This window comes from Streptomyces sp. NBC_00271 (genome assembly GCF_036178845.1).
GTDB lineage: Bacteria > Actinomycetota > Actinomycetes > Streptomycetales > Streptomycetaceae > Streptomyces.
The window spans coordinates 8,149,370-8,207,040 of record NZ_CP108070.1 but is presented as its reverse complement, the minus strand read 5'-3'; the positions used below and the strand labels follow the sequence as shown (position 1 = coordinate 8,207,040).

Genomic DNA, 57,671 nt, shown 5'->3' with positions numbered 1-57,671 from the left:
CCATGAAGAGCCTGATTTCCGGCTACACCGCTGCGCTCAACAAACAGGGACCTTGCAAGCGGGGCTCCTGAGCCGGTGAGGCGGGGGGAGGCGCATGCGCCCGCGGTGCGGGACGACAGCGGGCGCCTCGCGCGAAACCCGAGGCGCCTGTGTGCCTCCGGCGGCTGGTTCAACGGCCCTTGGCCCTCGATCGGCAACACGGGTTCGCCGCCGATGCCGATGCCGATGCCGGAGATCGCGACGGGCCGCGTCACGCCTCCCCGCCCACCCCCCGCCGCCTCCTCCGCGCATCCCGCACCGCCACAGCCGTCCCGCCCAGGCCCGCGACCACCACGAGGCCGCCGACGACCACGTAGGTCGCCAGGCGGGTGTTGCGTTCGTCTGAGGTTTCGCCGAAGTGGAGGGGAGCGACCGAGGGTGCCTCCGCGCGGGTCACTCCCTCCTCGGCCTTGGGGGTCTCCACCGGGTGGGCCGGGTCGATGTCCGTCAGGGCCTTGACGGGGTCGACCACACCCCAGCCGACCAGGCGGTCGCGGCCGGACACCGAGCGTTCAGCGGTCTGTTCGATCTGGGCGACGATCTCGCGGGCGGTCCACTTGGGGTACTTGGACTTCAGGAGGGCCGCCACGCCGGCCACGTAGGGGGCGGAGAAGCTGGTGCCGTTGTCGGAGCAGTGGCCGCCGCCGGGGACCGTGGAGATCATGTCGACGCCGGGGGCCGCCACCCCCACGAACTCATTGGACTGGGAGAAGGAGGCGCGTTCGTTGTTGCGGTCGGAGGCCGCGACCGAGAGGACACCCTTGTACGACGCCGGGTAGGTGATCTTGACGTTGCCGCCCAGTCCGTCGTTGCCGGCCGAGGCGACGACCACGACCTGCCGACCGAGGGCGTAGTCGACGGCCTCCTGCAGGCTCGCGGCGGGTTCGACGGCGTTCGCCGTGTCCTGGGAGATGTTGATGACGTCGGCGCCCTCGGCGACAGCGTGGCGGATCGCCAGGGCCAGGGTCTTCGCCGTTCCGTCGCCCTCCGCGTCGTTCTGCTTGATCGGGATGATCGTGGCGTCCGGGGCCAGGCCGACGAAGCCGGTGCCTTTGACCGCGCGGGCCGCGATGATGCCGGCCACGCGCGTGCCATGGCCGACGGTGTCGGTGGTGCCCTGCGCGTTGCCGCGGTCGATCTTCTCGCCCTTGGCGTTCTTGGGCGGAAGGTAGTTCTTGCCCTTGGAAGCGTCGACAGCATGGGTGAGCTGGGAGTTCTTGATGTCGACTCCCGTGTCGATCACGGCTACCTGGACGTTCTTGCCGGTGGACTGCGCCCACAGCTCGTCGAGGTTGACGCGTTGCAGCGCCCAGGGGCGGCCCGAGTACTTCTTCGACGGGAACGTGCACTGGCCGCTGTCGTCCGCCCGGGCCGCGGCCGACGGCAGGGCCAGTACCGAGGTCGTCGCGGTGAGGGCGGTCACGGCGGCCAGGGCCGATGTCCTGGTCACGGCCCGCCTGCCGCGTCCGGCTCGGAACCACGCCGTCCTCAGCGTATCCGCGTTCAGCATGAGTTCGTTCTCCTCCCTGCCGCGGCTACGAGCCCTGCGGCTGCCGCGCCGCCGCCTCGGACAGGCGCGGGCCGGTCGGCAGGAACGTCGACCACTCCGCTGGGATGGGCACGGGAGCCACCTTCTCGTAGCCGAGGTGGGTCTGGGCGATCTTGGCCTCGTTCAGCTCCTCCTTGCGCTGCTCGGCGGAGGAGCCGATGCCACTGTCGTTGGTGGCGCTGTCGCTGTTGGACTGGAGGGCGTAGCGCAGACCGGTGTCGGTGACCAGGAACACGCCACCCGCCTTCGTCTCCGTGCCTTGGAACTGACGGAAGAGCTGTCCGGAGCCGGCGGTGACGTACGCGCTGGAGGACCCCGTGGGCAGCTGCGCCGGGAAGTCGGTACCCACCCAGGCCGAAAGGGTGGTCGCGCCCTTGTTCCCGTCGACCGAGCGCAGGACGTTGCAGACCGTGTTGCGGCCGCTGGTGGCGCTGGAGCCGTCGTTCACCGTCTTCGGCTGGTGCGTCGGCCAGTTCTTCTCCGCTTGGAACGTCGTGCTGTCGACGACGGCTCCGGGGCTGACCTGCTGTGCCTCGCCCGCCTGCCCGACGTCGACGAGGGCCCCGCTGTTGAGCAGCAGCGTGGCGGTGAACTCGGAGATACGGGCCACGCGGCCGGGCAGCACCACGTAGTACTGCATCAACTGGCCGTCGTACGCCTTGATGACCATGCCGACCTTGTCGTACTGCCCGAGGCTGCTGGAGGCGCCCGCCTTGACGCCCGGTGTGCCGTCGATCTTCGGAATCGAGATCGCGGCGCCCCGGTGCAGGGTGTCGAGCCATTGCTGGGAGACGCGCTGCGGGGCGCGCCCCTGGGTGTCGAGGGCCTTGAGCAACTCCGTGTCGGCCGGGTCGGCCAGCTGGTACCTCGTACCCTGCGCGTCCACGACGTACTGGGTCTTGCCGTCGGGGGCGACGACGTACATCAGGTCCCCTCCGGAGAGCTTGTTGCTGCCCTCGGTCTTGGACCAGTCCTTCTTGGCGAAGACGAACGCCGCCTTCTGGATGGCCCGCCCGCCGGCGCTGGGGCGCTCGCAGACCGCCCAGTGCTTGGCGGTCTCGGCCTCGCCGGGAGAGGGCAGGCGGTCAGGGGCGTAGGGGATGCCGATCGTGGCTCCGTGCGGGGGCTTGCCGCTGTCGAGGATCTTCTCGTCGACGGTGATGACGCTGTCCTTGCTGGGATCCAGCAGCAGCTTGGCGGAGGCCATGTTGAGAACCGGGTGCAGCTGCGCCTGCTTGCCCGTCTTCAACACCACATATCTCGTCGTCGACTTGCTCGCGACAATGACGTGCGCTCCCGGCTCGGCCCAGCCCTTGGGCGCCGTCGGACTGAACATGCCGATCCCGCCGAACACCGCGAGGATCACCACGCCCACGACGACGCCGGGCACCAGCGCGCTCAGCGGCTTGGGCGCACCTTCCTCCGAGCCCGCCGGAGAAGGCTGGAGAAAGGACGCGAGCGTACGTCGCTTCGCGAAGGTGTAGGCGTTGAGCTGGTCCCGCCGAGATGCCATGTGTGCCTGTTTCTCCCCGTGTATCGCCTGGCGGCGCTGGGGGGTACACCGTCCCCCGCCCTCCGTTGTCAGACCGGCCCCCTACTATGCCTGGTAAGGGATCGGTCTTGTGGAGCGGGTAGGGTATCGGGGCCTTCAAGGGCCCTGTGTGGTGGCGTTGTTCCAATGAGTTGTGAGGAAAACGGGGGGATGCAGTGATGGCTTCCGGAACGCGGTTCCGGTCGCGTGACCGGTCGCGGGAGCAGGGCTCCTCGGCACCCCGGTCGCAGCGGTCCGCGTCGCCCGCGCGGGCGCAGGGACAGACGGGGGCGCTGCATCTCAAGGTGCGTCCCGGGCAGTCGGGGTCGTTCCGGTTGCAACGGATCGTTCTGTTGGAAATCGCCGCCGCCGCGCTGCTCGTCGGGTGGATCGTCGGTCCGTTCGCGCTGATGCCGGCCGCGGTCGTCGCGGTCGCACTCGTCCTGCTCGCCTTCGTACGGCGCCGGGGCCGCTCGTTGCCCGAATGGCTGGCCACGGCACGGGCGTTGCGGGCGCGGCAGCGGCGCGCGGCGAGTACGCCGATACCGCCCGGGACGGAGCCCGGTCTCGCCCCGGCCGTGGAGTGCGATCCGGGCCTGCGGACCTCCGCGTACAGCGCGCGGGACCGACGGCCCGTCGGCGTGATCGGGGACGGTACGTTCGTGACCGCCGTCCTTCAGGTGGAGGCCGACGCGACCGCGCTGCGCGCCGAGCGGAGTCGGCAGCCGCTCCCCCTGGGGCTGGTGCGGGACACGCTGGACGTGGACGACATCCATCTGGAGTCGGCGCAGATCGTGCTGCACACGCAGCCCGCGCCCGCGCTGCACCTGCCACAGCAGTCCGTGGCCGTCAGCAACTACGCGCCGCTCCAGGAGCAGACCGGGGCACCCGCCGTGCGTATCACCTGGATCGCGTTGAAGCTCGATCCGGAGCTGTGCCCGGAGGCGGTGGCCGCGCGCGGGGGTGGACTCGTCGGTGCGCAGAAGTGCGTCGTGCGCGCCGCTGACCACCTCGCGAGTCGCCTCATGGGGGCGGGTTTTCGTACCACGGTGCTCAACGAGGAGGAGTTGACCGCCGCGGTGGCGACCTCGGCGTGTGCCAACCCTCTGGTGACGGCCGAGGCCGGACGCACCGACCTGCCGGCGCGGCGGACCGAGGAGTCCGGCCGCAGCTGGCGCTGCGACAACCGCAGACACACGACGTACTGGGTGCGGCGCTGGCCCCAACTGGGCGGTGGCGGCGGGCCTTCCCTGCCGCAACTCGTCGCGCTGCTCACGGCCGTGCCCGCGCTGGCCACCACCTTCAGCCTGACGCTGCGGCGCGGAGAGCGCCAAGAAGTGTCGCTGTGCGGGCACATGCGGGTGACCGGCCGCAGCGACGACGAACTGGTCGCGGCGCGCCGCTCGTTGGAGCACGCCGCCCGCCAGGCCGGCACGGGGCTGGCCCGGCTCGATCGCGAGCAGCTGCCCGGCGTGCTCGCCACGCTGCCTCTCGGGGGTGTTCGCTGATGGCCATGACCACAGGTGGAGCCACCGCCTCGGGGGCGTACGGGAACGGGAATTCGGGTGGGTTCGGGGCTCCGGGACCGTACGGGGTCTCGGGGGATCCGGGAGCTCGTGGAGCTTCGGGGGCCGGATCGGCCGGCTCCCCCGGCTCGGTGCCGGAGCCGGGGCGTGGGCGTCTGCGCAGCGGGTTCGGGCTGCTCGGGCCTCGGCACGGGCGGCACTCGCTGTCCGTGGAGCAGGTCGACTCGCTCGCGCTGCCCATCGGGGACGACGGGGTCGTCATCGGGGTGGACGCCGAGGGGCAGCCCGCCGTACTGGGACTCAACAGGCCGACGCCGTACGACGTCGTCCTGATCGGCGGTCTCTGGACCGCGCAGGTGCTCGCGCTGAGAGCGGCGGCCACGGGGGCGCGTGTGGCCGTGGAGACGGGGCGCGCGCCGGCCTGGATGCAGATGGTGCACGCCATGGGCGGCGGGCAGAACGGCATGAGCGTGCACGACGTGGGGCGGGTTCCGCCGCAGGGCTCCTCGGCCGGCAACCCGGTGCTGGTGGTGCGTGATTGTGGGATGCGACCGCCGCGCGGGCGTGTGGTCTCCGGCCCCTGGCAGTCGGTGCTGACGCTGTTGCCGTATCTCAGCCCGGTGGCCCCCCGGTTGCTGCGGCAGGCGCGGCTCGTCGGCGTGCAGCGGGTCTCACCGGACGAAGCCGCCGAAATAGGGCGGGCGTTGGCGCTGCCCCGAGGCGATGTGGACTCACTGCCCACGCTCGCCGACGGGGTCACGCTCTGGTGCGCCGACCGCGACCGGCAGTACGTGATGACTCAGCCCACGGACGCCGAGACCGGATTGTTCGGTACGCCGCGCAGGATGGACTGACCGAGCGTCCCCGAGCATCGCCGACTCAACATCGGTCCGTAATTGGACCTTTGGGAACGATTTCCCCCTTGTCGTGCCCGGCTTGTTCACCACGATTGCCCGATTTGTTAACTCCCTTGATGCGTGCGTACGCCGCTTCTGGGCAAGGTGTGACGGAGCGGACCCGTGCGGAGGGGCGGACGGGCCTGCCGTCATGGCGCTCGTGGTGATTAGGCTGGGACCGGGCGCGACCCGTATCCCTCGACCCACCCGTCGACGGACCCGCCCGCGCTTCGCACGAAGAGACGCGAAGACAGACGCGAAGCGAACGGTCGCGTCAGCACGGCATTGAGGGTGCTTGACCACACCAGGAGGAATTGTGAACAGCGATCGGGACGGGATCCGCGGGGGCTGGGCCACACCCGGCGATGACCAGTCCGACGCGGAGTCCGCCGTCGAGGCGACGGGCGAGTTCACCATCGACTACGCGCCGCCCGCCTGGTACACGCAGAACGCGTCGGGCCATTCGGCCCAGGCTTCGCCGACCCCACCTCCGCCGGCTCCTCCCGCGCCGTCCGCTCCGCCGGTGTCGTTCGACCCGGCCGCACCGGTTCCTCCGGCCGCGCCCGTTCCGTCGGCAGCACCGGTGCCTCCGGCCGTGCCCGCGTCCGGACCTCAGCCCGCCTGGACGCCGCTGGTCGTACCGGCCGACGAGGCGGGTCTCGGGAACGGTGACATCGAGAGCGGCTCGACCATGCGGTTCTCCGCCGCCGCGCTCAAGCGTGAGTTCGCGGAGCGGGAGGCCGCGGCCCGAGCCGCCGAGGAAGCGTCCGCAGGCCCCGCCGGGGACGCCGCTGTCGCCGAGGGCGCGCCGGTCGGTGAGGGATCGGACGGCGAGGACACGACCGGCGGTGACTTCGAGTTGAGCGCGCCCGCCGTGCCGGCCGGGGAGCAGCAGTCCGCCGAGGCCTCCGGTGAGGTCGCGGCCGGCGGGGAAGCGCCCTCGTCGGCGGAAGGCGCGAACGCGGGCACGAGCGAGCACGACGGAACCGGCGCCGCCGCTGCGGGCGACGGCTCCGACAACAGCCCCGCGGGCGACGGCTCCGATGTCACCTACTCCGCCGCGGGACACGGGCAGGAGCCCGCGCACGTCGGGGCCGACGTGACGGACCCGACCGGTGGTGAAGACGGCCCGCACGGTGAGGTCGAGGCAGCGCAGGTTCCGGCCGACGCGGGCGACGAGGACTCCGAGGACGCCACAGCCGCAGCCGATGGTGGCTTCAAGGAGCCCGCGGGTGCCTCCGACGGCGACGTCGAGGGCGCCGAGGGCGCCGACGACGCGGGGGGCGAGGGCCCCGTTGCCGCCGTGACGGCGGAGACCGCGGCTCAGGACTCCGCTCCCGAGGCCCCCGTGTCCCAGGACGCGTCGGCGCACGAAGCCGATGACTTCGACGACTGGCCCCAGGACCTCGCGGCGAACACCTCACCGGACGCCGGGACCGACGTGCCGCAGGACTCGCAGACAGCCGCTCCCGCCTGGGCTCCCCCACCGATGCCGCAGAGCGGACTGCCGCCGCTGCCGCCCGCCTACCAGCCCGCCGCCCCGGCCCCGGCGGCCCACTGGCCCTCCCCCCAGCCGGTCGTGCCACCGCAGTCCGGGCCCCCTCAGCAGCCGCAACCGACGGCCGCGGAGGGCCAGGAACCCGTCCCGCCGCAGCCGACCGCCGCACAGGGACAGCCGCCGCTGCCGCCCCAGCAGGGTGGCTACGGCTTCCCCCATCAGCAGCCCCAGCAGCAGCCCTACCCGGGGCCGCCGCCCGCCCAGCCGACGGCCCAGCCGGCGGTCCCGCCGCAACAGCCGCTCGCCCAGCCGCAGCCGCCGTTCCAGCCGCAGGCTCCGCAGCCCGCGCCCGCCGCCTGGCATCCGCAGGGCACGCCGCCCACGCCGGGCCCCGTGGCCCCTCCGGTCGCCGACGCTTCCGTACCCGCGCCGCCCGCGCCACCCGCGCCGCAGGACGGTTACGGCTTCCCGCACCCCGGGATTCCGGCTCCCGCCGCGCCCAACCCCCCGGCCCCGCCGACCGGTTACGGGTTCCCGCAGCCGAGTGCCCCCGTCCCGCCCCACCCGGGACCGCAGCAGAGCGGCTACGGATTCCCGCAGACGGGCGCGCCCGCTCCCCAGCCGACCCCACCGCAGGCCAACGCGCCACACAGCGGCGCACCGCAGGCCAACCAGCCCCAGCCCCCCGCACCGCAGGCCCCCGGCCCGCAGTCGGGCTACGGCTTCCCCCAGCCCCCGGCTCCGAACGCGCCCCAGGAGGGCGGCTACGGCTTCCCGCAGCAGCCCCACCCGGGACCGCAGCCGGCAGCGCAGCAGGCGCAGCCCCAGCCGCCGGTGGACCCCCGTACCGGAGCCGCCTGGCCGCAGCCCGTCCAGCACGACCAGCGTCAGCCCACCAACCCGGCCGCCGCCCCGCTCGGGTACACGGCCGCGGTGGAGTTGTCCTCCGACCGGCTGCTCAACAACAAGAAGCAGAAGGCCAAGAGTGGTCGCCCCACCGGCGGCTCCTCGCGGTTCAAGCTCGGCGGGAAGAAGGAAGAAGCCGAGCGGCAGCGGAAGTTGGAGCTGATCCGGACCCCGGTGCTGTCGTGCTACCGGATCGCCGTCATCAGCCTCAAGGGCGGTGTCGGCAAGACGACGACCACCACCGCGCTCGGCTCCACGCTGGCCACCGAGCGACAGGACAAGATCCTGGCGATCGACGCCAACCCGGACGCGGGCACGCTCGGGCGCCGGGTGCGCCGCGAGACCGGGGCCACCATCCGCGACCTCGTGCAGGCGATCCCGTACCTGAACTCGTACATGGACATCCGGCGGTTCACCTCGCAGGCCGCCTCCGGCCTGGAGATCATCGCCAACGACGTCGACCCGGCCGTCTCCACGACCTTCAACGACGAGGACTACCGGCGCGCGATAGACGTGCTGGGCAGGCAGTACCCGATCATCCTGACCGACTCGGGCACCGGTCTGCTGTACAGCGCCATGCGCGGGGTACTCGACCTCGCCGACCAGCTCATCATCATCTCCACGCCGTCCGTCGACGGTGCCAGCAGTGCCAGTACGACGCTGGACTGGCTGTCGGCGCACGGGTACGCGGATCTGGTCTCGCGGTCCCTCACCGTCATCTCCGGGGTGCGTGAGACCGGCAAGATGATCAAGGTGGAGGACATTGTCGGCCACTTCGAGACGCGCTGCCGCGGTGTCGTGGTCGTGCCGTTCGACGAGCACCTGGCCGCGGGCGCCGAGGTCGACCTCGACATGATGCGGCCCAAGGTGCGGGAGGCGTACTTCAACCTGTCCGCGATGGTCGCCGAGGACATCGTGCGGCACCAGCAGTCGCACGGGCTGTGGACGAACGACGGCAACCCGCCGCCGGTGGCCGCCCCGCCGATGCCCGGTCAGTACCCCTACCCGCAGGGCCAGGGCGTGCCAGGAGCACCGATGCCGGGGCAGCAGCCCCATCCCCAGCAGCCGGGCCAGCCGTACGCGGGACCCCCGCAGCCCAGCCAGCCCTATCCGGGGCCTCCCCAGCCTCCGCAGCCGGGCCAGCAGTTCCACCCCGGTCAACCGGGTCAGCCCTATCCCCCGTACCAGGGCCAGCCCCCTCAGACCCCTCCCCCGCCCGCACCCCCACAGCAGTGACCGGACATCGAAGCCGGACGTCGACAACCGGACATCAGTAACCCGATCGGGCCCTTCAGGGGCACCGTTTCTCGCCGAGGCCCGCGCCCTTCCCCCAGGGTGCGGGCTTTCGCGTGTCCAGGCACGAAACAGGGCGTCACCCCCTGGCCAGGAGGGCTTCACCGGTCTGAACCAATGAGCGAAAAATCCGCGCCAACTCGTTATTTCCGCAGGCCACACGGGGTTCACGCGCCGTTGACGCGCCGAGACCGCCGCTGATAGACACACACATCAATCCCGCCGGCGTCCCCCGATCACCCTGATCCAGTAGGTCAACCAGCCATCCCTGTGCGAGCGATGACGCGAGGTCACCGACCCATGAACACACACGATCAGCCCAACAGAGGACGTCTGCGCCCCCGGCTCCTCGCCGCCGCAGCCGCCGCCGCGCTCACCCTCACCGCCGGTCTCGCGACCCCGCTCAACCCGGCCCCGCAACAGGCTCAGGCCAAGGGGAGCCAGCAGGCCAAGGAGAGCAAGCAGGAGAGCAAGAAGGTCCTCACCGTCGCGGTCGCGCAGAGCGTCGACTCGCTGAGCCCCTTCCTGGCCTCGCGCCTGCTCAGTACGAGCATCCACCGGCTCATGTACGAGTACCTGACCAACTACGACCCCGCGGACAACCACACCGTCCCGGGCCTTGCCACCAAGTGGGAGCCGTCCGCCGACAAGCTCACCTGGACCTACACGATCCGCTCGAACTCCAAGTGGTCGGACGGACAGCAGGCGACCGCCCAGGACGCGGCGTGGACGTTCAACAAGATGATGACGGACCAGGGCGCGGCCACCGCCAACGGCAGCTTCGTCACCAACTTCAGGAAGGTCACCGCCCCGAGCCCCACCCAGCTCGTCATCGAGCTGAAGAAGCCGCAGGCCACGATGGGCGCGCTCGATGTGCCGATCGTCCCCCAGCACATCTGGGAGAAGGTCACGGACTTCTCGAAGTTCAACAACGACCAGAGCTTCCCGATCGTCGGCAACGGGCCGTTCGTCCTGACCGACTACAAGGCCGACAGCTATGTGCGGCTGAAGCCGAACAAGACCTTCTGGCGCGGCGCCCCCAAGTTCGACGAGCTGGTCTTCAAGTACTTCAAGGACCAGGACGCCGCGGTGGCCGCCCTGCGCAAGGGCGAGGTCTCCTTCGTCGCGGGCTCCCCCGCGCTGACCCCCGCCCAAGCCGCGTCTCTCAAGGGCGAGCCGAACATCAAGGTCAACGACGCTCCGGGCCGTCGCTTCTACGCCCTCGCCACCAACCCCGGCGCCCAGGCGAAGGACGGCAAGCGCTTCGGTGACGGCGCCGAGTCGCTGCTGAACCAGAAGGTGCGCCAGGCGCTCTTCATGGCCATCGACCGGAAGACCCTCATCGACAAGGTCTTCCAGGGCCACGCCGTCGAGGGCGAGGGATACATCCCGCCGCGCTTCTCCACGTATCACTGGAAGCCGTCGGCGAACCAGGAGCTCGCGTACGACCCGGCCAAGGCGGCCCAGCTCCTCGACGCGGCGGGCTACAAGAAGAACGCCGACGGCAAGCGCCTCGAGAAGAACGGCAAGCCGATCGACTACCGGATCCTCTGCCACGCCACCGACCCGAACGACAAGGCGGTCGGGCAGTACGTGAAGGAGTGGTTCGGCAAGCTCGGCATCGGTGTCACTCTCAACTGCCTCGACAACGTGACCGACCCCTGGCTGGCCGGCAAGTACGACCTGGCCTTCGACGGCTGGTCCGTCAACCCGGACCCGGACTTCGTGCTGTCCATCCACACCTGCGGGGCGCTGCCAGCCACTCCCAAGGACACGGGCGCGACGGACAACTTCATCTGCGACAAGAAGTACGACGAGCTGTACGACCAGCAGCTCGCCGAGTACGACACCGCCAAGCGGGCGGACCTCGTCAAGCAGATGGAGTCGCGGCTCTACGACACCGGGTACATGAACGTCATGGCGTACCCGAACGCGGTCGAGGCCTACCGCACCGACCAGATCAAGTCGATCGAGACGATGCCCAAGGCCGCGGGCAACATCTACGGCCAGGACGGTTACTGGAGCTGGTGGTCGGCGGTTCCGGCCGACGCCTCCGGTGCGTCCTCCGACGGTTCGAGCTCGACGGGCGTCATCATCGGCATCGTCGCGGGCGTCGTCGTTCTCATGGGCGTCGGGGCGTTCTTCGCGATGCGGCGCCGCGCCACGGCCGAGGACCGCGAATAGACCTCCCGTTGCCCGTCCCCCGTCCGCCGTCCCCGTCACCCGACACCCACGGGCACCCCATGAACGTACGAGCGAATGAGTAGTTCATGACCGCTGAGGCAACACCCTCGCTGGTCGAGGCGACCGACGGTCCGGCCCAGGCCGGGCCGTCGGTCCGCGGGCCACGGGCGCGCACCACCACCGCGTATCTGCGCTATGTGGTGGGCAAGTTGGGCGGCGCGGCCGTCTCGCTGCTGGCCGTCCTCGTCACCAGCTTCTTCCTCTTCCGGCTCATCCCCGGCGATCCGGTGAAGTACATGACGGGCGGCCGTCAGGTCTCTGCCGGGCAACTCGCCCACTACCGTGAGGAGTTCGGTCTCGACCTGCCGCTGTGGCAGCAGTTCACCGACTACTGCGGCAAGGCCCTCACCGGCGACCTGGGCACCTCGTACCAGTTCCGGGCCCCTGTCATCGACAAGATCTCCGAAGCGCTGCCGAACACCCTCCTGCTCACCGGCACGGCGTTCGTCCTGTACACCGCGCTCGGCATCTTCCTCGGCACCCGCTCCGCCTGGCGCAGCGGCGGCACGAGCGACCGCCTCAACACCGGTCTGGCCCTGACGCTGTACTCGATCCCGTCCTTCTGGCTCGGTCTGCTGCTCATCATCGTCTTCTCGGTGGGCATGGGGCCGATCCCGGGCCTGTTCCCGACCGGCGGCATGGAGTCGGGTGGCAAGGAGGGCTTCGCGTACGTCCTCGATGTCGCCCACCATCTGATCCTGCCGGTGGTGACGCTGGTCGCCGTCGAGTACGGGCAGACCCTGCTGGTCACGCGCTCGGCGCTGCTCGACGAGATGGGCAGCGACTATCTGACGACGGCGCGCGCGAAGGGCCTTCGGGACGATCTCGTCCGCCGTCGGCATGCGGTGCCGAACGCGCTGCTGCCGACCGTCACCCTCATCTTCATCAACCTCGGCCGGACGGTCGCGGGAGTGATCCTCGTCGAGACCGTCTTCTCCTGGCCGGGCCTGGGCGGGCTCTTCTACCAGGCGCTGAGCGTGCCCGATCTGCCACTGGTCCAGGGGCTGTTCTTCGTCTTCGCCTCGGCGGTGATCGTGATGAACACCCTGGCCGATCTGATCTATCCGCTGCTTGACCCACGGGTGGGCCGATGACCACGACCGAGTCGGACGGGCCGATGACAACCGAAGCGACCCCGCAGGTGGCCACAGTCGGCTCGCGCGCCCTCGCCTGGCAGCGCCGCCGCCACTCCGTCGTCCGCTTCTGGCGGCAGTACCGCACCCACCGGGCGGGCGTCTTCGGACTGGCCGCCCTCTCCCTCTTCGCGCTGATCGCCCTCACCGCGCCGCTGACCGTCGGCTCCGACGTGCAGAGCGTGACCGACGCGCCGGGCGGCCCGATGGAGAGCCCCAGCGCCCGATTCCCCCTCGGCACCGACCAGTTCGGGCGCAATCTGCTCGGGCTCGTGGTGTGGGGCGCCCGGGTCTCGCTGCTCGTCGGGCTGCTCGCGGCCGTCCTCTCCGTCGCGATCGGCGCGCTCATCGGAATCACCGCGGGCCACTTCCGCGGCTGGTACGCGACCGTGATCATGCGGATCACGGACTGGTTCCTGGTGATGCCGACCCTGGTGCTCGCGATCGCGCTGATGACCGTGATGTCGCGTTCGATCGGCACGATCATCCTGGCGATCGGCGTCACCACCTGGCCGACGACGGCCCGGCTGGTGCGGGCACAGACCCTCGCCGTGGAGTCGCGGCCCTACATCGAGCGGGCGAAGGCGCTCGGGGGCGGGCACTGGCACATCATGTCCCGGCACGTGCTGCCCAATGTGATGCCGCTGGTGCTGGCGCAGACCACGCTGATCATCTCCTCCGCGATCCTCGCCGAGGCGACCCTCGCCTTCCTCGGCCTCGGCGATCCGACGGTCGTGTCCTGGGGCGGGCTGCTCCAGGACGCGCGGGAGGCGGGCGCGGTCAGCGCGGGCAAGTGGTGGTACCTGGTGCCGCCGGGGGTCGCGATCGCGGTGGTGGCGCTGGCGTTCACGCTGTGCGGACGCGCGGTCGAGTCCGTCCTCAACCCCAAGCTGGGGGTGACCCGATGAGCACTCCGGCGAAGCGGCGTCTGCTGGAGGTCAGGAACCTCGAGGTGACGTACGCGGGCGGGGCGGCCGCCGTGCGCGGCGTGGACCTCTCCCTCGACGCGGGCCAGAAGCTCGGTATCGCGGGCGAGTCCGGCTGTGGCAAGTCCACGCTGGCGCTCGCGCTGCTGCGGCTGCTGCCCACGGGCACCCGTACGAGCGGGGAGATCCTGCTCGACGGCGAGGACGTGCTGACGATGAAGTGGGGGAGGGTGCGGGCGGTCCGCTGGGCGGGCGCCTCGATCGTCTTCCAGGGCGCGATGCACTCCCTCAACGCCGTGCACCGCATCGGCGACCAGATCGCCGAGCCGATCCTGCTCCACAAGAAGGCGACCCCGGCGGGCGCGAAGAAGAAGACCGGCGAGCTGCTGGAGCACGTGGGTCTGCCCGCCGCCCGAGCGAACGCCTACCCGCACGAGCTGTCCGGCGGGCAGCGCCAACGCGTCATGATCGCCATGGCCCTGGCCTGCGACCCCCGGCTCGTCATCGCCGACGAACCGACCACGGCCCTCGACGTGATGATCCAGGCCCAGATCCTGCGCCTGATCGAACAGCTCGTCGCCGAGCAGGAGTTGGGCCTGATCATGATCAGCCACGACCTCGCCGTGCTCGCCGACACCTGCGACCGGCTCGCGGTGATGTACGCGGGCCGTGTCGTCGAGGAGGGCCCGGCCAAACAGGTGTACGAGGCGGCCCGGCACCCGTACGGCAAGGCGCTGTCGGCGGCGTTCCCACGCATCGGCGACCCCGCCTCGCGGTTCGCGCCGCGCGGACTGCCGGGCGATCCACCGGACCCGTCGGCGCTGCCGTCCGGCTGTACGTTCCATCCTCGCTGTGCGGTGGCGCTGGACAGCTGTGCCACCGAGGATCAGGCACTGCGGGAGGCGGGTGCGGGGCGGTGGGCCGCCTGTGTGCACACCGGCGCGACCGTCCACGAGCCGGGCACCCCGGCGGAAGAAGCCAGGAGCAGCGCCCCATGACCACCACCCCTGTGACCTCGCCCCCCATGACCGCGGCTCCCCTGCTCCGGGCCGAGGGCCTGCACATCGCCTTCCCCGGACGTCACGGCGCCGCCCGCGCGCGTGCCGTCGACGGCGTCGACCTCGACATCCGCCCCGGCGAGATCGTCGCCCTGGTCGGCGAGTCGGGCTGCGGCAAGACGACGCTGGCCCGCTCCCTGCTCGGTCTGGTCCCGCCGACCGACGGCCGCGTCACCTTCGACGGGGCGCCGCTCGACTACTCCGCACGCGCCCTCAAGGCCTACCGCAAGCGCGTCCAGCTGGTCCTGCAGGATCCCAGCGGCTCGCTCAACCCCCGGCACACGGTGTACGACGCGGTGGCCGAGGGGCTGCGCATCCACAGGTACGGCGGCGACGAACGGGCGGCGGTCGCCGAAGCCCTCTCCCGGGCCGGTCTGCGCCCGCCGGAGCGCTTCTTCCTGCGCTACCCGCACGAGCTGTCCGGCGGCCAGCGCCAGCGTGTCGTCATCGCGGGCGCGCTGGTCCTGGAGCCCGAACTCATCGTCGCCGACGAGCCGGTGGCCTCCCTCGACGCGTCGGTACGCGGCGAGATCCTCGCCCTGCTCCTGCGGCTGCGCACCGAACTCGGCCTGTCCGCCCTGGTGGTGACCCACGACCTGGGGCTGGCGTGGAACATCGCCGACCGGGTCGCGGTGATGTACCTGGGCCGGATCGTGGAGACCGGCGAGGTGGAGAAGGTCCTGACCGCGCCCCGGCATCCGTACACTCAGGCCCTGTTGTCCGTCCTCCCGGAGGCCCCGGGCGACCCGGTGGTCCTCACCGGCGAACCCCCGGACCCCTCCCGCATCCCTGCCGGTTGCCGCTTCCACGCGCGCTGCCAGATCCTGGCGAGCGGAGAGGCCGAACGGGCGGGCGTCGCGGGCGCGTGCCGGGGCGAGGACCTGGAGGTACTGAACGGCAGCGGCGAGGCACAGGTGGCGTGCCACTGGGCACGGCTCGGTACGTGAAGCGGGCGGCGTGCCGCTGGACGCTCAGTACGTGAAAAAGAGGGGCGCCCGGTGCCTTTGAGAGCGCCGGCGCCCCTGCCCCGTACGACGGCGGGTCACTCCCCGTCGTACGCCTCGATCAGCTCGCGCGAACGCTTCACATCGTCGGCGATGGCTTCGAGCAGCGCCTCGATGGAGTCGAACTTGGCCATGCCGCGGACGTAGGCGAGGAAGTCGACGGCGACGTGCAGGCCGTACAGGTCGAGGCCGACGCGGTCGATGGCGTACGCCTCCACCGTGCGCTCGGTGCCGTCGAACTGCGGGTTCGTGCCGACGGAGATCGCGGCGGGCATCGCCTCGCCCGCGACGTGCAGCCAGCCGGCGTAGACGCCGTCGGCGGGGATCGCGGTGTGCGGGAGGGTCTCGACGTTGGCGGTGGGGAAGCCGAGCTCACGGCCACGCTGGGCGCCGCGGACGACGATCCCCTCGACGCGGTGCGGGCGGCCCAGGATCTCACGCGCGCCCTCGACATCGCCCTCGGCGACCAGCCGCCGGGTCAGGGTCGAGGAGAACGGCTGGCCGCCCCCGGCGGAACCGCTCACGTACAGCTCCACCACCTCGACGTCGAAGTCGTACGTCTCGCCCTGCTCGCGCAGGAAGTCGACATTGCCGGCGGCCTTGTGGCCGAAACGGAAGTTCGGGCCCTCGACGACGGCCTTGGCGTGCAGCTTGTCGACGAGGACCTTGGCCACGAAGTCGGCGGGCGACAGCTTCGAGAACTCGGTGGTGAAGGGGAGGATGAGCAGCGCGTCCACACCCAGATCGGCGCACAGCTCGGCGCGGCGGTGGTGCGGGGCGAGCAGCGGGGGGTGGCTGCCGGGGCGCACGACCTCGCTCGGGTGCGGGTCGAAGGTCACCACGACGGAGGGAACGCCCAGCTCACGGGCGCGGTCCACGGCATGCTTGATGATCAGCTGGTGTCCGCGGTGCACCCCGTCGTAGGAACCGATGGTGACGACGCTGCGCCCCCAGTCCTCGGGGATGTCCTCCAAGCCACGCCAGCGCTGCACTGTGACCGCTCCTTGTCGAACCCGTGTCCGTGATTGCCTCATTCGCAGCTCTAAGGGTGCCATGCCGAGTGCGCTCGGTTCGCATCGGCATCGGGGTGTGACGCATCGCGCACGGTTCAGGCCGGAACCCGTGGCCCGGCGAGGCTCTCGATCATGCGGCGGGTGCTCGGGCCGACCACCCCGGCCCACTCGTCGGGGGAGTCGTTCAGCCAGCGCGCCACCAGGGTCGCGAAGCCGGGAACCCGACGGGCCAGCTCGACCAGACCGCGGTCGAATCCGGTGGCTCCGGCCGGGGTGCGGACGAGGAGCAGGCCCGTGCGGTACACCAGCTCCCGGGTGGGTTCCTCGCCCCGGCGGGCCGCACCGTCCGCGGCGGCCCGCAGCAGGGTGTCGAGAACGGCCGGGTCCTGCTCGTGCGCGAGCAGCAGGTCCAGCAGCTCGCGCCGCAACGGGCCGCAGTCCCGGCTGTCCGGCGCCGCCAGGACGGCCGCGAGGGCCGCCCGCACCGGAGCCGGGCAGCCGACCAGCAGACCGGTGACCAGTGGGAAGAGGACGGATCGTGCCGCGGAACCGTGTTCGAGGCGCCGGTCGACATACGCGGCCACGTGCGCGGCGGCCCCGGGGCACAGCTCGACCACTTCCCTGACCAGCACGCCGACGCGCCGCGCGAGCGCGGGCGTCGTGACGTCCGCGAGCGTGCGCAGCGCCTCCGAGGTGTCGACGCCTTCTGGACCTGGCTGTCGCAGCCGGACCCGAAAGGCTTCGAGCACCGGGTCGGGATGCGTGTTCAGGGCCGTGACCAGCGCACTGGCGGGCAGCTGCGGATCGCCGGCGGCGAAGCGCTCCAGCGCCTGCGGCAGGTGCCGGGCCCGCGTCCACGGGTCCCGTACGAGCAGGCCGAGCGCGGCGCCGTGCAGCGTGCGGTCGGCGGGGCGGGCGAGCAGGGTCAGCGCCGCGAAGCGCAACAGCTCGCGGTCGGCCTCGGCGCGCACATGCGGCGCGGCGCGCAGCCCGTAGGCCATCGCCGCCGCCCGCCGGGCCGGGCGCTCGTCGTGCGCCCACCGGTCCACCGCCCGGCACACGGCCGACGGCTCCTCCTCGGCGAGCGCGGCCAGCAGCTCGTCCCCGCGCGGGTGGGCGCGGTCGACCAGTGCCTCCGCGAGGTCGTCTAGAGCGCGCCGCCGGTGTGCGTACAGCAGGGCCTGCGCGGCGGTCGCCACGGTCGCGTGGGGCGTCGCGGGCAGCGGCCGGTCGTCGTCGAACCAGGGGATGAGGTGGGGTTGTACGGCCGTGGGGTCGGCGGCGAGGAGGCGGGCGACGGCGTCCAGGTAGCGCGGGGCCTCCGGGGAACGGCGCCGGTGGGCGCCGGAGGCGGTGCGGGACCCCTCGGCCGGGCTCGCCTGTCGCGGCGCCCCGTCCACCACGACCAGGCGCCTGAGCAGATCGAACCGCTCGGCCTCCGGCAACGGCAGCGCCTCCCAGAAGGAGGGCCCGAACTCCGCCGGCACACCCCGGCCTTCGGTCCGCCACGCCACGATCCGCTCGGCGAGCAGCCTCAGCACCCGGGTGTACGGGGTCGCGTCGGGGACACGCACCAAGACGTCGGCGAGGAGGTGGGCGGCCCACCAGGTGCCGTCCCCAGTCGGGGCACCGTCTCCGGCCGGGCCACCGTCTCCAGCCGGGCCACCGTCTCCAGCCGGGCCACCGTCCCCGGCCGAGCCACCGTCTCCGGCCGGGGCGGACTCCTCCACCGGCAGCTCGTCGACGGCCTCGACGAGGTCTTCGAGGCGGCGGGCCAGCGCACCGGCGCCCTGGTGCCGGGCCAGCAGGAGGAGGGCCTGTACGACAGGGCCGATGCGGTGGCGCGGGACGGGCGCGGATCGGCTCTGCGCGGAGGGGCGTACGGGCGTCCGCTGGGCCGGTACCCGCTCGGTGGGCCAGGCTTCGCGGCGCCGGTGGACCAGGGCGTGCAGGGCCGGGTCCAGGTCCAGGTGGGCGCCCTGGATCCAGTCGGCGAGCTCCTCGTGGGCGAATCGGTAGCCGCTCCCGGCGGGGACCAGGAGGCCCTCGGCGAGGACGGCGGAGGCCCAGCCTGAAGTACGCCCCGGGCGGCCTCCCGGGGCGGGGCCCCAGGGGAAGACGGCCTCGAAGGACACGCGGTCCAGCCGACCCCCGCCGGCCCCCAGACAGCGCCGCGCGGCCTCGTGCACCTGGCCGGAGACCTGGGCTGCGAGCCTTCGTACGGCCGTGCCGCGCAGCCCGTTCGCCGCCGCGAGCCGGATGGCGACGCGCAGGCACATCAGGTCCAGATGGGCGGCGAAGACCTCGTCCCGGTCGAGTGGCCGGGACGGCGGGTCCGGCAGCGCGGCGCGCACCTCCGCCAGCAGCCGCAGCGTCAGCGGATGCCGCGCGTCGGCGGCCACGAGCGCGTCCTCGGGGATCCCGGCCCGCGACCGGACCCGCCGCGCCTCCTCCTCGGTCAGCTCGCCCAGCCGGACGCAGGGCGGAAGCGACGGCTGCGGGGCGGCGTCGGCCCGGTGCAGCGACTCCGCCGGGAACCGGGTCCCCGCCTGCTCCCAGTACTCGGCGCGGCAGGCGACGACGAGCCGCGCCCCGCTCGCCCGCAGCCACTCGGCCGTGCCCGCGGTCCACTCGGACAGCCGGTGGGCGAGGTCGGGCGGCATCTCCTCCGGTCCGTCGAGCAGAAGCAGCAGTGGCCGTCCGACGGCCCGTGCCAGCCGGGCCAGCCGGTCGGGACCGATGTCGCCGAGCTCTCCGTCGTACCCGCCGGGCGGCAGCACCCCCGGCTCTTGGTGCGCCCCCTCCTCCGGGGCCGCCACGATCCGCCCCGCCCGCTCCAGCGCCCGGGTGGCCGCGTCGGCGACGGAGGTGTCCGTGGCGAGGAGGTCGGCGCCGCGCAGCCAGAGCGTGGGGGCCGGCTCGGCGCTGCGGGTGCGGCGGGCGGCGAGCGCCGCGAGCTCCGTCGTACGGCCGCTGCCGGGTGGGCCGACGAGTCCGAGGACGGCGGCCGCGCCGCCCTCGAAGGCCGCGAACTCCGGTAAGACGGCGGCCCGTTCGACGGCGGCGGGCGCCGCGCCGTCGGTGCCCGGGGAGGTAGCGGCTCCGGGGCCTTCCGAGCGCACCGAGGTCGCCGTGAGTTCGAGTACGCCTGCCGGATTGAGATCGGCCCCGTACGCGGGGACGGTGGTGGCGTTGCGGTCGAGGAGTTCGGCGAGCGGACCCGTGACGCCGGGAGTGCGCAGGAGGACCGCGAAACCCGCGGCCCGGTGCTCGGTGTGCAGCGCGGTGCCGAGCACCCCGATCACCGCTCCGGTCGAGGCGTCGAGGACCGGTCCCCCGGCCGCTCCGCCGCCCAGCCGGAGCGCGTCCGCGCCGGCCGTGCCGATCGCCAACTCCAGTGCCTCGTCGAGGAGATGGAAGCGATCGGTCGACGTGTACGTCACGCTGGTGCTGCCCAGCACCCGGGCCTCGCGCCAGCCGCCCGCGGGGATCCAGACGTAGGTGCCGGTCTCGACCCGCTCGCGCACGGTGACGGGGAGCGGGTCGAGTCCGAGGCCCTCGGTGCGTACGAGCGCCAGATCGGTTTCGGGGAGCGGGGTCACGGCGTCGGCGGTCACCACACAGCTGCGGTCGCCGGGCGCGTGCAGCACGAGGCGGGCCAGACCGTCGACGGCCTCGTGGCTGGTGATCACCGTGCCGTGGTGGTCGGCGACGAAGCCCGTGCCGCGCGGACGTCCGGCCAGGTCGCAGACGCGCACCAGGGTCGCGTCCCGCGCGCGGCGGGCGTCGTCCGGTGTCTGCTCGTTCCCGGTCCGCGGGCCCCGTTCCGCCATGATCGAACCTCCCCGCGCCGTGCTCCTTTTCCCGACGGTAGGCGCCAAATGATCAGCGGAACAGATCACGTACGAAACGCGCCCCCTTCCGCTCCCTCGGTTCACTCCGAGCGCCTGCCCGAAGGGGTGAATAGGGCAGGGCGGATGGATACACAGTTGGGTGGGGGAACCGAGGGGGGACCGTGGAGCGGCGGGCACGAAACCCCGTGACCGCCGCTCCACGGACAGGTGCCCGAGCATGAACGGGCTTCGGCCTCAACCTCGGCCTCAGCCTCAACCTCGGCCTCAGCCGAACACGGCGAGGCTCTTCGCCTTGCCCTTCTCTTCCTCCACCAGCGCGAGGAACCGGCCCTCGGCGTCGAACACGGCCACCGCGCCGACCCCCGCGTACTCCTCGGGGATCTCCAGGCGTACGCCGTTGAGCAGCAGCCGGGCCCGCTTGGCGTCCACGTCCCAGCGGGGGAACGCGGCCGCGGCGGCCTCGGCGATCGGCATCACGGTCAGCTCTTCCTGGAGCTGGTCGAGGGTGCGCGCTGAGTCGAGCTTGTACGGGCCGACGCGGGTGCGGCGCAGGGCGGTGAGGTGACCGCCGACGCCCAGGTCCGCGCCCAGGTCCCGGGCGAGCGCCCGGATGTACGTCCCGGACGAGCAGACCACGGAGACGACCAGGTCGAGCACCGGCGTGCCGTCCTCGGCCACGGCGTCCCGGATGTCGTGCACCGCGAACGAGGAGACCGTCACCGGGCGGGCCGGGATCTCGAAGTCCTCACCCTCGCGTGCCCGCTTGTACGAGCGCACGCCGTCGATCTTGATGGCGCTGACCTTGGACGGCACCTGCATGATCCGGCCGGTCAGCTTGGCGACCCCGGCGTCGATGGCCTCCCGGGTCACCCGAGAGGCGTCGGTGGACGAGGTGATGTCGCCCTCGGCGTCGTCCGTCAGCGTGTCCTGGCCGAGCCGGATGGTCCCCAGGTACTCCTTCTCGGTGAGCGCGAGGTGCCCGAGGAGCTTGGTCGCCTTCTCGACGCCGAGGACGAGCACGCCCGTCGCCATGGGGTCGAGGGTGCCGGCGTGTCCGACGCGGCGGGTCCTGGCGATCCCGCGCATCTTGGCGACCACGTCGTGCGAAGTGAAGCCCGACGGCTTGTCGACGATGACAAGCCCGTCGGGCGTCTTGGTCTTCTGCGTCATTCCGCGGCGTCGCCGTCCGTCTCGTCGTCCTCGCCCGGCTTCTTGTACGGGTCCGCGTCACCGGCGAAGGTGGCGCCGGCCGAGACCTCGCGCACCTTCGCGTCCGAGGCCCGCGCCTTGTCGAGCAGGTCCTCGATCGTCTTGGCGGTGTCCGGCAGGGCGTCCGCGACGAAGGTCAGCGTCGGCGTGAACTTCACGCCCGCCGCCGCGCCGACCGCCGAGCGGAGCACGCCCTTGGCGCTCTCCAGGCCCGCGGCCGCGGCCGCGCGCTCCTCGTCGTCCCCGTAGACCGTGTAGAAGACGGTCGCCTCCCGGAGGTCCCCGGTGACCCGGGTGTCCGTGATGGTGACATGGGTGCCGAGCCGCGGGTCCTTGATCCCACGCTGCAGCTTCTGGGCCACCACCTCTCGGATGAGGTCCGCCAGCCTCTTGGCACGCGCGTTGTCGGCCACTGGTCCGTCTCCTTCTTCGCCTTGCTTGTTCCGTCAGTCTTCGTCTGTGTGAAGTCTGCGCCGTACCGACAGCAGCTCCACCTCCGGTCGCGCCGCGACGAGCCGCTCGCACCGGTCCAGTACGTCGGTGAGGTGCTCGGTGTCTCCGGAGACCATCGCCAGGCCGATCTCGGCCCTGCGATGAAGGTCCTGGTTGCCCGTCTCCGCCACGCTCACCGCGTACTTCCGCTGGAGTTCAGCGACGATCGGCCGGACGAGAGAGCGTTTCTCCTTGAGCGAGTGCACATCGCCGAGGAGCAGATCGAAGGACAGCGTCCCCACATACATGTGTAACCGGATGTCCCGCCGGTACGGGATAGATGGCCTGCCAATGCGCTTGGCAGGGACATCAGAACGGTACAACGAACGGGTGGGGTGCTCGACGGGGTTTTTCGCCCCCGCCCCTACCCGTCCCGTCCCTCTGGGGCTCCGCCCCAGACCCCGCGGGTTGTCCTTTTGGCCGCGGACCGGTGGGGGCTTGTCGCGCAGTTCCCCGCGCCCCAAAAAAAAGGGGCGCGGGGAACTGCGCGATCTCCTAAACGGCAAGCTGGCCGACGATGAGTAATCACCGTCGGCCAGCTCAAGCCACTGCGTTACGCCCGCGGCTTCTCGCGCATCTCGTACGTCGCGATGACGTCGTCGACCTTGATGTCGTTGAAGTTTCCGAGGTTGATACCACCCTCGAAGCCTTCGCGGATCTCGGTGACGTCGTCCTTGAAGCGACGCAGCCCGGAGATGTTGAGGTTCTCCGCGATGACCTTGCCGTCGCGGACGAGGCGCGCCTTGGTGTTGCGCTTGACCTCGCCCGAGCGGACCAGGACACCGGCGATGTTGCCCAGCTTGGACGACTTGAAGACCTCGCGGATCTCCGCCGTGCCGAGCTCGACCTCCTCGTACTCCGGCTTGAGCATGCCCTTGAGGGCCGCCTCGATCTCCTCGATGGCCTGGTAGATCACCGAGTAGTACCGGACGTCGACGCCCTCGCGCTCCGCCATCTGCGCCGCGCGGCCCGCAGCGCGGACGTTGAAGCCGATGACGATGGCGTCGGAGCCGGTCGCCAGGTTGATGTCCGACTCGGTGACCGCACCCACACCGCGGTGCAGGACACGGATGTCGACCTCGTCGCCGACGTCGAGCTGGAGCAGCGAGGACTCGAGAGCCTCCACCGAACCGGACGCGTCGCCCTTGATGATGAGGTTGAGTTCCTGCACCAGACCGGCCTTGAGGGCCTCGTCCAGGTTCTCCAGGGAGAACCGGACACCCCGGCGGGCGAAGTTGGCGTTGCGCTCACGCGCCGCGCGCTTCTCGGCGATCTGACGCGCCGTGCGGTCCTCGTCGACAACCAGGAAGTTGTCGCCGGCGCCCGGGACGTTGGTGAGACCCAGGACCAGGACGGGGGTCGACGGACCCGCTTCCTCGACGTTGTTGCCGTTGTCGTCGAGCATCGCCCGGACACGGCCGTACGCGTCGCCGACCACCATCGTGTCGCCGATGCGCAGCGTGCCGCGCTGGACCAGGACCGTCGAGACGGCACCACGGCCGCGGTCGAGGTGGGACTCGATCGCGATGCCCTGCGCGTCCTGCTCCGGGTTGGCCCGCAGGTCGAGCGAGGCGTCCGCGGTCAGGACCACGGCCTCCAGCAGCTGGTCGATGTTCAGACCCTGCTTGGCGGAGATGTCGACGAACATCGTGTCGCCGCCGTACTCCTCGGCCACCAGACCGAACTCGGTGAGCTGACCGCGCACCTTGACCGGGTCCGCGCCCTCGACGTCGATCTTGTTGACCGCGACCACGATCGGCACGTCGGCCGCCTTGGCGTGGTTCAGCGCCTCGATCGTCTGGGGCATCACACCGTCGTTGGCCGCCACCACGAGGATCGCGATGTCGGTCGACTTCGCACCACGGGCACGCATGGCGGTGAACGCCTCGTGACCCGGGGTGTCGATGAAGGTGATGCGACGCTCTTCTTCGTTGACCTCGGTCGTGACCTGGTACGCACCGATGTGCTGGGTGATACCGCCGGCCTCGCCCGCGACGACGTTCGTCTTGCGGATGGTGTCGAGAAGGCGGGTCTTACCGTGGTCGACGTGACCCATGACGGTCACGACCGGCGGACGCGCGACGAGGAACTCCTCGCCACCCTCGTCCTCGCCGAACTCGATGTCGAAGGACTCGAGCAGCTCGCGGTCCTCCTCCTCGGGGCTGACGATCTCGAGGACGAAGTTCATCTCGTCCGCGAGGAGCTTCAGCGTCTCGTCGGAGACGGACTGCGTGGCAGTGACCATCTCGCCGAGGTTCATCATCACGCCGACGAGCGACGCCGGGTTGGCGCCGATCTTCTCCGCGAAGTCGGTGAGGGACGCACCGCGCGACAGGCGGACGGACTGTCCGTTGCCGCGAGGCAGCATCACGCCGCCGACCGACGGGGCCTGCATGGCCTCGTACTCCTGGCGCCTCTGCCGCTTCGACTTGCGACCACGACGCGCCGGACCGCCGGGACGGCCGAACGCACCCTGCGTGCCACCACGGCCACCGGGACCACCCGGACGACCGCCGAAGCCGGGACGGCCACCGCCGCCACCACCGGGACCACCGGGACGACCGGCGAAACCGCCGCCGCCACCGCCGGGACCGGCCGGACGACCGGCGAAACCGCCACCGCCGCCACCGGGACGACCGGCGAAGCCGCCGCCACCCGGACGACCGCCGCCGCCACCGGGACCACCGGGACGACCGCCGCCGCCACCGGGACCGCGGCCACCGGGGCCACCGCCGGGACGAGGACTGCCCGCAGCGGGACGCTGCGGCATCATGCCGGGGTTGGGACGGTTACCGGCGGGGCCACCGCCGGGACGCGGAGCGCCGCCCTGCGGACGAGGCATGCCGCCCGGAGTCGGACGGGCACCGCCCGGACCACCCTGCGGACGCGGAGCGCCGCCGGGACCGCCCTGGGGACGGGGACCACGGTCCTGACCCGCGCCCTGCGGACGCGGAGCGCCGCCGGGACGGTCGCCGCCGGGACGCGGGGCACCGCCCGGACGGGGCGCCTGCGGGCGCGCCATGCCGGTGGAGCCACCAGAGGTGAACGGGTTGTTACCCGGACGCGGGCCGGCCGGACGAGCGCCGGGACGCGGGGCCTGGCCGCCGGGACGCGGGGCGCCCTGACGGTCGCCGCGCTCGGGACGGTCGCCGCGACCCTGACCACCCTGGCCGGGACCACCGGCCGGACGGGCACCGCCGGGACGCGGAGCCTGGCCACTGGGACGCGGAGCGCCCGGACGGGGACCTGCGGCGGGAGCCGCGGGAGCCGACGGGGGCGCGGTGAACTCGGCCGCGACCGGAGCCGGAGCCGCCGGAGCGGGCTTCGGGGCGGGCTTGGGACCCGGAGTCGGGCGCGGACCCGAAGCAGCCGGGGTGACCGGCGCGGCCGGAGTGACCGGCGCAGCGGCGGGGCGCTCGGCCACGGCCGGCTTCGGGGCCGGCGGGCGCGGGGCGGCCGGACGGGCAGCCTGCGCCGGAGAGGGGGCACCCGGCTTCGCCGGGGCAGCCTTACGTGCGGAGGCGGGCTTGCCGCCACCGCTGCCCTGCTGCAGGGCGTCAGTCAGTTTGCGTACAACGGGCGCCTCGATCGTCGAGGACGCCGAACGGACGAATTCACCGAGCTCCTGGAGCTTGGCCATGACGACCTTGCTCTCAACCCCGAACTCCTTGGCGAGTTCGTATACCCGGACCTTAGCCACTTCGCTCCTTTTAGGTCCGGGTTGCGTCCGGACCGTCGCTACTTCATGGGCGTACTCATCGCGTGCTCATCGAGTGCTCATCGCAATCTCGACCTACTTCCAACTCGCGGGGTACCAGGGCCGCACGGGGGTTCCGTACGACGCTCCTTACGGTGTTGCCTGCTCGACGTAGAGGCGCAACGCCGCTGTGTCGAGCGATCCCGGGGCACGCAGCGCCCTTGGGAACGCCCGGCGGCGTACCGCCAGGTCGAAACAGACCAGGGCGGGGTGCACATAAGCGCCCCGGCCGGGCAGCGTACCGCGATGATCGGGGACGCATTCACCCTCGACCGCCACGATCCGCAGCAGATCAGTCTTGGCCGCTCGCTCCCGGCACCCCACACAGGTGCGTTCAGGGCATGCGCGGGCTCGCGTCCGGCCAGACACTCTTAAGTCTACCTCCCCGCACCGACCTCACCCCTTTGGGGCAAGAATCGAACGGTTGTTGTCGTGATCTAAGCCACCTGCGGCTCAGAACTATTCCCGGTGCTGGTCCGCGCCGCGCCGAGCGGTCTCGTCGGACGGCTGCTCGGTGTCCGGACGGATGTCGATGCGCCAGCCGGTGAGGCGGGCCGCGAGGCGGGCGTTCTGGCCCTCCTTGCCGATCGCCAGCGACAGCTGGTAGTCCGGGACGGTCACGCGCGCGGAGCGGGCCGCGAGGTCCACGACCTCGACCTTGGAGACGCGGGCCGGGGAGAGCGCGTTCGCCACCATCTCGGCCGGGTCGTCCGACCAGTCGACGATGTCGATCTTCTCGCCGTTCAGCTCGGCCATCACGTTGCGCACCCGGCCGCCCATGGGGCCGATGCAGGCGCCCTTGGCGTTCAGACCCGAACGGGTGGACCGGACGGCGATCTTCGTACGGTGACCGGCCTCGCGTGCGATCGCGGAGATCTCGACGGATCCGTCGGCGATCTCCGGAACCTCCAGCGCGAAGAGCTTCTTCACCAGATTGGGGTGCGTGCGCGACAGGGTGACGGACGGACCGCGTACGCCCTTCGCCACCCGAACGACGTACGAGCGCAGCCGCAGCCCGTGCTGATACGTCTCTCCTGGGACCTGCTCCTGCACCGGCAGGATGGCCTCCAGCTTGCCGATGTCGACGAGCACGTTCTTGGGGTCGCGCCCCTGCTGCACGACACCCGTGACGATGTCGCCCTCACGCCCGGCGTACTCACCGAGCGTCGCGTCGTCCTCGGCGTCCCGCAGGCGCTGCAGGATGACCTGCTTGGCGGTGGTCGCGGCGATCCGGCCGAACCCCGACGGGGTGTCGTCGAACTCGCGTGCCTCCTGCCCCTCCTCCAGGTCCTCGGGGTCCTCCTTCGCCCACACGGTCACATGGCCGGTCTCCCGGTCGAGCTTGACGCGCGCGTGGCGGCGGCTTCCCTCGGTGCGGTGGTAGGCGATGAGGAGGGCCGACTCGATCGCCTCGACCAGCAGGTCGAAGGAGATCTCCTTCTCCCGTACCAAGCCCCGCAGGGCACTCATGTCGATGTCCACGGCTACGCCTCCTCTGCGTTCTCTTCGTTCTTGTTCTTACGGTTGAACTCGACCTGGACGCGGGCCTTGGCGATGTCCTGGAAGACGAGCCGCTTGGCGGTGGGCTTGCGCCCCTTCACGCCCGGCACCTCGACATCGACTCCCTCTTCGTCCACGTCGAGGATTCTCGCGACCAACTCGCCGCCGTCTCCCAGTTGGAACTTCACCAGGCGGTCCGTGGCGCGTACGTAGTGACGGTGCTCCTTGAGCTCGCGCTCGGCACCGGGGGTTCCGACCTCGAGGGTGTACTCGCCCTCGCCCATCGCGTCCGTCTCGTCGAGCTTCGCCGAGAGCGCGCGGCTCACATCGGCGATCGCGTCCAGGTCGGCGCCTTCGTCCGAATCGACGACTACACGCAGCACACGCTTGCGTCCGACCGAGTCCACTTCGACCTCTTCGAGGTCGAGTCCCTGAGAGCTGACGAGCGGTTCCAGCAGTACTCGCAGCCTCTCGCTCTGGGTGGTGCTCATCCGGGTGACTCCTCGGCCGCGTGTGCTGTTGTGGGTTGGTCGTGTGTCTGGTCAAAGGGTATCCGGTCGCGGAGGGTGTTGCCGTCCACCGTCCCCCGCCGCCGACGGGGCTCCCCCAAGGGGCGTGGGCAACCGCGCACCCGACGAGTCCGGGGCCGAGCGGCGGTGGCGAGCCCATGGGGGTCGATCGCGTGGGGCACGGGTACCGTGATCACGGGCGTGCCGCCCTCCCTTTCGTACGAGCCTTCCGAGGACGTCTGCCGTGCCGTTCACCCTGCCGCCGCGCACCCCCTCGGGGCCGCGCCGAAGGAGCCTGCTCGCCTCCGCCGCGGGCGCCTTCGTGCTCGTGGGCTGTTCCGCCCCCGAGCCGTCCACCGAAACCGCGGTCCACAGCCCCTCGGCCGCGGACCGCGCACGCGCACGTGCGGCCCGCGACAGCGAGTCGCTCGCGGCACGCTACGCCGCCGTGATCACCGCCCATCCCCCGCTGGCGGCCCGGCTGAAGCCACTGCGGGCGGAGGTCGTACGGCACGCGCAGGCGTTCGGGGGCAGTGGAACCGCCGGCAGCCGGCCCTCCGGCTCGCCCTCCGCCTCCGGCTCGCCCTCGGCTTCCGCCTCGGCGCAGCCCAGCTCCTCCCCCACCGTGCCCGCCCAGGAGAAGGACGCCCTCGCCGACCTCGCGGCCGCCGAGCGCACCTTGGCCGACCAGCGGACGAAGGCCCTGCTGACGGTTCCGGGCGAGTTGGCCAGGCTGCTCGCCTCGGTGGCCGCGGCCGGAGCCGCGCACGCGTTCCTGCTGACGGAGGGTGCCAAGTGAGCACGACCAAGGACACGAGAACCAAGGACGCCGAGTCGGCCGAGCTCGGCGCGTTGCAGGCCGCGCTCGCCGCCGAGCACGCCGCCGTCTACGGGTACGGAGTCGTCGGCGGCAGGATCGACGAGGCACGCCGGGGCGAGGCCCGGGCGGCGTACGACGCCCATCGGGCGCGGCGCGACGAACTCGCCCGCGCCGTACGGGATCTGGGCGGCAGGCCGGAGGTCTCCGCGGCGGCGTACGCGCTGCCGTTCGCCGTGAAGGACTCCGCCGCGGCCGTCCAGCTCGCTGCCGACCTGGAGGAACGCGTGGCCGGGGTGTACTCCGACCTCGTACGCGCCTCCTCGGGGGATCGGCGGCGCTCGGCCGCCGAGGCGCTGCGGGAGGCGGCGGTGCGGGCGGTGCGCTGGCGCGGCGAGAGCGTAGCCTTCCCTGGTCTCGCCGAGCGGGAGGCCCCCTCGGCCACCCCTGCCGCGGCGACGCCGTCGCCCTCGTGACGCGCCCCTGACGACCCGGACGAGACGACCCGGACGACTTGGACGACCTGGACCAGCTGGAAAGGAACACTTCGCGCAATGGACTCGCGCATGGCCTTCGAACCGCCGCGGCGCCTGGTACGAGCACTCGGCGAGACGCAGCGGAGCGGGTCCAATGGCTCCGGCGGGTCCAACGGGACGGGCGAGTGGCTGGACGAGCTGCCCGTGCTGGCGCAACAGGCGGTCGATCTACGCGAGTTGACCGTAGAACGGGTGCAGGCACCCGGCGGTCGCAGCAGCCTCGTCCTGCTCGTCCGGCAGGCCGACGGGACGCCCGCCGTGCTGAAGCTGGCGCCGCCGCGGGCCCGTCCGGAGAGCGAGCGGGCCGCGCTCACCCACTGGGACGGACGGGGCGCCGTACAGCTCCTCAACCCCGCCGACGCGCAGGGCGACACCCACGGCGTACTGCTGTTGGAGCGCTTGCGTCCCGATCTGTCCGTGCGTTCGCTGCCGGAGGCGAAGGCCCTGCTGGAGGCCGCCGGGACGCTGCGGCGGCTGTGGGTCGAACCGCCCGCCACCCATGTCTTCGAGACCGTCGCCGAGCGGACCGGGCGGCAGGCCGAGGCGATGCGGGCGGCGGCGAGCGCCGACTCCGAGGTCGCGCCACTGGTCGACGCGGCGCTGGCGGCCCGCGAGGAACTCCTCGCCGGACCGCCCGAGCAGCGGCTGCTGCACGGTACCTTCCGGCAGAGCAAGGTGCTCGCCGGTGAGCGCATGCCCTGGCTGGCCGTGGGCCCGGACCCGGTGGTCGGCGAGTGCGCCTTCGACCTGGCCCGGCTGGTCCGGGACCGGGTGGAGGACCTGATCGCGTCCCCTTCGGGGTCGTCGATCACACGGCGCCGGGTGAAGCGGCTCGCCGAGTCCCTGGAGGTGGACCAGGAGCGGCTGCGGGGCTGGACGTTGTTCCGGGCGGTCGAGTCCGGCGTACGGGCGGGGCGGGTCGGGCGTCCGCAGGACGCGGAGCTGCTGCTGGAGTTCGCGGGCTGGCTCTGACCGCCCCGACCCCTGACTCCCCTGTGCGGTGGCGAGTTTGAAGGCCAGCACCGGGCAGTCGGCGGCGGCTCTGCGGGCGCGTTTCAGGGTTCCAGTGTGTGCCCAGCAGGTCGGCGGCCATGCCGGACACCAGGTCCACGGCCCAGACCACCCGCTCCGACAGCACAGCGGCGGACAGGACTTCGCCCGTCTCCTCCTCCACGCCCGCACGCAGCACACCATGGGCAGAGGCAGTGCGAGCAGTCTCGCCCTCGCCGAGCGGCAGTTTCCGGCTCACCGGTACCCCCTTCCGCCCACGATGCCGTCATCTGATGAACGGCACGCCTCACGGAAAGGTCACGCATTCGATGCTCGCACTCACATACGGTGTCGGCATCAGCCACAGGGCGTGACGCCGAGAAACAGCGAATCTCCGCGCGTACCCAATGAACTCCGCGCGTACCCAATGAACTCCGTGGGCCTGAGAGAAGTCCGTGAGGCGCCCATGCTCCGGAGGTGAACCTCTTGAGCGCCTCCCGGCTGTCGTGCGGCTACTCCGCCAGGCGGGCGATCGCCTCGTCGACGGTCAGTTCCTCGCGCTCGCCGGTACGGCGGTCCTTCAGCTCGAGGACACCCTCGGCCGAGCGACGCCCGGCCACCAGGATCTTCGGTACGCCGATGAGCTCGGCGTCCGTGAACTTCACGCCCGGGGAGACCCCGGCGCGGTCGTCCACGAGGACGCGCACGCCCGCCGCGCCGAGCTTCTCCGACACGTCGAGGGCCAGCTCGGTCTGCAGGGCCTTGCCGGCGGCGACGACGTGGACGTCGGCGGGAGCGATCTCCTTGGGCCAGCACAGCCCCTGCTCGTCGGCCGACTGCTCGGCGAGCGCCGCGACCGCGCGGGAGACACCGATGCCGTACGAGCCCATGGTCACGCGGACCGGCTTGCCCTGCTGGCCGAGGACGTCGAGCTGGAAGGTGTCGGCGTACTTGCGGCCGAGCTGGAAGATGTGGCCGATCTCGATGGCGCGGTCCAGCTTGAGGCCGGTGCCGCACTTGGGGCACGGGTCGCCCTCTTCCACCACGACGACGTCCAGGTAGTCGTCGACCTCGAAGTCGCGGCCGGCGACGACGTTCTTCGCGTGCGTGTTGACCTTGTTGGCGCCGGTGATCCAGGCGGTGCCGGGGGCCACCCGCGGGTCGGCGATGTAGCGGACCTTCTCCAGGCCCTGCGGGCCGACGTAGCCGCGGACGAGGTCGCCGCGGCCCTCGAAGTCCTCGGCGGTGACGAGTTCGACGACGGCGGGGGCGAGGTGCTCGCCCAGCTTGCCGAGGTCGACCTCGCGGTTGCCGGGGACGCCTACGGCGACGATCTCGCCGTCGACCTTGACCAGGAGGTTCTTGAGGGTGGCGGAGGCGGGGACGCCGAGGTGCTCGGCGAGCGTCTCGATGGTGGGGGTGTCGGGGGTGTCCAGCTCCTCGACCGGGCCGACGCCGGAACCGTCCACCGGCTTCAGGGCGAAGGTGACGGCCTCCGTGTTGGCCGCGTAGTCGCAGGACGGGCAGTCCACGAAGGTGTCCTCACCGGCCGCGGCGGGGGCGAGGAACTCCTCCGACGCCGAGCCGCCCATGGCACCCGAGACGGCCGACACGATGCGGTAGTCCAGGCCCAGGCGGGCGAAGATCTTCTGGTAGGCGGCGCGGTGCAGCGCGTACGACTCCGCGAGGCCCTCGTCCGTCGTGTCGAAGGAGTACGAGTCCTTCATCTGGAACTCGCGGCCGCGCAGCACTCCGGAGCGCGGGCGGGCCTCGTCGCGGTACTTCGTCTGGATCTGGTACAGCATGACCGGCAGGTCCTTGTAGGACGCGACCTGGTCCTTCACGACGAGCGTGAAGATCTCCTCGTGGGTCGGGCCGAGCAGGTACTCGCCGCCCTTGCGGTCCTTCAGGCGGAAGAGGAGGTCGCCGTACTCCTCCCAGCGGGCCGAGGCCTCGTAGGGCTCCTTGGGCAGCAGGGCCGGCAGGAGGACCTCCTGCGCCCCGATGGCGTCCATCTCCTCGCGTACGACGCGGGAGATGTTGTCGAGGACCTTCTTGCCGAGCGGCAGCCAGGTCCAGATGCCGGCGGAGTTGCGGCGCACGTAGCCGGCACGGACGAGCAGCTTGTGGCTGAGCGTCTCGGCGTCCGCCGGGTCGTCACGCAGTGTCTTGACCATCAAACGGGACATGCGCTGGACCTGGGCCATGGTTCTCGACTCCTGCTGCGTAAGGGTGATGGCTAGGAGGTTAGCCGGGCGGCCCATCCCGGTGGAAATCGGTTAGTGCCTGCGGAGGGGCAGCGGGGCGCCCATGACGGCGTACGGCTTGGGTGCGCTGGGGAAGAGAACCTGCCGAGCGAGGTCCTCGTACCCGAGCGAGTGGTAGAGGCCGCGGGCCGGGCTGTCGGTGTCGATGGCGGAGAGGATCGAGCGGGGTTCGGTGGCGCTGTCCGTGATGCCGGTGATCAGGGACCTGCCCACGCCGTGGTTCTGGTAGTGCGGGTGGACGTGCAGTTCGGTGATCACGAAGGAGTGGTCGAGCCAGGCGTCGCGTCCCTGGGTGCGCAGATACGGTTCCACGACGGTGGACCACCAGTGGGTGCGGTCGTTGGGCATGCCGTAGACGAAGCCGACGAGCCGTCCGTCGGCCGTCGTCGCGCCGAGTGCGCGGGCTCCCGGGTAGGTGAGGTGACGCAGCACGATCTGCCGGCGTACGGCGATCTCGTCGGCGCCGAGCCCGAAGGCCAGGGCCTGCACGGCGAGCGCCTCGTCGACGCGCGCCGCGAGATCCAGCGGGCCGACGACCACGTCGTCGGGGTTGCGGGGGCCCTGACCGGGAAAGCGCAGCATGCCGGGGAGACTACCGGGGCGCTTCGCCGGATTGCGCCGGGACTACGGGAGGTTGTGTCGGGTGCGGCCGGGTCGGGGGCCGATCGGGAGTCGACCTGAGGCCGGTCCGGCGCCGGTCGGGAGTCGGTCCGAAGCCGGTCGAGGAGTTCCCCGGGCCCCTGCGAGCGCTAGAACAGCACGCTCATGAACGCGCCGATCTCCTGGAAGCCGACACGGTGGTACGTCGCCCGGGCCGGGGTGTTGAAGTCGTTGACGTAGAGACTGACGAGCGGGGCGATGTCGGCGAGGGCGTAGCGCATGACGGCCGCCATGCCCGGGGCGGCCAGCCCCTGTCCCCGGTACTCGGGGGCGACCCACACCCCCTGGACCTGGCAGGCCTGCCGGGTGGCGGCGCCGATCTCGGCCTTGAAGACGACCTTGCCGTTCTGGTCGAGACGGGCGAACGAACGGCCGGTGCCGACGAGTTCGGCCACCCGCGCCTGGTAGAGCAGGCCGCCGTCACCGGCGAGCGGTGAGACGCCCACCTCCTCGGTGAACATCGCCACGCACGCCGGCATGATCGTTTCCATCTCGTCCTTGCGGATGCGGCGGACGTACGGATCCGGGGCGATGTCGGCGGGGAGGCGGTCGGTGACCATCAGGGGCTGGTGGGCGCGGACCTCGCGGGCCGGGCCCCAGCTGGGTTCGAGCAGCCGCCACAGCTGGGCGGTGGCCTCGACGGGGCCGACGATCGAGGAGCAGCGGCGGCCGGCCCTTCGCGCCCGGTCCGCGAAGCCGCGGACGGCACGGGGGGTGGCGCAGATCGGAACCAGGTTGGCGCCCGCGTAGCAGAGGGACCGCAGCATGCCGTCCTCGTACCAGCCCCACATCTCGCCGCCGAGCCGCCAGGGGTCGAGGCCCGCGACCTGTACCCGGGACGCGACGAATGCGTTCGCGACCGGGTCGCGGTCGAGGACGGCGAGCGCGGCGTCCAGGTCACTCGGTTCGAGGACCCTGGTGGTGGTCTGGGTCAACACGTGCGGGGGCCTCACCATACGGTCTGCTGATCTCCGCACTGTACCTGGCGAGGTTGTGGCTCGCCGCCCCTTGTGCCGGCCTGGGCATCGGCCGCGGGCCGGTGGGAACGGTGCGCGCAGTCCCCCGCGCCCCTCGTGCGGGGCTGCGCCCCTGGAACCCCGCCCGCCCCAAGTTGCTTGTCTGCGGGTGCGTGGGGGCTGGTCGCGCGGTTCCCCGCGCCCCTAAGGCGGGGCTGCGCCCCGGATACGACGACGGCCCGGGATCGCTTGTCTGCGGGTGCGTGAGGGCTGGTCGCGCAGTTCCCCGCGCCCCTAAGGCGGGGCTGCGCCCCGGATACGACGACGGCCCGGGATCGCTTGTCTGCGGGTGCGTGAGGGCTGGGCGCGCAGTTCCCCGCGCCCCTAAAAGCCCCGGGTCGCCCGGCGTTCGAGAGCGGGGCCCGCCCGCCATTCGTCCCGGCCCGCACCATTCAGCCCGTCCGGCGTTTGAGGACGAGGCCGTTCAGGCCGATGCGGGGGTCCAGGGGGCGCAGCGCCCCTGGCGGGGGTGAGGGGGCGGAGCCCCTGGGGATGATGGGGGTCCCCCCTGCTCGAGCGAAGCCGAGAGCTTGGGGGAGGGTAGGGGCGGCGGGGGCGGGACACGGTGGTCTCGCCCGTGGGTCAGCCCGCCACCGATACCGAAGGCTCGCCGGAGGCGATGCCGTCGGCCTCCATCTGCTCGGCGAGCTTCATCGCTTCCTCGATGAGCGTCTCGACGATCTTCGACTCGGGGACCGTCTTGATGACCTCGCCCTTGACGAAGATCTGCCCCTTGCCGTTGCCGGAGGCGACGCCGAGGTCGGCCTCGCGGGCCTCGCCCGGACCGTTCACGACGCAGCCCATGACGGCGACGCGGAGGGGGACCTCCATGCCGGTGAGCCCGGCGGTGACCTCTTCCGCCAGCTTGTACACGTCGACCTGGGCACGCCCGCAGGACGGGCAGGAGACGATCTCCAGGCCCCGCTGCTTGAGGTTCAGCGACTCCAGGATCTGGAGACCGACCTTGACCTCCTCGGCGGGCGGCGCCGACAGGGACACCCGGATCGTGTCGCCGATGCCCTCGGAGAGCAGCGCTCCGAACGCCACCGCCGACTTGATCGTGCCCTGGAAGGCGGGGCCCGCCTCCGTCACCCCGAGGTGCAGGGGGTAGTCGCACGCCGCCGCCAGCTGGCGGTATGCGTTGACCATGACCACCGGGTCGTTGTGCTTGACCGAGATCTTGATGTCCCGGAAGTCGTGCTCCTCGAAGAGGGACGCCTCCCAGAGGGCGGACTCGACGAGCGCCTCGGGGGTCGCCTTGCCGTACTTCTGGAGGAGCCGCTTGTCGAGCGAGCCCGCGTTGACGCCGATCCGGATCGGGGTGCCGGTGTCCTTCGCGGCCCGCGCGATCTCCTTGACCTGGTCGTCGAACTGCTTGATGTTGCCGGGGTTCACACGGACGGCCGCGCAGCCCGCGTTGATCGCCGCGAAGACGTACTTCGGCTGGAAGTGGATGTCCGCGATGACCGGGATCTGGGACTTGCGGGCGATCGTGGCGAGCGCGTCGGCGTCGTCCTGGGTCGGGCAGGCCACCCGCACGATCTGGCAACCGGAGGCCGTCAGCTCGGCGATCTGCTGCAGCGTGGCGCCGATGTCCGACGTACGCGTGGTCGTCATCGACTGCACCGAGACGGGTGCGTCTCCACCCACGGCCACGGTTCCGACCTGGATCTGCCGGCTCTTCCGACGCTCGGCGAGCTTGGTCGGAACGGACGGCATGCCGAGAGAAATCGCAGTCATCTGCTGTGCAACCCCAAGTTGTGGATCAAGGTCCCGGAATCGTGGGCTCCAGGCTCCGAGATTACGGCACCGGCGCACGCCCGAGCACATCACGCCCCTAAACCCACCCAACGGATGGCGGCCGGGCACCCACGGTGCCCGGCCGCCACGAACGGTGTCCTGCCAAGAGACCGTCTAGGAGATTTTCACCGGGTTAACAACGTCCGCGATGAGGACGAGGATCGTGAAGCAGACGAAGATTCCGGCCACCACATAGGCCACCGGCATCAGCTTCGCCACGTCGAACGGGCCCGGGTCCGGCCGCCTGAGCACCTTCGCCGCGTTCCGCCGCAGTGACTCCCACAACGCGCCCGCGATGTGACCGCCGTCGAGCGGGAGCAGCGGGAGCATGTTGAACAGGAACAGGGAGAGGTTGAAGCCCGCGACCAGCAGCAGCATCATCGCGACCTGCTGCGATGCCGGGATGTCGAGGGTGAAGACATCACCGCCGATACGGGCCGCGCCGACCACGCCCATCGGGGAGTCCGCCTTGCGCGGACCGTCGCCGAAGGCCGCGTTCCACAGGTCGGGGATCTTGGCGGGCAGCGAGACGAGCGACTCGACGCCGTTCTGCATCATGTCGCCCATGCGGTTCACGGACTGGCCGAACGACTGCTGGACGATGCCGGAGGCGGGCGTGAAGCCGAGGAAGCCGGCGTACACGTACTTGCCCTCGACATAGCCGCCGTTGCCGTCGGTCTTGCTGACCTGGTTCTTGATCAGGTGAGCGGTCAGGTCGACCTTCTGACCCTTGCGCTCGACGGTGAGCGTGACGTCCTTGCCGGGGTTGGAGCGGATGTCGGACTGCAGCGCCGCCCAGTCGTCGATCGCCTTGCCGTTGAACGCGACGATCTTGTCGCCGCCCTTGAGCCCGGCGGCCTTGGCGGGCGCGGCCTGGTCGCCGGCCGCGCACTTCGACCGGTTGTCGCTCTGCTGGATGACGCAGTCCGAGACCTTGCCGACCGTGGTGGTCTGGGTCTGCACCCCGAAGGTCATCATCACGCCGAGGAAGATCGCGACGGCCAGGACGAGGTTCATGAACGGGCCCGCGAACATCACGATCACGCGCTTCCACGGCTTGCGCGTGTAGAAGAGGCGGGTCTCGTCGCCGGGCTGGAGCTCCTCGAAGGCGGCCGATCTGGCGTCCTCGATCATGCCCCGGAAGGGGGAGGTGGAGCGCGCCTCGATACGGCCGTCCGGGCCGGGCGGGAACATCCCGATCATGCGGATGTAGCCGCCGAGCGGAACCGCCTTCACCCCGTACTCGGTGTCGCCCTTCTTCCGTGACCAGATGGTCGGCCCGAAGCCGACCATGTACTGCGGCACCCGGATGCCGAAGAGCTTGGCCGTCGACAGATGTCCCAGCTCGTGCCAGGCGATCGAGATGAGCAGGCCGACCGCGAAGACGACTATGCCGAGGATCATCATCAGGGTCGTCATGCACGAGCCTCCGCGGTTGTCGTCTGTGCCATTGGTGCTGTCCGTGCCGTCTGTGCGGTCAGTTCACGGGCCCGGGCGCGCGCCCAGGTCTCCGCTTCGAGGACGTCCGCAACGGTCAGGGAAGTTCCCGTTCCGGGTGTGCCGTGTTCCTCGACCACCTGGGTGACAGTCTCCATGATCCCGTTGAACGGCAGGGCGCCGTTCAGGAACGCGTCCACGCACTCCTCGTTGGCGGCATTGAACACCGCCGGGGCCGTACCCGCGAGCTGCCCCACGTGCCGGGCGAGCCCGACGGAGGGGAACGCGTGGTTGTCGAGCGGGAAGAACTCCCAGCTCGACGCCTTGGTCCAGTCGAAGGCGGGCGCCGCGTCCGGGACGCGTTCGGGCCAGCCGAGACCGATGGCGATCGGTCCCCGCATGTCGGGGGGCGTCGCCTGGGCCAGTGTCGATCCGTCTGTGTACTCAACCATCGAGTGGACATACGACTGCGGGTGCACGACCACCTCAATGCGATCGAAGGGAATGTCGTAGAGGAGGTGCGCCTCGATGACTTCCAGCCCCTTGTTGACCAAGGTCGCGGAGTTGATGGTGATCACCGGGCCCATGGCCCAGGTGGGGTGCGCGAGCGCCTCGGCGGGAGTGACGTGCGCCAGCTCCGCCTTCGTACGCCCCCGGAAGGGTCCGCCCGAGGCGGTCACGACCAGCTTGCGCACATCGGCGCGCGTGCCGGCCGCCAGTGCCTGGAAGAGCGCCGCGTGCTCGGAGTCGACCGGGATGATCTGGCCGGGCTTGGCCAGCGCCTTCACCAGCGGGCCGCCGACGATGAGCGATTCCTTGTTGGCGAGCGCGAGGGTGCGGCCCGCTTCCAGGGCGGCGAGGGTGGGGGCGAGGCCGATGGAACCGGTGATGCCGTTGAGAACGGTGTGGCAGTCGGAGGCGGCGAGCTGGGTGGCGGCGTCCGCGCCGGCCAGGATCTCGGGAAGGGTCTCACCGGATGCGTACTCGGCCGTGAGCGCCTCCCGCAGCGCCGGTACGACGTCCTCGCGCGCGACCGCGACCGTGCGTACGCGCAGCCGGTGGGCCTGCTCCGCGAGCAGTCCGACCCGGCCGCCGGCGGCGGACAGCGCGGTGACCCGGAACCGGTCGGGGTTGCGCAGCACGAGGTCGATGGCCTGGGTGCCGATCGAGCCGGTGGAGCCGAGGATCACGACGTCCCGGACTCCGCCCACGGGGTCGAAGACGAGATGCGGATCAGCGAGGGGGGCTGGACTGTCGCTCATCCCCCCATTGTGGCCGCTGCGCGACCCGCGCAGGACAGGGCTCCCCACTTCTCCTCCCTTCTCCTCTCTTCTGGCCCCGTTGGCACGCCGATCTGGCCCCGTTAGCACCCCGACGTGCCGGAGGAGGCGAAATCACCCTTTGTGAAACCAGCGTGAAGATCATGTGATAGCACTTCATGCACGTCGTCACTCTCACTGGCCGGTGGACGACCGGCCGGGGGGCGACACCCTGGGGGGTTCTCATGCGGATACGCGCTGCCCTGCCCGCGCTCGCGGGCGCCGTGGCACTGACGGGCACGTTCCTTCTCAGCACTCCGGCGCAGGCGGCCGGCGGTGTGAGCATCTACCACGTCTGGTTCGACAGCCCCGGTTCGGACAACCGCTCCAACGCGAGCCTCAACGCCGAGTGGGTGCAGATCAAGAACACCAGTTCGACGGCGATCTCGCTCAAGGGCTGGATCCTGAAGGACGTCTCGAACCACAGGTACACCTTCCCGAACGTGAAGATCGGGGCGCACAAGACCATGAAGGTGCACACGGGCAGCGGGAGGGACACCGCGGGGGACAAGTACCAGAACCGCCGCGCGTACGTCTGGAACAACACCAGCGACACCGCCACGCTCACCAAGGCGAACGGCGGCAAGGTCGACGCGTGCTCGTGGACGACGCGGGACCCCAGCGACAAGTACTGCTAGCCCCTGCCACCGCTGTCGGCCGCCGCGTCCTCACCGCTTGCGGCGGCGCCGCGCCTTGGACCCGCCGGGGCGCGCGCCGCCGCGTGAGGGCGCGGCGGCCGGCGCGGGGGCGTCCGCGGGCGCGTCGGCGTCCGCCGGGGCGAAGCCGCCCTCGACCACGCCCTCCGCCGTGTCCATGGTGGGGGCCGTGAAGTGCAGGTCCTCGACCCGGTCGCGGCGTTCGAGGGTCCCGGGCGCACCACTGGAGGCGTCCAGGTTGAAGACGTAGCCGACGGACTCCTCCTTGATGGCGTCGGTCATCGCGCCGTACATGTCGAAGCCCTCACGCTCGTACTCGACGATGGGTTCCCGGCCGAGCGTCCAGCGCAGACCGATGCCGTCGCGGAGGTAGTCCATCTCGTAGAGGTGCTCGCGCCATTTGCGGTCGAGGACGTTGAGGACGACCAGGCGTTCGAGGTCGCGCAGGGCCTCGGCGCCGAGGTCGGCCTCACGGTCCTCGTAGCGGTCGTGGATGTCCCGGGTCACGGCCTCGACCAGGTCCTCGGCGGTGAGGTTCGCACGGTCGCCGGCCGCCTCCTCCAGGCCCTCGATCGTGACCCGTACCGGATAGAGCTGTTTGAAGGCGCCCCAAAGCCGTTCCAGGTCCCATTCCTCGGGGAAGCCCTCGCCGGTCTCCTGTTCGATGTACGCCCGCACGGTGTCGTCCATGAAGTGCAGGAGCTGTTCGCGCAGGTCCTCCCCCGCCAGGACGCGGCGGCGCTCGGCGTAGATGAGGGTGCGCTGCCGGTTGAGCACCTCGTCGAACTTCAGGACGTCCTTGCGGGACTCGAAGTGCTGCTGCTCGACCTGGGCCTGGGCGGAGGCGATGGCGCGGGTGACCATCTTGTTCTCGATGGGGATGTCGTCGGGGACGTTCGCCATGGCCATCACGCGGTCCACGACCTGGGCGCGGAACAGGCGCATCAGGTCGTCCTCCAGGGAGAGGTAGAAGCGGGAGGCGCCGTTGTCGCCCTGGCGCCCCGAGCGGCCGCGCAGCTGGTTGTCGATACGGCGGGACTCGTGGCGCTCGGTGCCCAGCACATAGAGCCCGCCGAGCTCCTTGACCTCCTCGTACGCCGCCCCGACCGCGGCGGTGACGCGCTCGCGCACCTCGCGGCAGGCGTCGGGGTGCTCCTCCTCGGTGAGTTCGCTCTTCTCCAGCTCGGCGGCTATGAGGGACTCGGGATTGCCGCCGAGCATGATGTCGGTGCCGCGGCCCGCCATGTTGGTGGCGACGGTGACGGCGCCCTTGCGGCCCGCCTGGGCCACGATCTGGGCCTCGCGCTGGTGGTTCTTGGCGTTGAGCACCTCGTGCCGGATACCGCGCTTCCTGAGCAGCGCGGAGAGCAGCTCGGACTTCTCCACCGACGTGGTGCCGACGAGGATCGGCTGCCCCTGGGCGTGCCGCTCGGCGATGTCCTCCACGATCGCGGCGTACTTGGCGTCCACGGTGCGATAGATCTGGTCGGGGTCGTCAGCGCGCTTCGGGGGCCGGTTGGTCGGGATCGGCACGACCTGGAGCTGATAGATCTGGTGGAACTCGGCCGCCTCCGTCATCGCCGTGCCGGTCATGCCGGCGAGCTTCTCGTAGAGGCGGAAGAAGTTCTGCAGGGTGATCGTGGCGAGGGTCTGGTTCTCGTCCTTGATCGTCACCCCTTCCTTCGCCTCGATCGCCTGGTGCAGCCCCTCGTTGTAGCGGCGCCCCGCGAGGATGCGGCCGGTGTGCTCGTCGACGATCAGCACCTCGCCGTCCACGACCACGTAGTCCTTGTCCCTCTTGAAGTGCTCCTTGGCCTTCAGGGCGTTGTTGAGGTGCCCGATGAGGGAGGTGTGGTCGGACTCGTACAGGCTCTCGATGCCGAGCTGGTCCTGGAGGTACTCGACGCCCCGGTCCAGGATCGCGACGGTGCGTTTCTTGGGGTCGTACTCGTAGTCGTGCGTGGCCCGCAGCGCCGCCAGTTCCTCCTTCTCGGCCGGCCGGGTGAAGAGTTCCTCCTGGACGCGGACGCCCTTCATCCGTCGTACGAGCCCCGCGAACGCCTCGTACCACTGGGTGGGCTGGTCGGCGGGACCGGAGATGATCAGCGGGGTGCGGGCCTCGTCGATGAGGATGGAGTCGGCCTCGTCGACGATCGCGAAGTGGTGGCCGCGCTGGACGAGTTCGTCCCTCGACCAGGCCATGTTGTCGCGCAGATAGTCGAAGCCGAACTCGGTGTTGGTGCCGTAGGTGATGTCGCAGGCGTACTGGGCGCGGCGTACGGCGGGCGTCGACTCGGACTTGATGACACCGACGGTCAGGCCCAGGAAGCGGTAGGCGCGGCCCATCCACTCGGCGTCGCGCTCGGCGAGGTAGTCGTTGACCGTGACGAGGTGGACTCCCTTGCCTGCCAGGGCGTTCAGATAGACGGGCAGGGTGGCGACGAGGGTCTTGCCCTCCCCCGTCTGCATCTCCGCGATGTTGCCGAGGTGCAGCGCCGCGCCGCCCATCACCTGGACGTCGAAGTGACGCATGCCCAGGGTCCGCCGGGTCGCCTCGCGCATCGTGGCGAAGGCCTCCGGCAGCAGGTCGTCCAGGCTCTCGCCGTCGGCGTGGCGCTGTCGGAACTCCGGGGTGAGGGACTGGAGTTCCTCGTCGGACAAGGCCCTGAACTCCTCGTCCAGGGAGTTGACCTGATCGACGACGCGCTGGAGCCTGCGCAGCACCCGGCCCTCACCGGCCCGCATGATCCTGCCGGTGATGACGTCCAGACCTTTGCCCGGCATAGGAATTCCCCCAGAACTAAACGGCGTCCGCGAGCAGCCGAATCCAGTGATTGGCTCGTTGCAGAATGTGGACGCCCTGCTGATTCGCTTTGATCACTTCACGCAGGACGGGATCGTCGACCACGTCGAGCGCGCTCTTGAAAAGTTGCTGGATGACGGGCCGTTCGCCCGGCCGTCCGGCGTCCAGCAGACCGTCGACGTCACGGAGGTCGATGCGCCGGATCCGTACGGTGTCGAAGGAGGGCACCGGCGGGCGCGGCTCCGTGTCGACCAGGGCGAGCGCGCAGTCGTTGAGGAGAACCGCGAGGGCGTCGCGGTGCGCCTCGAAGGTCTCGGGCGCGACGTCGCGCAGCTTCTGCGCCAGCGGCCGCACTTCCTTGCGGACGGTCCGCAGGGCCCGTACGAGATCCGGTTCGTCGAGCTGAAGCCGGGCCTCGGCGCGGGCGCGCGTCAGCTGCGCGGAAAGGCCGTGACCGTGTTCTTCCCCGATTCCTTGGCGCATCTGTCGTCCCCGTTCGCCATTCTCCTCATTGTCGACGCACATATTCGGTGCGGCAAGCGGCGGAATGGCGAACCGGGACGGCAGTGAATTCCTGGGGAAAAGGTCAGCGAATGGGGCGGTGGACGTTTTCCTTCCGGCTCGGGCCGGGCGTCGCGTCGGCGATCCAGGGGCCCTCACCGGACGGGTCGATCACGCCCTGCTCCAGCCATTCGTACGTGCCCGCCAGTACGCCCTTGACGACCTTGCGGTCGAGGTCGTCGGTGTTGCTCCACAGACGGCCGAAGAGTTCGTCGACGCGGATGCGGGACTGGCGGCAGAAGGCGTCGGCGAGCTGGTAGGCCTGGCGGCCGTGCTGCCCGGTGAGACGCAGGTGTTCGGCGCGCACACAGGCCGCGCTCATCGCGAAGAGCTCGGCGCCGATGTCGACGATCCGGCCCAGGAAGCCCTGCTTGGTCTCCATCCGGCCCTGCCAGCGGGACATGGCGTAGAAGGTGGAGCGGGCGAGCTTGCGGGCGCTGCGCTCGACGTAGCGCAGATGCGGGGAGAGATCCACGTGCCGGTTGAACTCACCGTACGAGCGCGGGAGCTGCCCCGGGCCCGCGACCAGTTTGGGCAGCCACTTGGCGTAGAAGACACCCGCGTTCGCGCCTGCCTTCGCCTTGTCCGAGAGGGACTTGTCGGGGTCGATGAGGTCACCGGCCACGGAGAGGTGGGCATCCACGGCCTCACGGGCGATCAGCAGGTGCATGATCTCCGTCGAGCCCTCGAAGATGCGGTTGATGCGCAGGTCGCGCAGGATCTGCTCGGCGGGCACCGCCCGCTCGCCGCGCGCCGCCAGCGACTCGGCGGTCTCGAAGCCGCGGCCACCGCGGATCTGGACCAGTTCGTCGGCCATCAGGCAGCCCATCTCGGAGCCGTACAGCTTGGCGAGGGCCGCCTCGATGCGGATGTCGTTGCGGTTCTCGTCGGCCATCTGGGAGGACAGGTCGACGACGGCTTCGAGGGCGAAGGTGGTGGCCGCGATGAAGGAGATCTTGGAGCCGACGGCCTCGTGGAGGGCGACCGGCTTGCCCCACTGCTCGCGGGCCGCCGACCACTCGCGGGCGATCTTCAGACACCACTTGCCCGCGCCGACGCACATGGCGGGCAGCGAGAGACGGCCGGTGTTGAGCGTGGTGAGGGCGATCTTCAGGCCCGCGCCCTCCGGGCCGATCCGGTTCGCCGCGGGGACCCGGACCTGGTGGAAACGGGTGACGCCGTTCTCCAGGCCGCGCAGCCCCATGAAGGCGTTGCGGTTCTCGACGGTGATGCCCTCGGAGCCGGCCTCCACCACGAACGCCGTGATGCCGCCCTTGTGACCCTCGGACTTCGGGACGCGCGCCATGACGACGAGCAGATCGGCGACGACTCCGTTGGTCGTCCAGAGCTTCACCCCGTCGAGGACGTAGTCGTCGCCGTCCGGGACGGCGCTCGTGGCGAGCCGCGCCGGGTCGGAGCCGACGTCCGGCTCGGTGAGGAGGAAGGCCGAGATGTCGGTGCGGGCACAGCGCGGCAGGAAGACGTCCTTCTGCTCCTGGGTGCCGAAGAGCTTCAGCGGCTGCGGTACGCCGATCGACTGGTGCGCCGACAGCAGGGCGCCGATCGCCGGGCTCGCGGAGCCGACGAGGGCGAGCGCCTTGTTGTAGTACACCTGGGTGAGGCCGAGGCCTCCGTACTTGGTGTCGATCTTCATGCCGAGGGCGCCGATGTCCTTGAGGCCGTCGATGACCTCGTCGGGGATCTGTGCCTCGCGCTCGATACGGGCCGAGTCGATCTTCGTCTCGCAGAAGTCGCGCAGCTTGGCGAGGAACTCCTCGCCGCGCTGTACGTCGTCCTCGGCGGGCATGGGATGCGGGTGGATCAGGTCGAGGCGGAAGCGACCGAGGAACAGTTCCTTGGCGAAGCTGGGCTTGCGCCAGTCCTGTTCGCGGGCCGCCTCCGCGACCTGTCGTGCCTCACGTTCAGTGACGGTGGGCTGGTGGGGTGTTGCGGACATGAGGCTCACCTCGCCGCGCATAGGGATCTTGGGGACCTTCGTTACTGATCGGTGCTACTCGATCGTATTTACCCGAATACGGGTGACCCCACCAGTCCTCGCGCGCGTTCGCGTGAACGCGTACCCCATAGGTTTGAGCCGACGCCGGCCGATGCCGACGGATCTCAGCCGATGTCGACGGAGTACGCCTTGGTGTCCAGCCGTCCCGAACCCCGGAAGACCTCGCTGCCCGACTCGATGCCGGAGAGGTACTTGTCGTTGCCGAGCAGCTTGCGGCGGACCAGGGCCTGGGTGAAGTCGTCGAGGTCGAGTGAGACCTTGGTGGTGTTGGTGCGGCGGACGAAGGAGTACACCTTCCAGCCGATGTCGCCCTGGTAGATGTCCCACATGGCGCCGTCGAGGCTCACACTGCCGTACTTGGTACCGAGGGGGCCCGCACCGCCCTGCCGGTTGAGCCAGACCATGATTTCGTCGGTGGGCTGGTCCTGCCAGTCCGCGTTGTTCTTGGCGTGCAGCCACAGGTCGTACGCGACGTTCATGGTGCCGGGGTCGGAGCTGACCGAGAACTCCCAGCCGGTTCTGACCGGCTTGCGGTCTCCGACCCGGACGGGCAGTTCCGTGGCCGCCTTGTCGGTCTTCCAGCCCCAGTGCCAGCCGAGCACGGTGCTGGCGTACGACTTGACGCTGTTCTCCTTGCCGGCCTTGCTGGTCCAGGAGTAGTTCGTGCCCCAGCCGATGGTGTCGCCGGAGCGCGAGGTGTCCCAGACGCACTGGGTGCCTGTCCCGTCGTCCTGCCCCCAGAGGTTGTTGTTGACGTAGTACTTGCCCATCGTGACGGTGTCGAAGGCGCCGCACTTCTTGCCGGCCTCGCCCGCCTGGGCGACGGTGACGCCCGCGGCGGCCGCGAGCGCCACCGTTCCAGCGAGCATCGTCTTCGCCTTCTTGGACAGGCGCGGTCGGCGGTGTTGCATCGGGGGGTCCTTCCGGAAAACGGTCTGCGTACGCCTTCTCAGTGACCACCGGCCCTCAAAAGGTTGCCGCCGCGTGCAAAAGGTTGCCGCCGCGTGGCGAAGTCCGGCGCGGGAAACGTACCGGCGCACGACACTGGAAACACGCCCGAGAAACCTGCCCGAGCACGGCACCGCGAGTATGGCGTCGCGCGGCACGACAACGACTCCCGACCCGCACCGCAAGAATCCTGTCGAAGCGCTTCGACAACCTATGGACACCCACCACCCGTCGAGCTACTGTCGAGCCACCCTCACACGCCCTTATCCGCAATGCGCACTGTCGAAGCGCTTCACACAATGCTTGGAGAGCTGGATGGTCACCCTCGCCGAGGTCGCCCAGCACGCCGGAGTCTCGGCGAGCACGGTGAGCTATGTCCTCAGCGGCAAGCGGTCCATCTCCGCGGGCACCCGGCAGCGGGTCGAGCGGAGCATCCAGGAGCTCGGATACCACCCGAACGCGGGCGCCCGGGCCCTGGCGAGCAGCCGGTCCAACATCATCGCGCTGATGGTTCCGCTCCGTACCGACATGTACGTACCCGTGATGATGGAGATCGCCATCGCGGTGGCGACCCACGCCCGCACGCACGGCTACGACGTGCTCCTGCTCACCGGCGAGGAGGGTCCCGACGCCGTGCGCCGCGTCACCGGCAGCGGGCTCGCCGACGCGATGATCCTGATGGACGTGGAGCTCGACGACGAACGACTCCCGCTGCTGCGCCAGACGGACCAGCCCTGCGTACTGATCGGCCTGCCCGCCGACACCTCCGGCCTGACCTGCGTCGATCTCGACTTCGGCGCGACGGGCGCACTGTGCGCCGAGCACCTCGCGCTGCTGGGCCACCGTGACATCGCTGTCATCGGCGAGGCTCCCGCGGTCTACGAGCGGCACACCGGCTTCGCCGAGCGCACCCTCGACGGACTCCGTTCCCGTTCGCGGGAGTTGGGTCTGCGCGTGCTGCACCGCCCCTGCGAGGGCGGGTACGACGCGATGGCCCTGACCCTCGCCCGGATCCTCGACGAGCGCCCGGGCACCACGGGCTTCGTCGTGCAGAACGAGTCCGCGGTCGAACCGCTGCTCGCGCTGCTGCGCCAGCAGGGCCGGGCCGTCCCCGAGGACGTGTCGGTGATCGCGATCTGCCCGGACCAGGTCGCGACACAGGCCTCGGTGCGACTGACCTCGGTCGCCATCCCGGCGCAGGAGATGGGCCGACTCGCCGTGGAGCATCTGATCGCCAAGTTGGAAGGGCACGGCAAGGACGAAGTCGTGCTCATCGCACCCGAGTTGACGGTACGGGCGAGCACGGGACCGGCGCCGACCGCCGCCTGACCGGGGCCCGGCCACGCCACTCCCCGTCCCACCCTGCACCGCACCGCACCGCATCACACCGCACCGCATCACACCGCACTGCCCCAGCCCCAGCGTCGTGCCGTCCTCGCCGGGCACCCCCATGTCTGCATGTCTGCATTCCTCATGTCTGCATTCCTTCAGGAGCGCCCCCGTGAATCAGCCTGCCGAAAACCAGACCCAGTCAGGCGCAGTCAGCCTCGCGCAGTCCTCCCCGACCGTCGGCACGTTCCGCGAGCGGGACGGCGCGCTGGAGTGGAGCGGCCGTCAGGAGACCGTCCGCATCGAGCCCTGGGGCCCGGACGCGGTCCGGGTCCGCGCGCGCCTGGGCGGCCCGGTCCTCGAAGGCCTCCCCGGCGCGCTCCTCGACGAGCCGCAGGTGACCGAGAGCACCGTCAAGATCCAGGACGGCGAGGGCCGGTTGACGGTCGGCGCGCTGACCGTCGAGGTCGACGCCGAGGGGCAGGTCCGCTTCCTCCGCACGGAAGACGGCACGGAACTCCTCGCCGAGGAGCGCGCCCACTTCTGGTGGCCCGGCCCGCGCCTGTACACCCCGATCGGCAACGGCCACCACCGCCTGGAGCAGCGCTTCGCCGCGTACGAGGGCGAGAAGCTGTACGGCCTCGGCCAGCACCAGCACGGGCTGTTCGACCAGAAGGGCGCGGTCCTGGACCTGATCCAGCGCAACGCCGAGGTCACCGTCCCGGTGCTCACCTCCAGCCGCGGCTACACCTTCCTGTGGAACTCCCCCGCGATCGGCCGGGTCGAGCTCGCGGGCAACGGCACTCGCTGGGTCGCCGACTCGGCCCGCCAGCTCGACTACTGGATCACCGCGGGCACCCCGGCCGACGCCCAGCGCCGCTACAGCGCCGCCACCGGCCGTACGCCGATGCTGCCCGAGTGGGCGGCCGGCTTCTGGCAGTGCAAGCTGCGCTACCGCACGCAGGACGAACTCCTCGACGTGGCACGGGAGTACAAGCGCCGGGGCCTGTCCCTGTCCGCCATCGTCTGCGACTTCTTCCACTGGACCCACCTGGGCGACTGGAAGTTCGACCCGGCGGAGTGGCCGGACCCGGCGGCGATGCAGCGCGAGCTCGCCGAACTCGGGGTCAAGCTGGTCGTGTCCGTGTGGCCATCGGTCTCCCCGCTGTCCGAGAACCATCCGCTCATGGAGCAGCGCGGCTACTTCATCGGAACCCAGTACGGCCCGATGGCCCACGCCGACTGGCCCGACAAGGAGGTCGCCTCCACCGTCCAGGTGGCGTTCTACGACGCGACGAACCCCGAGGCCCGTGACTTCCTGTGGTCGCGCGTGAAGGACAACTACCTCGATCCGTACGGCATTTCGGCCTTCTGGCTGGACGCCTGCGAGCCGGAGCTGAAGCCGGGCTTCCAGGAGAACCTGCGCTATCACGCGGGTCCGGGTCTTGAGGTCGGCAACCTCTACCCCCGCGAGAACGCCCGCACCTTCTACGAGGGCATGCTCGCGGCGGGCGAGACCGAGGTCGTCACCCTCAACCGCTCGGCGTGGGCGGGCAGTCAGCGCTACGGCGCCGCCCTGTGGTCCGGCGACATCGGCACCGACTTCGCGACCCTGCGCCGCCAGATCGTCGCGGGCCTCAACACCGCGCTCTCCGGCATCCCCTGGTGGAACACCGACATCGGCGGCTTCCACGGCGGCGACCCCGACGACCCGGCGTACCGCGAGGTGATGGTCCGCTGGTTCCAGTTCGGCGCGCTCTCCCCGCTGATGCGCCTGCACGGCTTCCGCGACCCCGGTATGCCGCTGGGCCCCGACATGACCGGCGGCCCGAACGAGGTCTGGTCGTACGGCGAGGAGGCCGGCGCGATCCTGGAGAAGTACCTGCGGCTGCGCGAGCGTCTGAAGCCCTATGTGCTGGACGTCATGCGGGAGGCCCACGAGGAGGGGCTGCCGGTGATGCGCCCGCTGTTCCTCGAGTTCCCCGAGGACCACGCGGCCTGGTCGGTCGACGACTCCTACCTCTTCGGCTCCGACCTCCTGGTCGCGCCGGTGCTCACGGCGGGCGCGACGGTGCGTACGGCGTACCTTCCGGCGGGCGCCCGGTGGACCGACGCGTGGACCGGTGAGACGTACGAGGGCGGCACCGCCGTCACCGTCGACGCCCCGCTGGACCGCATCCCGCTGTTCCTGCGGGACGGGGCGCGGCTGCCGGTGGCGGAGTAGCCACGGGCGGTGGGGGAGGCCGGGCCGGCCTCCCCCACCGCCTGTGACGACACTGTTGCCGGAACTGTGGGCTCCATCACAGCCGAGGCGTCCTTGGGCTGCTGGAGTCACCGGATGGTGTACCTGCTCCTGCTACTCGTCCCGGGGGGACTGGTCGCGGCCTTCGCCTTCGTCGGGTACGGCTTCGGCACCCTCGGCCGGATCGGCCTGCGACAGGCCGACCGCATGGTGTGGCTGCGCGCCGTCGCCGCCCTCATGGGCGCCGCCACGGCCGTCCTGTACGTGTGGGGCCTGGTCCATCTGGTCGGCGCGGTCATGGACGTGAGGGAGAACGGCGCCGACTCGGCACTGCTGCGGCCCTGTCGTACACCGGGCTGGGAGGAGCGGGCGCAGGACCCTGGCAGCGCCGACTACACGGTGCGCTACCTGCCCATCCGGTTCGTCTGTGAGACGGAGGACGGTGACAGCCGTGTCACCGACGCCGTTCCCGACTACCTGAACCCCAGCGTGCTGGGGTTCGCGCTGGTCGGCGCCGGGTGCGCCGGTGCCGCACGGCTCGTGTCGCGACGGCCCGGCCCCCGCCCGATGCGGGAACCGAGCCGCTGATACCCCTGGGGCATCGGTCAACTACTGCTGACCGAGAGGCTGTTGGTCGCGAAGTCCAGGCCGCCGGACGAGGACGTGATCTCGAAGCCGAACTGGAGGTCGCCGATGGTCACGTTGCCGAACCAGCCCTTGGTGTCCTTGATCCACTTGAGGATCGGCAGGACGTCGACGGTGCCGGAGCTGGAGTTCGAGGTGCGCACGAAGGAGAAGACGTCGTTGGATCCGTTGTTGCCCTTGTAGACGGTCCAGGTGTGGCCGCCGAGGGTGAGGGTGCCCTGCGAGGTGCCGAGCGGACCGACGGCTCCGGTCTTGTTCACCCAGAGCATGACCTCGTACTTGTAGCCGGTGTCCCAGATGTCGTACGACGTGTTGTACGCGCCGGACGACGGGACCGTGACGTTGTAGCCGCTGGTGAGCGAGCCGAGCGAGGTGATCGACTTGTTGATCACCTTCTTGGCGTTCGGGTACGACTTGATACCGCCGGTGTTGGGGTGGTTGGCCCACACTCCCCAGTTGGTGCCGGAGTTGGCCCAGATGCACTGGCTGCCCGCGCCGGAGCCCCAGATGTTGTTGTAGAGCGTGTACCCGTTGAGGCTGGTGTTCCCGTACTGCTCGCAGGAGCTCCAGACGGCCGCCTGGGCGGGAGCGGAGGCGAGGCCGACGGTGGCGCCGAGCGCGAGCGCGGGGGCCAGCAGGGCCTTGGCCGCCCTGCCGAGTGTCCGTGTTGCCATGGTGTCCCTTCCATGGGTGGGGGGAACTGCGGGTGCTACTGCGGCCCCAGGGTGAGGACGCAGTCTTCGCCGGCGCTCAGGGAGAGCGGTCGCGCGCCGGCCGAAGTCCTGAGATCGATCCGCGTGCTGCGGGTGGGGCGGATGACGGCCGTGCGCTCCTCCGGGCTCCAGGTCAGGTCGACCTCGGCGCCGAACCGGGTGCGGATGCCGTGGAGCCGGCCGCTCGGGTACGCCGTGGGGAGCGCGGGAAAGAGGACCAGCCGGTCGGGCGTGGAGTGGACGAGCATCTCGATGAGCACGGCGGGGAGCGTGTGGGCGGCGTCCGCGTTGTAGACGTGCCGGTTCGGGTAGTGGCCGCTCATCAGGGAGACATGGAAGAAGTCCCCGGCCAAGACCTTGTCGAGGGCCCCCGCCACCCGCTGGGCGTCCCGTAGCCGGGCCGCCACCAGGGCGTGGTGGAGGTGGCCGTGCGCGGAGTCGTTCTCGGCGCCGCGCAGGGCGAGGGCGCGGTGGGCCGCCGCGGCGAGCTCGGGGGTGTCATACGGGTTGATCTCGTCGAGCGGCCAGACGCCGTAGAGGTGGCTGAGGTGCCGGTGGTCGTAGGTGTCGTCGAGGCCGGGCCGGGCCCACTCGGCGAGTGCCCCGTCGGCGTTGACGCGGTGCGGCGGCAGCCGGTCGGCGAGCGCGCGCCAGCGCTCGGCGTCGGGTCCGGGGTGGTGGTCGGCGGCCGTGCGGAGGGCGTGGCGCGCCGCGGAGAGGTCCATGGCGGCGTTGAGGGTGATCCAGCGCGCATGGGCGGGCCGGTTCTCCGGCGAGTACGACGGCACGATCACGACGTGGCCGTTCTCGTCGGTCCGGGTGAGGAAGTCCTCGTAGAACTGCGCCACTTCGGCGAGCGCGGCGGCCAGGCGCGGGTCGCGTGCGCCGCGCGTCTCGTCGTGGTCCACGAGGGGTTTCAGCAGCCAGTCGGCGCCCGCGGTCCACACGTGCAGCGGGTACTCGCGGCTGAGGTGGTAGATGTGCCCTGACTCGCCGTCGGTGTGCGCGGGGGCGACGACGCCCCGGGTGCCGAAGATCGCCCGGGCGTTGTCACGCCAGTGCGGCAACTGGCCGTGGATCAGGGCGGCATGAGCCTCGGACACCTCCGGGAGCGCCGCCGCGGCGGCCGACGCCGTCTGGAGATTGACGTTGGCGTCGGTGGTGAAGGCCCCCGACCAGGCGGTGTCCCAGTCACCGGTCCACAGCCCGGTCAGCCGTGGCGGCAGCATCCCGGCGGCGGACAGCAGGTGGTATCGACCGGCCGCGAAGAGCCGTTCGAGCAGAGCGGGGCTCTTCGGTCGGCGGACCAACTCCGATCCCGGGAGCGCCCGTTCGGCCGGCTCGGCGCCCAGCTCCAGGCCCGCCCGCAGGTAGGCGGGGCGGTGCAGGGCGGTGTGCCGGGCGAGGAGACGGCCGTACGCGTCGTACGCGTCGCCCCCGGGCAGCAGAGCGCGCAGCTCACGGGCCTCGGCGCGCGTGTCCCACTCCCCCTCGTGCCGCCGTACCCGCGTGAGCAGCAGCACCGAACGCGCGCCCTCGACCCGTATCCCGGGCGACGCGGTGAGCGTCCGGCCCCCGGTGACCACGGCGAGCGTCACGCCGGTGTACGCCCGCTCGCTGCCCGGATAGCGGGCCCGCACGGTGAGGAGAGCGCCCTCGGCGGTGAGGGCGGACCAGTGACCCACCGTCACATCGGAGGGCACGCCCGGCAGTCGGTGGTCGAGCGTCACGTCGACGGTGAGGTCGGCCTCCGTCACGTGCTGGACGATGACGTCGTCCGCGCGCGACACGAAGACCTCGCTGCGCCGGCCCCCGCACTCGGCGCGGACGACACCGGTGGTGAAGTCGACCTCGCGCCGGTAGGCGCGCGGCTCCCGTGGCGCCCGGCGCAGCCGCACCTGGAAGGCCGGGTGGAAGGGCTGCACCCACAGCAGCGGCCGCCCGTCGGTGAAGTCCTCCCCGGCGTCGACGTCACCGGCCAGCAATCGGTCCTGGACGCTCTTCAGCCGTTCGGCCAGCTCGGGCGGCCGGGCGTGTTCACTGCCGTTCGGGCGGACCAGGGAGTGGTGGTTGACGATGACCCGGTCGTCGTTCGGATCACCGAATACCATGACGCCGTGTCGGCCGTTCCCGCTCAGGAAGGCGTCCTCCCAGCGGGCGGCGGGGGCGGGCTCCCAGGTGCCGTGGACGGGAGCGTGGGTGAAGCCGTGGACAGGATCGTCCGTGGGGCGGTTGCCGGGCCTGTCCGCGGAGCCGCCCGCGGGCTCGCTCATGGCGCTGCCTCCAGTACGACGACCCCGTACCGCCCCAGCTCCACGGCATCGACGACGTCCTCGCCGGTCAGCAGGTCGCGGTGGCGTCCCGGCACCGGCACGGTCACCGTGTCCCGCCCGTGGTGGAGCAGGAACAGCAGTTCGCCCCGGCGTACCGCCTCCACGTCCGCCGGGAGGTGGTCGAGTGGCGGCCGTACGCCCGCGTCCTCGGCGATCCCGGCGAGCAGCGGCCACAGCGCCTCGGGCTCGGGGAGGGTGGACAGATACCAGGCCCGGCCCTTGCGCAGTACGGCCGGAAAACCGTCCAGCTCGCCACCCTTGTACGGGACGACCACGTAGGTGTCGTTCGCGGCCTCGATCTCCTCGGACCACAGCGTGCCGCGGAAGCCCTCGGCCTCGACCTTCTCGTCGGCGTCCAGCGGCCACCACTCGTGCAGGGTGCGGATGCCGAAGAGCGCGCGCAGCCGCTCGTCCATGCCGCCGGGCCGCACCCGGTCGTCCTGGTCGGCGACGCCGGTCAGGAAGCCGGAGACGAGGGTGCCACCGCCGCGTACATACCCGACGAGGTTGTCGATCGCCCGGTCCGTCAGCAGGTACAGCTGCGGGACGACGACCAGCTTGTACGCGGACAGGTCGTGCTCGGGGTGGGCGAAGGAGGCGGTGATGTCGGCCTCCCACAGGGCGCGGTGCCAGGCGCGCACGACGCTCTGGTGGTCGACCTCGCAGGACAGCCGTCCGTCCTGCTGACTCGCCCACCAGGCGTTCCAGTCCAGCAGTACGGCGACGTCGGCGCCGACGACCCGGGTGTTCGCCACTTTCCCGCTCAGCAGGGCGAGTTCGGCCCCGATCCGCTTGACCTCCTGGAAGGTGCGGCCACGCTCCCCCGCGTGGCTGACCATCCCGGAGTGGAACTTCTCGGCGCCCTGCCGGGACTGCCGCCACTGGAAGTAGCAGATGGCGTCCGCGCCGCGGGCGACGGCCTGGAGGGACCAGAGCCGGTTGAGTCCGCGGGGCTTCGGATGGTTCACGCCGCGCCAGTTCACGGGCCCCGCCGCCTGCTCCATGACCGTCCAGGGCCCGCCGCGGGCCTGCGAGCGGGTCAGGTCGTGGATGAGCGCGCCGTACTGGGCGCCGAGCGGGTCGCGCGGGTCCGGATAGATGTCGACGGAGACGATGTCTTCCCGCTCGGCCCACGCCCAGCCGTCCTGGCCCTGCCAGAACGGCATGAAGTTGGTGGTCACGGGGATGCGCGGGGTGTGCCGGGCGACGATGTCGCGTTCGGCGAGATAGCACTCCAGGAGGGCGTCGGAGGTGAAGCGCTTGAAGTCGAGGACCTGGGTGGGGTTGTTCATGTAGTGGGCGTGGCGCGGCGGGAGAATGCCTTCCCAGTCGTCGTAGCCCTGGCTCCAGAAGGCCGTGCCCCAGGCGGTGTTGAGGGCGTCGAGCGTGCCGTACCTGTCCTGGAGCCAGCGCCGGAAGGCGGCCGCCGCCTCGTCGCCCCAGTCGTAGGTGCAGTACTCGTTGTTGATGTGCCACATCGTGAGGGCGGGATGGCCGCCGTAGCGGGCGGCGAGGTCCTCGGTGATGGCGGCGGCGTGGCTCCGGTAGACGGCGCTGGAGTGGGCGAAGTGCTGGCGGCCGCCCCACCACTCGACACGGCCGTCCGCGTCGCGGGGCAGGGTCTCCGGGTGGAGCCGGCCCATCCAGGGCGGGGGCGAGGAGGTGGGGGTGGCGAGGACGACTCCGATGCCGTTCACGTGCAGCAGGTCCATGAGCCGGTCGAGCCAGCCGAACTCCCGGGCGCCGGGCGTCGGTTCGAGCTTGGCCCAGGAGAAGACACCGACGGTGACGGAGTTGACGCCGGCCTCCTTCATGAGCCGTACGTCCTCCTGCCAGAGCTCCTCCGGCCACTGCTCGGGGTTGTAGTCGCCGCCGAAGAGGATGCGGCCGCGGGTGGCGTCACTGAGCTGAGGCATCAGACCTGCTCCCCGTACTGGATGCCGCGCCCGTTGGTGGCGAGGTACACGCGGCCGTACACGCGCGGATCACCGGCGATGGACTGCCCGGTCCAACCCCACTGATGCCGATCGTCGTTGATCCGCACCCAGGTCCTCGCCTCGTCGTCGGAGCGGTAGACGGCGGTGATGGTCTCGGTCGAACCGACCTGATAGATCGCGGGGTAGCCGGCACCGTCGGACCCCTCGGACCCCTCGGCCCCCTCGGCCGCCTCGGCCGCCTTGCCGAAACCGAGGGTGAGCGCGGCGGCGGCCGCAGTCCCGGCGAGAACGGCCCGGCGGCTCAGTCGGGACGCATGCATGACATACCTCGTTCTACGGAGAGACGGTCAGGGGAGTTACCTGAGGGGCGCGGGGCTGTATCGAGGCGCGGGGCTGTATCGATATACGGCTCCGCCGCGTGGGCGCGACCGGCCACGAACAACCCGCAGCCACCGAACGACCGAAGCGCCCTCTTCGGCAGGCGCCGGTCAGCCCTTCACCGCGCCCGTCAGCATGCCCTTCTTGAAATGCCGCTGCACGAACGGCGACAACACCGCCACCGGCAGCAACGCCATCACCATGACGGCCATCTGCACCGCCAGGCCGGACAGTTGACCGGTCTTGATGGCCTGGCCGAGGCCCACCGGGGCCTCCTGCTTCTGCACGAGCTGGATCATGACGTTCTGCAGCGGCATCATGTCCTGGTCGTTGAGGTAGAGCGAGGCGTTGAACCAGGCGCTCCAGTACCCGACGGCGTAGAACAGCGTGATCACCGCGAGGACCGCGCGGGAGAGCGGCATGACGATCTGCCACAGAATGCGGACGTCACCGGCGCCGTCGATGCGGGCGCTGTCGATGAGTTCCTGCGAGATGCCCATGAAGAAGCCGCGCAGCACCAGGATGTTGAAGACGCTGATCGCGCTCGGGAGAATCAGTGCGAGATAGCTGTCGGTCAGGCCCAGCGACTGCACCAGCAGATAGGTCGGGATGAGACCGGCGCTGAAGAACATGGTCGCCAGCAGCGCCAGCAGGATCCAGCGGTGGCCGAGCGAGCCGATGCGCGAGAGGCCGTAGGCGCACAGGACGGACACCGCCATGGAGAACAGCGTGCCGACGAGGGTGATCAGGATGCTGATGACCGAGGCGCGGGTCACCTGGCCGCCGCTGAGGAGTTCCTTGTAGGCGACGAAGGTGATGCCCTTGGGCACCATCACCAGGCCGCCGGCCTCGTCGATGGTCTTACGTGAGGAGAGGCTGGTGACGATGACGATCCACAGCGGGAAGAAGATCCCCAGACAGGCGAGGGTCAGCACGAGTCCCTTGCCCGCGAGGCCGGCCTTGCTGGGCTCCTCCTCCCACGTCGGCCGGGGCGGCGCGGCCCATCGGCCGGGGCCGCGCACGGGTTTGTCGATGACGGCGGTCACTTCTTGTACACCCCCTGCTCGCCCATGAGATGGGCCACCTTGTTCGCGGCGAGGACCAGGCCGAGGCTGACCACGCCCTTGATCAGTCCGGCGGCCGCCGCGTAGCCGAAGTCCTGGTTGCGAACGCCGTTCCACCAGACGAAGGTGTCGAGGACCTCCGCCGCTCCTGGTCCGACGGCGTCGCGCTGGAGCAGGATCTGTTCGAAGCCGACGGTGAGGGCGTCACCGACGCGGAGCACCAACAGCAGGGCGATCACCGGGCGCAGCGCGGGCAGCGTGATGTGCCACATGCGGCGCCAGCGACCCGCGCCGTCCATCGCGGCGGCCTCGTACAGGTCCGGGCTGACCGAGGACAGCGCGGCGAGGAAGACGATGATCCCCCAGCCGGCGTCCTTCCACACGCTCTGCGCGGTGATCAGGAACTTGAAGGTGTTGGGGTCGGTCATGATGTCGAGACCCTCGTACCCATGCTGCCGCAGCAGCTGCGAGAGGATTCCGGCGCCGCCGAAGAGCTGCTGGAAGACGGCGATGACCAGCACCCAGGAGAAGAAGTGCGGCAGGTAGAGGATCGCTTGCGAGAGCGCCCGGACCCTGGGCCTGACCACGCTGTTGATGAGCAGCGCGAGCCCGATCGGGATCGGGAAGTACAGGACGAGCTGGAGGAAGAACAGCACGAGGGTGTTCTGCACGGCATCCCAGAACGCCGAGTCCTCGAACACCCGTTGGAAGTTCTCGATGCCCACCCAGGGGCTGTGCAGCATGGAGACGATGCCGTTGTCGCTGATGTACGGGTCGTAGTCCTGGAAGGCGACGATGTTGCCGAGGATCGGCACATAGTTGAAGAGCAGGACCAGTAGGACCGCCGGCAGCGTCATCAGGAGCAGGACGCGGTCGCGTCTGAACCTGAGCCGCAGGCTCACTCTCCCGGAGGGACGTTTCTCCCGGGAGCCGGTGGCGCCGCCGGACGCCACCGGGGTCTTCTCTGTCATGTCGGCCTCGGTCCCGCTCCGAGGCACCGTGCTGTGGGACACGGCCATTCTCCTTGCCTCGGTACCCGGTCAGCTCGCCGCCGGGCCGTTCTCGTCGAGCAGCTTCTTGTACCAGTCGCGCAGTTGGTCGCCGCCCTTGCTCTTCCAGTCGGAGACGGCCTGCTGCATGTCACTGATCTTCTTGCGGCCGCGGACGATGTCGTCCTCCAACTGCTCGAAGTCGTTGGAGAGGTTGGTGTAGCGGCTCGGTTCGGTGATCTGCATGCCGTAGAAGGAGGACTTCTTGGTGAAGGCG

The 57,671-nt window shown here is 70.8% G+C and carries 43 protein-coding genes and 1 pseudogene (2 of these 44 running past the window's edge); 16 read left to right on the top strand and 28 right to left on the bottom strand.

Translation table 11 applies throughout. From position 1 onward, the window contains the following. Window positions 1-71, top strand: the final stretch of a protein-coding gene (locus tag OG798_RS37290) for a hypothetical protein (protein WP_257037977.1). 349 nt of this gene lie to the left of the window's left edge; 71 of the gene's 420 nt are visible here — the last part of the coding sequence; the start codon falls outside the window, past its left edge; it ends in the stop codon at window positions 69-71. Between the two features lie 179 nt (window positions 72-250). Here the strand turns inward: OG798_RS37290 and mycP are convergent, their stop codons facing one another. Next, complete coding sequence (gene mycP, locus OG798_RS37285) at window positions 251-1,549, bottom strand: type VII secretion-associated serine protease mycosin (protein WP_097224631.1); 1,299 nt, start codon at window positions 1,547-1,549, stop codon at window positions 251-253. 25 nt (window positions 1,550-1,574) lie between these two features. Next, window positions 1,575-3,101, bottom strand: coding sequence for a type VII secretion protein EccB (gene eccB, locus OG798_RS37280; protein WP_095852289.1), 1,527 nt, complete (start codon window positions 3,099-3,101; stop codon window positions 1,575-1,577). Window positions 3,102-3,298: 197 nt separating this feature from the next. Here eccB and eccE point away from each other — a divergent pair, with 197 nt between their 5' ends. The 8 genes from eccE (at window position 3,299) to OG798_RS37240 (ending at window position 15,546) form a co-directional block, all read left to right on the top strand. Next, window positions 3,299-4,627: a type VII secretion protein EccE gene (eccE, locus tag OG798_RS37275; RefSeq protein ID WP_179436422.1), complete on the top strand. Its 1,329-nt coding sequence runs from the start codon at window positions 3,299-3,301 to the stop codon at window positions 4,625-4,627. Window positions 4,628-4,632: 5 nt separating this feature from the next. After that, complete coding sequence (locus OG798_RS37270) at window positions 4,633-5,499, top strand: hypothetical protein (RefSeq protein WP_257016557.1); 867 nt, start codon at window positions 4,633-4,635, stop codon at window positions 5,497-5,499. A 358-nt stretch (window positions 5,500-5,857) separates the two neighbouring features. Further along, entirely contained in the window at window positions 5,858-9,181 is a 3,324-nt protein-coding gene (locus OG798_RS37265) for an SCO5717 family growth-regulating ATPase (protein ID WP_328758376.1), read from the top strand. A 357-nt stretch (window positions 9,182-9,538) separates the two neighbouring features. Beyond that, window positions 9,539-11,422: an ABC transporter substrate-binding protein gene (locus tag OG798_RS37260; protein WP_267062961.1), complete on the top strand. Its 1,884-nt coding sequence runs from the start codon at window positions 9,539-9,541 to the stop codon at window positions 11,420-11,422. 86 nt (window positions 11,423-11,508) lie between these two features. Beyond that, the gene (locus OG798_RS37255) at window positions 11,509-12,576 is read left to right on the top strand and encodes an ABC transporter permease (protein WP_183127149.1); all 1,068 of its coding nucleotides are present in this window, start codon (window positions 11,509-11,511) and stop codon (window positions 12,574-12,576) included. Between the two features lie 23 nt (window positions 12,577-12,599). After that, window positions 12,600-13,523, top strand: coding sequence for an ABC transporter permease (locus OG798_RS37250; protein ID WP_095857738.1), 924 nt, complete (start codon window positions 12,600-12,602; stop codon window positions 13,521-13,523). Then, complete coding sequence (locus tag OG798_RS37245) at window positions 13,520-14,539, top strand: ABC transporter ATP-binding protein (protein WP_267062960.1); 1,020 nt, start codon at window positions 13,520-13,522, stop codon at window positions 14,537-14,539. The genes OG798_RS37250 and OG798_RS37245 overlap by 4 nt, the downstream gene beginning before the upstream one ends. Beyond that, window positions 14,536-15,546 carry an ABC transporter ATP-binding protein gene (locus OG798_RS37240; protein ID WP_097224633.1) on the top strand — a complete coding sequence of 337 codons (1,011 nt, stop codon included), beginning with the start codon at window positions 14,536-14,538 and terminating at the stop codon, window positions 15,544-15,546. Before OG798_RS37245 ends, OG798_RS37240 begins: the two co-directional genes overlap by 4 nt. A gap of 95 nt (window positions 15,547-15,641) precedes the next feature. On the opposite strand, the gene OG798_RS37235 is transcribed toward OG798_RS37240, so the two are convergent. The 9 genes from OG798_RS37235 to rimP all read right to left on the bottom strand — a co-directional run bounded on the left by OG798_RS37235 (window position 15,642) and on the right by rimP (window position 27,919). Further along, complete coding sequence (locus OG798_RS37235; protein ID WP_097224634.1) at window positions 15,642-16,595, bottom strand: bifunctional riboflavin kinase/FAD synthetase; 954 nt, start codon at window positions 16,593-16,595, stop codon at window positions 15,642-15,644. 116 nt (window positions 16,596-16,711) lie between these two features. Beyond that, on the bottom strand, window positions 16,712-20,449 hold the full coding sequence (locus OG798_RS37230) for a trypsin-like peptidase domain-containing protein (protein ID WP_328758375.1): 3,738 nt from the start codon (window positions 20,447-20,449) through the stop codon (window positions 16,712-16,714). 285 nt (window positions 20,450-20,734) lie between these two features. Continuing rightward, window positions 20,735-21,640: a tRNA pseudouridine(55) synthase TruB gene (gene truB / locus OG798_RS37225; protein ID WP_328758374.1), complete on the bottom strand. Its 906-nt coding sequence runs from the start codon at window positions 21,638-21,640 to the stop codon at window positions 20,735-20,737. Beyond that, window positions 21,637-22,092 carry a 30S ribosome-binding factor RbfA gene (gene rbfA / locus OG798_RS37220; RefSeq protein ID WP_054232827.1) on the bottom strand — a complete coding sequence of 152 codons (456 nt, stop codon included), beginning with the start codon at window positions 22,090-22,092 and terminating at the stop codon, window positions 21,637-21,639. The genes truB and rbfA overlap by 4 nt, the downstream gene beginning before the upstream one ends. A gap of 33 nt (window positions 22,093-22,125) precedes the next feature. Further along, window positions 22,126-22,419 carry a DUF503 domain-containing protein gene (locus OG798_RS37215; RefSeq protein WP_067371255.1) on the bottom strand — a complete coding sequence of 98 codons (294 nt, stop codon included), beginning with the start codon at window positions 22,417-22,419 and terminating at the stop codon, window positions 22,126-22,128. Between the two features lie 305 nt (window positions 22,420-22,724). Beyond that, a complete protein-coding gene (infB, locus tag OG798_RS37210; RefSeq protein WP_095852296.1) occupies window positions 22,725-25,871 on the bottom strand; it encodes a translation initiation factor IF-2 in 3,147 nt (1,048 codons plus the stop codon). 147 nt (window positions 25,872-26,018) lie between these two features. Further along, window positions 26,019-26,297 carry a YlxR family protein gene (locus OG798_RS37205; RefSeq protein ID WP_095852297.1) on the bottom strand — a complete coding sequence of 93 codons (279 nt, stop codon included), beginning with the start codon at window positions 26,295-26,297 and terminating at the stop codon, window positions 26,019-26,021. A gap of 90 nt (window positions 26,298-26,387) precedes the next feature. Continuing rightward, complete coding sequence (nusA, locus tag OG798_RS37200) at window positions 26,388-27,410, bottom strand: transcription termination factor NusA (RefSeq protein ID WP_067371251.1); 1,023 nt, start codon at window positions 27,408-27,410, stop codon at window positions 26,388-26,390. A 2-nt stretch (window positions 27,411-27,412) separates the two neighbouring features. After that, on the bottom strand, window positions 27,413-27,919 hold the full coding sequence (gene rimP / locus OG798_RS37195) for a ribosome maturation factor RimP (RefSeq protein ID WP_067371250.1): 507 nt from the start codon (window positions 27,917-27,919) through the stop codon (window positions 27,413-27,415). A gap of 262 nt (window positions 27,920-28,181) precedes the next feature. On the opposite strand from rimP, the gene OG798_RS37190 reads away from it, so the two are divergent. The 3 genes from OG798_RS37190 to OG798_RS37180 all read left to right on the top strand — a co-directional run bounded on the left by OG798_RS37190 (window position 28,182) and on the right by OG798_RS37180 (window position 30,262). Continuing rightward, complete coding sequence (locus tag OG798_RS37190; RefSeq protein WP_097224637.1) at window positions 28,182-28,736, top strand: hypothetical protein; 555 nt, start codon at window positions 28,182-28,184, stop codon at window positions 28,734-28,736. Further along, on the top strand, window positions 28,733-29,230 hold the full coding sequence (locus OG798_RS37185) for a ferritin-like domain-containing protein (RefSeq protein WP_120985431.1): 498 nt from the start codon (window positions 28,733-28,735) through the stop codon (window positions 29,228-29,230). The genes OG798_RS37190 and OG798_RS37185 overlap by 4 nt, the downstream gene beginning before the upstream one ends. 90 nt (window positions 29,231-29,320) lie before the next feature. Then, window positions 29,321-30,262 (top strand): aminoglycoside phosphotransferase family protein, encoded by a 942-nt coding sequence (locus OG798_RS37180; RefSeq protein WP_095857739.1) that lies wholly within the window; start codon window positions 29,321-29,323, stop codon window positions 30,260-30,262. Window positions 30,263-30,792: 530 nt separating this feature from the next. Here the strand turns inward: OG798_RS37180 and OG798_RS37175 are convergent. The 6 genes from OG798_RS37175 to dxr form a co-directional block, all read right to left on the bottom strand. After that, a complete protein-coding gene (locus OG798_RS37175) occupies window positions 30,793-32,487 on the bottom strand; it encodes a proline--tRNA ligase (protein WP_095852300.1) in 1,695 nt (564 codons plus the stop codon). Window positions 32,488-32,559: 72 nt separating this feature from the next. Beyond that, the gene (locus tag OG798_RS37170; protein WP_095852301.1) at window positions 32,560-33,129 is read right to left on the bottom strand and encodes a GNAT family N-acetyltransferase; all 570 of its coding nucleotides are present in this window, start codon (window positions 33,127-33,129) and stop codon (window positions 32,560-32,562) included. Window positions 33,130-33,296: 167 nt separating this feature from the next. Then, window positions 33,297-34,145, bottom strand: a complete 849-nt coding sequence (locus OG798_RS37165; protein WP_095852302.1) for a GNAT family N-acetyltransferase — start codon at window positions 34,143-34,145, stop codon at window positions 33,297-33,299. A gap of 660 nt (window positions 34,146-34,805) precedes the next feature. After that, complete coding sequence (gene ispG, locus OG798_RS37160) at window positions 34,806-35,963, bottom strand: flavodoxin-dependent (E)-4-hydroxy-3-methylbut-2-enyl-diphosphate synthase (protein WP_095852303.1); 1,158 nt, start codon at window positions 35,961-35,963, stop codon at window positions 34,806-34,808. A gap of 174 nt (window positions 35,964-36,137) precedes the next feature. Continuing rightward, the gene (locus tag OG798_RS37155; protein WP_095852304.1) at window positions 36,138-37,442 is read right to left on the bottom strand and encodes a M50 family metallopeptidase; all 1,305 of its coding nucleotides are present in this window, start codon (window positions 37,440-37,442) and stop codon (window positions 36,138-36,140) included. Continuing rightward, the gene (gene dxr, locus OG798_RS37150; protein ID WP_328758370.1) at window positions 37,439-38,722 is read right to left on the bottom strand and encodes a 1-deoxy-D-xylulose-5-phosphate reductoisomerase; all 1,284 of its coding nucleotides are present in this window, start codon (window positions 38,720-38,722) and stop codon (window positions 37,439-37,441) included. The genes OG798_RS37155 and dxr overlap by 4 nt, the downstream gene beginning before the upstream one ends. 242 nt (window positions 38,723-38,964) lie before the next feature. On the opposite strand from dxr, the gene OG798_RS37145 reads away from it, so the two are divergent. Continuing rightward, complete coding sequence (locus OG798_RS37145; protein ID WP_095852306.1) at window positions 38,965-39,417, top strand: lamin tail domain-containing protein; 453 nt, start codon at window positions 38,965-38,967, stop codon at window positions 39,415-39,417. A 30-nt stretch (window positions 39,418-39,447) separates the two neighbouring features. Here OG798_RS37145 and secA read toward each other — a convergent pair whose 3' ends face one another. The 4 genes from secA to OG798_RS37125 form a co-directional block, all read right to left on the bottom strand. Next, complete coding sequence (gene secA, locus OG798_RS37140; protein ID WP_328758369.1) at window positions 39,448-42,219, bottom strand: preprotein translocase subunit SecA; 2,772 nt, start codon at window positions 42,217-42,219, stop codon at window positions 39,448-39,450. Window positions 42,220-42,235: 16 nt separating this feature from the next. Beyond that, the gene (locus OG798_RS37135) at window positions 42,236-42,721 is read right to left on the bottom strand and encodes a hypothetical protein (protein ID WP_328758367.1); all 486 of its coding nucleotides are present in this window, start codon (window positions 42,719-42,721) and stop codon (window positions 42,236-42,238) included. Window positions 42,722-42,824: 103 nt separating this feature from the next. After that, entirely contained in the window at window positions 42,825-44,756 is a 1,932-nt protein-coding gene (locus OG798_RS37130) for an acyl-CoA dehydrogenase family protein (protein ID WP_095857740.1), read from the bottom strand. A gap of 164 nt (window positions 44,757-44,920) precedes the next feature. Further along, complete coding sequence (locus OG798_RS37125) at window positions 44,921-45,727, bottom strand: GH12 family glycosyl hydrolase domain-containing protein (protein ID WP_121414872.1); 807 nt, start codon at window positions 45,725-45,727, stop codon at window positions 44,921-44,923. 352 nt (window positions 45,728-46,079) lie between these two features. Between OG798_RS37125 and OG798_RS37120 the strand changes: the two genes are divergently transcribed. The 3 genes from OG798_RS37120 (at window position 46,080) to OG798_RS37110 (ending at window position 49,923) form a co-directional block, all read left to right on the top strand. Then, window positions 46,080-47,093, top strand: coding sequence for a LacI family DNA-binding transcriptional regulator (locus OG798_RS37120; RefSeq protein ID WP_095852310.1), 1,014 nt, complete (start codon window positions 46,080-46,082; stop codon window positions 47,091-47,093). Between the two features lie 172 nt (window positions 47,094-47,265). Continuing rightward, window positions 47,266-49,317 (top strand): glycoside hydrolase family 31 protein, encoded by a 2,052-nt coding sequence (locus OG798_RS37115; protein WP_095852311.1) that lies wholly within the window; start codon window positions 47,266-47,268, stop codon window positions 49,315-49,317. 114 nt (window positions 49,318-49,431) lie between these two features. Continuing rightward, window positions 49,432-49,923, top strand: a complete 492-nt coding sequence (locus tag OG798_RS37110; RefSeq protein ID WP_121414874.1) for a hypothetical protein — start codon at window positions 49,432-49,434, stop codon at window positions 49,921-49,923. A gap of 17 nt (window positions 49,924-49,940) precedes the next feature. On the opposite strand, the gene OG798_RS37105 is transcribed toward OG798_RS37110, so the two are convergent. From OG798_RS37105 to OG798_RS37075, 7 genes and pseudogenes are all read right to left on the bottom strand, one after another. Then, window positions 49,941-50,654, bottom strand: coding sequence for a glycoside hydrolase family 12 protein (locus OG798_RS37105; RefSeq protein WP_095852313.1), 714 nt, complete (start codon window positions 50,652-50,654; stop codon window positions 49,941-49,943). A gap of 35 nt (window positions 50,655-50,689) precedes the next feature. Further along, window positions 50,690-52,966: a glycosyl hydrolase family 95 catalytic domain-containing protein gene (locus OG798_RS37100; protein WP_328758366.1), complete on the bottom strand. Its 2,277-nt coding sequence runs from the start codon at window positions 52,964-52,966 to the stop codon at window positions 50,690-50,692. Beyond that, window positions 52,963-54,942 carry a beta-galactosidase gene (locus OG798_RS37095; RefSeq protein WP_328758365.1) on the bottom strand — a complete coding sequence of 660 codons (1,980 nt, stop codon included), beginning with the start codon at window positions 54,940-54,942 and terminating at the stop codon, window positions 52,963-52,965. The genes OG798_RS37100 and OG798_RS37095 overlap by 4 nt, the downstream gene beginning before the upstream one ends. Beyond that, a pseudogene (locus tag OG798_RS37090) lies at window positions 54,942-55,229 on the bottom strand (hypothetical protein); the annotation flags it as partial. The gene OG798_RS37095 and the pseudogene OG798_RS37090, both read right to left, overlap by 1 nt. 222 nt (window positions 55,230-55,451) lie before the next feature. Then, complete coding sequence (locus OG798_RS37085; protein ID WP_095852316.1) at window positions 55,452-56,387, bottom strand: carbohydrate ABC transporter permease; 936 nt, start codon at window positions 56,385-56,387, stop codon at window positions 55,452-55,454. After that, window positions 56,384-57,418: an ABC transporter permease gene (locus tag OG798_RS37080; RefSeq protein WP_120985423.1), complete on the bottom strand. Its 1,035-nt coding sequence runs from the start codon at window positions 57,416-57,418 to the stop codon at window positions 56,384-56,386. The genes OG798_RS37085 and OG798_RS37080 overlap by 4 nt, the downstream gene beginning before the upstream one ends. 27 nt (window positions 57,419-57,445) lie before the next feature. Beyond that, window positions 57,446-57,671: the end of an extracellular solute-binding protein gene (locus OG798_RS37075; protein WP_328758363.1), read on the bottom strand. It continues 1,472 nt past the right edge of the window; 226 of the gene's 1,698 nt are visible here — the last part of the coding sequence; the start codon falls outside the window, past its right edge — the gene reads right to left on this strand; the stop codon is at window positions 57,446-57,448.

Coding starts and splice junctions, on each gene's coding strand:
- secA (WP_328758369.1), bottom strand. CDS start 42,219: ATGCCGGGCAAAGGTCTGGACGTCATCACCGGCAGGATCATGCGGGCC.
- eccB (WP_095852289.1), bottom strand. CDS start 3,101: ATGGCATCTCGGCGGGACCAGCTCAACGCCTACACCTTCGCGAAGCGA.
- OG798_RS37245 (WP_267062960.1), top strand. CDS start 13,520: ATGAGCACTCCGGCGAAGCGGCGTCTGCTGGAGGTCAGGAACCTCGAG.
- OG798_RS37135 (WP_328758367.1), bottom strand. CDS start 42,721: ATGCGCCAAGGAATCGGGGAAGAACACGGTCACGGCCTTTCCGCGCAG.
- OG798_RS37215 (WP_067371255.1), bottom strand. CDS start 22,419: ATGTATGTGGGGACGCTGTCCTTCGATCTGCTCCTCGGCGATGTGCAC.
- truB (WP_328758374.1), bottom strand. CDS start 21,640: ATGACGCAGAAGACCAAGACGCCCGACGGGCTTGTCATCGTCGACAAG.
- OG798_RS37120 (WP_095852310.1), top strand. CDS start 46,080: ATGGTCACCCTCGCCGAGGTCGCCCAGCACGCCGGAGTCTCGGCGAGC.
- mycP (WP_097224631.1), bottom strand. CDS start 1,549: ATGCTGAACGCGGATACGCTGAGGACGGCGTGGTTCCGAGCCGGACGC.
- OG798_RS37100 (WP_328758366.1), bottom strand. CDS start 52,966: ATGAGCGAGCCCGCGGGCGGCTCCGCGGACAGGCCCGGCAACCGCCCC.
- rimP (WP_067371250.1), bottom strand. CDS start 27,919: ATGAGCACCACCCAGAGCGAGAGGCTGCGAGTACTGCTGGAACCGCTC.
- OG798_RS37230 (WP_328758375.1), bottom strand. CDS start 20,449: ATGGCGGAACGGGGCCCGCGGACCGGGAACGAGCAGACACCGGACGAC.
- OG798_RS37130 (WP_095857740.1), bottom strand. CDS start 44,756: ATGTCCGCAACACCCCACCAGCCCACCGTCACTGAACGTGAGGCACGA.
- OG798_RS37125 (WP_121414872.1), bottom strand. CDS start 45,727: ATGCAACACCGCCGACCGCGCCTGTCCAAGAAGGCGAAGACGATGCTC.
- OG798_RS37105 (WP_095852313.1), bottom strand. CDS start 50,654: ATGGCAACACGGACACTCGGCAGGGCGGCCAAGGCCCTGCTGGCCCCC.
- OG798_RS37095 (WP_328758365.1), bottom strand. CDS start 54,942: ATGCCTCAGCTCAGTGACGCCACCCGCGGCCGCATCCTCTTCGGCGGC.
- dxr (WP_328758370.1), bottom strand. CDS start 38,722: ATGAGCGACAGTCCAGCCCCCCTCGCTGATCCGCATCTCGTCTTCGAC.
- OG798_RS37260 (WP_267062961.1), top strand. CDS start 9,539: ATGAACACACACGATCAGCCCAACAGAGGACGTCTGCGCCCCCGGCTC.
- OG798_RS37250 (WP_095857738.1), top strand. CDS start 12,600: ATGACAACCGAAGCGACCCCGCAGGTGGCCACAGTCGGCTCGCGCGCC.
- OG798_RS37155 (WP_095852304.1), bottom strand. CDS start 37,442: ATGACGACCCTGATGATGATCCTCGGCATAGTCGTCTTCGCGGTCGGC.
- OG798_RS37240 (WP_097224633.1), top strand. CDS start 14,536: ATGACCACCACCCCTGTGACCTCGCCCCCCATGACCGCGGCTCCCCTG.
- OG798_RS37145 (WP_095852306.1), top strand. CDS start 38,965: ATGCGGATACGCGCTGCCCTGCCCGCGCTCGCGGGCGCCGTGGCACTG.
- OG798_RS37255 (WP_183127149.1), top strand. CDS start 11,509: ATGACCGCTGAGGCAACACCCTCGCTGGTCGAGGCGACCGACGGTCCG.
- OG798_RS37170 (WP_095852301.1), bottom strand. CDS start 33,129: ATGCTGCGCTTTCCCGGTCAGGGCCCCCGCAACCCCGACGACGTGGTC.
- OG798_RS37270 (WP_257016557.1), top strand. CDS start 4,633: ATGACCACAGGTGGAGCCACCGCCTCGGGGGCGTACGGGAACGGGAAT.
- OG798_RS37175 (WP_095852300.1), bottom strand. CDS start 32,487: ATGGCCCAGGTCCAGCGCATGTCCCGTTTGATGGTCAAGACACTGCGT.
- ispG (WP_095852303.1), bottom strand. CDS start 35,963: ATGACTGCGATTTCTCTCGGCATGCCGTCCGTTCCGACCAAGCTCGCC.
- OG798_RS37110 (WP_121414874.1), top strand. CDS start 49,432: ATGGTGTACCTGCTCCTGCTACTCGTCCCGGGGGGACTGGTCGCGGCC.
- OG798_RS37180 (WP_095857739.1), top strand. CDS start 29,321: ATGGCCTTCGAACCGCCGCGGCGCCTGGTACGAGCACTCGGCGAGACG.
- eccE (WP_179436422.1), top strand. CDS start 3,299: ATGGCTTCCGGAACGCGGTTCCGGTCGCGTGACCGGTCGCGGGAGCAG.